Origin of the sequence: Providencia sp. PROV024, from assembly GCF_032709665.1 — a bacterium.
GTDB classification, from domain to species: Bacteria; Pseudomonadota; Gammaproteobacteria; order Enterobacterales; family Enterobacteriaceae; genus Providencia; species Providencia huashanensis.
The window spans coordinates 3575634-3633304 of record NZ_CP120545.1; the positions used below are offsets into that span (position 1 = coordinate 3575634).

A 57671-nucleotide genomic window follows, 5' to 3' on the forward strand; every position below is an offset into this window, starting at 1 on the left:
CAATAACGGTACAAATAACCGGAACGGAGAGGCGTGACATCTCACGTAAGTTACGAGCAATAGCTTCTGATTGACCGCGCTCTTCAGCACCAACACCAGGGTATGCGCCTGGAGTATCAATGAATGTAATAATCGGTAGATTAAAGCGTTCAGCCAATTCCATCAAACGCAAAGCCTTGCGATAACCTTCAGGAGCTGGCATACCAAAATTACGACGGATTTTTTCTTTTGTTTCACGCCCTTTTTGGTGACCAATAATCATCACTGGACGACCATCTAAACGTGCCATTCCGCCCACAATAGCTTTATCATCCGCATAGGCACGGTCGCCCGCTAATTCTTGGAAATCGGTAAAAATGCGCGGGATATAATCCAAAGTATAAGGACGACGTGGATGACGAGCAAGTTTAGCAATTTGCCAAGCACCCAGATCAGAGAAAATTTTACGTGTCAGTTCAACACTCTTTTCACGTAAACGAGCAACCTCTTCATCTAGGTTGACTTCTAAGTTGTTATCTTGACGGCTAACCGCTGTTAGAGAATCAATTTTCGCCTCTAATTCCGCAATTGGCTGTTCAAAATCAAGAAAATCCAGACTCATAATATTCCTATTTTAGTCAAATTCTAATTCTACCTGCTCACTACCCAGCAGAGTTCGAAGATCGTTCAGAAGGGGATCTACGGGTGTCACACGCCAAACAACGCCAAATTTAAGCTTAGCTCTGGCATCATCCTTCTGGTAATACAAATGAACCGGGATCGTTCCTGAACGGTGAGGTTCAAGAGTACTACGAAGCCGATTCAGTAATTGATCGTTAATTTGTTTGTCTGACAGTGAAATTGCAAGCCCTCGTGCATATTTTTCCCTTGCTTCACCAATATCCATTAACTCACGCACTGTCATTTTATTACCACCATTGAAATCATCAAAGCTGACCTGACCGGTGGCTATCAGGATATTGTCTTTTTCCAGCAGGTGCTGGTACTTATCGAGTGCATCTGAAAATAGCATAATATCCAGACGACCGGAACGATCATCAAGCGTACAAATACCTATTCTATTACCACGCTTGGTTGTAATCACTTTAGCTGAAAGTACTAAACCTACCACAGTTGTCACTTGACCACGAGGGGTTGGGTTCACATCTTTTAATCTAAGACCGTTAGTATAGCGTTCTATTTCGCTCAAGTATCGTGTTATTGGATGCCCTGTTAAATATAAACCAAGCGTTTCCCTTTCACCATCCAAAACCACTTGCTCGGGCCATTTCGGTACGCTAGCGTAAGAACTTTCCACCTGCTCTGGTGCGTCCGCTAATACGCCAAACATATCAGCTTGGCCAATAGCTTCTGCTTTCGCATGTTGATCGGCGGCTTTTAATGCATCTTCTAATGAAGACATTAATGCCGCACGATGAGGGCCTAATCGGTCAAAGGCCCCCGCCATAATCAGTTTTTCCATCACCCGTCGGTTAATTTTTTTTATATCAACACGGGCACAGAGATCAAAAATTTCTTTAAAGAAGCCACCTTGTTGACGAGCTTCAACAATCGCCTCAATCGGGCCTTCACCAACCCCTTTAATCGCGCCAATACCGTAAACTATCTCACCATCGTCATTGACATGGAAATGATAAAGCCCACTATTGATATCCGGTGGCAATACTTTTAATCCCATTCGCCAACATTCGTCAACTAAACCAACCACTTTTTCTGTATTATCCATATCAGCGGTCATTACTGCGGCCATAAATTCGGCTGGATAATGGGCTTTTAACCATAAAGTTTGATATGAAACTAATGCATATGCAGCCGAGTGAGACTTATTAAACCCATAACCGGCAAATTTCTCTACCAAGTCAAAGATTTTCATTGATAGCTCGCCGTCAACACCATTTTTGATTGCGCCTTCTTCAAAAATGGACCGTTGCTTGGCCATCTCTTCTGGTTTCTTTTTCCCCATAGCTCGACGCAGCATATCTGCACCGCCAAGTGTGTAACCAGCCAAAACTTGCGCAATCTGCATAACCTGTTCTTGGTACAGAATAATGCCATAAGTTGGTTCTAGAACAGGTTTTAATGACTCATGTTGCCACTGTACATCAGGGTAAGAAATTTCTTCGCGACCATGCTTACGGTCAATAAAGTTATCTACCATCCCTGATTGCAAAGGGCCGGGACGAAAAAGAGCAACTAAGGCGATCATATCCTCAAAACAGTCTGGACGTAACCGCTTGATCAAATCTTTCATTCCACGGGATTCTAACTGGAATACCGCCGTGGTTTCTGAGCGTTGTAACATATCGAAGCTTTTTTGATCATGCAATGGGATCGCTGCGATATCAATCGGATCTAAATTTTTCTTGGCTCGACGTGCGTTGATCATTTCCAACGCCCAATTGATGATTGTCAGTGTGCGTAAACCAAGGAAGTCAAACTTCACTAACCCTGCGTATTCAACATCGTTTTTATCGAATTGAGTAACAGGGTTATTTCCTTCTGCATCACAATACAGCGGCGCAAAATCAGTAATTTTCGTGGGGGCAATAACGACACCACCCGCATGTTTCCCTGCGTTTCGGGTCACACCTTCAAGCTTACGCGCCATATCAATAAGCGCTTTAACTTCTTCATCAGCTTCGTATATTTCTGGCAATTGGGGTTCAGCTTCAAAAGCTTTTTCCAATGTCATACCTGGATCAGGTGGCACTAATTTCGAAATTCTGTCAACAAAACCATAAGGGTGACCAAGCACGCGCCCTACATCTCGGATAACCGCTTTTGCAGCCATCGTACCGAAAGTGATGATTTGCGAAACAGCATCGCGCCCATACATATGAGCAACGTGTTCAATCACTTGGTCACGTTTTTCCATACAGAAATCGACGTCAAAGTCTGGCATCGAAACACGTTCAGGGTTAAGAAACCGCTCAAACAGTAAGTCAAATTCCAAAGGGTCAAGATCAGTAATTTTTAAAGCATAAGCGACAAGTGAGCCCGCGCCTGACCCCCTGCCCGGCCCTACAGGGACACCATTATCTTTTGACCACTGGATAAATTCCATTACGATCAAGAAGTAACCGGGAAACCCCATTTGGTTAATAACGTTTAGCTCAATATCTAAACGCTCATCATACTCGGGCCTCTTTTCTGCCCTAACTTTTTCATCTGGAAAGAGAAATTCTAAGCGCTCTTCAAGCCCTTCTTTTGAGCGTAAAACCAGAAAATCTTCCGTTTTCATATCCCCAGTAGGGAATTGTGGTAAGAAATATTCACCAAGACGGATGGTCACGTTACAACGCTTAGCAATCTCTACACTGTTTTCTAACGCTTCAGGGATGTCAGCAAATAGCTCACACATCTCTTCTTCAGAACGTAAATATTGCTGAGGGCTATAATTTTTAGGCCTTTTAGGGTCGACAAGTGTAAACCCATCATGGATGGCAACTCGGATCTCGTGAGCATCGAAATCACTACTTTCAATAAAACAAACGTCATTGGTAGCAACAACAGGTAAGCCTTTTTTAGTGGCTAGCTCAACGGCTGCGTGTAAGTAGCTTTCTTCATCCGGTCGACCAGTTCTTATTAACTCTAAATAATAACTGTCTGGGAAATGGGTTTCATAAAATTCAAGACATTCATCGACAAGCGCCTGATTACCTCTTAAAAGAAATTGACCGACATCTCCTTTGCGCCCACCTGAAAGTAAAATCAGGCCTTCTTTATGTTTTGCTAACCAATCACGGTGGATTGTTGGGCCTATTGCCCCATAACCTTTTTGATAGGCTTCAGAAATCAGCAAGGTTAGGTTCTGATAGCCTTCATTATTACGCGCTAAAATAGTTAAATGTGAAATTTCATCGCCTAATAATTCACTTTCAACATAAAAATCTGCACCAATAATTGGCTTAATCCCTGCACTATGGGCAGCCCCATAGAACCTAACTAACCCACAAAGGTTAGTAAAGTCTGTGATTGCAAATGCGGGCATTCCCATAGCGGCCACTTTTTTAACTAATGGACCCGTTTTAGCTAACCCATCAATCATGGAATAGTCACTATGGACACGCAAATGAATAAAACGAGGAGATGCCATCGAATTTCTACCTACTGTGTTATATCTAAAGCTCGTCTCACTGGAGCAAAGCTTTTGCGATGGAATTCGGTTGCGCCATATTGCGCTAATTTTTCTAAATGGTAAGCCGTAGGATAACCTTTGTGCTTAGCAAAGCCATATTCAGGGAAGGTTTTATCTAGTTCGACCATTTCGCGATCTCTAATAACCTTCGCCAATATAGAGGCGGCACTAATTTCCTGTACAAGGCTATCCCCTTTGACAACCGCCTGTGCTGGCATCGGTAATTCAGGGCAACGATTGCCATCGATCAAAACAAACTCAGGAACAATTGCTAACCCTGCGACTGCACGTTGCATGGCTAACATAGTTGCATGCAGAATATTTATTTTATCAATTTCTTCAGGTTCTGCACGACCAATGCACCAACACAACGCTTTTTCCTGGATTTCATCAAATAATTTTTCACGTTTTCTTTCCGTGAGCTTTTTTGAATCAGCGAGACCAATAATTGGATTGTTAGGATCGAGGATCACGGCAGCAGTTACCACAGCCCCGACTAATGGACCACGACCTACTTCATCCACACCAGCAATCAAATTGGCTTTTGGATAGATAAATTCCATTAATTTTTAACCAAATCTAGTACTGCCTCAGCAGCTTGTTTATCTGCATCACAACGAATACGTTGATGCAATTGCAAAAAGGTTTGTTTCAAGCTATCAACCTGCTCTCCGCCATCTAATAATGGAATAAGCTGTTGTGCTAATTGTTCAGGTTGACACTCTTCTTGTAGTAATTCTTTTACTATCTCTTTTTCGGCCAGTAAGTTAGGCAAAGAAACATAGGGTGTTTTTACTAAGCGTTTTGCTAACCAAAAAGTAAAAGGTTTCATACGATAACCCACAACCATTGGGCATTTTGTCAGCATACATTCAAGCGCAGCAGTGCCAGAGGCTAATAAAGTTGCATCTGCAGCTATCATTGCATCGCGTGCTTGACCATCAAGAATATGAACCTGTAATTCAGGCGCAGTACTTTGCTTGATAGCATCAAATTGCTGACGGCGTTTTTCATTCACCAACGGAACGACCACATGCAAGTCAGGAAACCGCTGCTGTAAAATTTTAGCTGTATTGAGAAAGTCTGCGCTGAGCATTTCCACTTCTGAATGGCGACTCCCCGGCAATAATGCTAAACATTTTACACTTTCAGGGATATTTAGACGAACTCTAGCTGCGTGCTTATCTGGATGTAATGGGATTGCATCTGCCATTGTATGACCGATAAAGCGACAAGGGACATTGAAACGATCGTAAAACGCTTTTTCAAATGGTAAAAATGCTAATACTAAATCAGTGGAACGACCGATTTTAAATACCCGTTTTTGGCGCCATGCCCAAACCGACGGGCTTACGTAATGGATCGTTTTGATCCCTTTTGACTTTAAACGACCTTCTAAGGTGATATTAAAATCAGGCGCATCAATACCAACAAAAACGTCAGGTTGCAACTGAGTAAAACGCTGAGTTAAATCTTTACGAATGGATAATAAGCGAGGTAAACGACCAAGGACTTCAACCACGCCCATCACAGCAAGCTCTTCCATTTCATACCAAGCTTCACAACCTTCAGCTTGCATAAGCGGCCCTGCAACACCGACAAAACGTGCATTAGGGACTTGCTCTTTAAGCGCTCGTATAAGGCCAGCGCCAAGAATATCACCAGAAGTTTCTCCGGCAACAAGGCCAATAGTAAGTGGACGGTTGCTATTCACCGAAATTCGCTCCTTAATAAAGGCCTAAGCTCGTTAACCCCAAAGTAGGGATTAACGGATAATACCACGTTTAGATTGCGCAGAATCTTCCAAGAAATCGCTGAATACTTTAACGTACTCATTAAGCTTTGCAGCTTCCGCGATTTCTTCACGAGCTTCCTCTAACGATTTCCCTGAACGATATAACGTTTTGTATGCATTACGAATTGCATGCAACGAGTCTTTTTCAAAACCGCGACGTTTTAAACCCTCAAGGTTTAAACCAAATGGGGTCGCATGATTCCCTTGCGCAATAACATAAGGAGGAACATCTTGTGCAACACCAGAGCAGCCACCGACCATAACATGTGCACCAATTTTACAAAACTGATGTACAGCTGTCATCCCACCAATTATGGCGTAATCACCTAATGTAACATGACCACCTAATGTCCCATTATTGGCAATGATGCATCGATTGCCAATCAGGCAATCATGAGCAACATGGACGTTAACCATTAACAGGTTATCATCACCGATCTTGGTCAGCCCTACGTCTTGGACAGTGCCTCGGTGAATAGTTACGCTTTCTCTAATACGGTTTCTATCACCAATTTCAACACGTGTTGGTTCACCTTGGTATTTAAGGTCTTGGTTTATTTCGCCAATTGATGCGAATTGAAAAATGACATTATCACAGCCGATCTTTGTATGGCCATTGACCACAACGTGGGATTTCAGCTCTGTACCTTCGCCAATTTCAACATTCGCGCCAATATAACAAAAAGGGCCAATTCTAACATTGGCTCCAATACTAGCCCCATCTTCTACGATAGATGAGGGATGGACATAGGCTGTTTTGTCAATCATATCAGACCTCACGACGACGGGCGCACATCATTTCTGCTTCGCAGGCCACTTCTCCATCAACTTTTGCAACACCTTTAAAACGTGCTACACCACGACGTTCTTTAATGAATTCAACCTCTAAGACCATTTGGTCTCCAGGTAGAACCGGACGTTTAAAACGTGCATTATCAATCGCAGCAAAATAGTACAGTTCACCAGGTTCTAATTTACCGGCGCTTTTAAACGCAAGAATACCTGTGGCTTGAGCCATTGCTTCTAAAATTAACACGCCAGGAAATATAGGTTTGCCTGGAAAATGACCTTGGAAAAATGGCTCATTAAATGAGACATTTTTTACTGCGCGCAAAGATTTGCCTTCTTCGAAATCTAATACACGGTCAACCAAAAGAAATGGATAACGGTGCGGAAGCAGTTCTAAAATTTCTTCTATATTCAGAGTATGATTATCACTCATCGAAATACTCTTCCTGTCTATTAATACGGTTTAATTAATGAATCGGCCCGCTTTAACCATAAATTAGGTTAACTGGCAGGCCGGAAAACGTAACTCAGATGACTATTTTAGCCTGAATTACAAAATGATTACTGATTTTTTTGATTTTGGCTATCTAATTCACGCTCAACATGTTTCAGCCGCTTATTCATCTCATTGATATTTAAGACTAAAGCAGCTGTTTTACGCCAAGCTTTATTAGGCTGTAAAGGAATACCTGAAGAGTAAACTCCCGGCTCAGTGATTGGTCTCATGACCATACCCATTCCCGTTACCGTTACCTTATCGCAAATTTCCATATGGCCATTGATTACACTGGCACCACCAATCATACAATAACGGCCAATTTTTAAACTGCCCGCCATGATGACACCACCAGCAACTGCTGTATTATCACCAATAATGACATTGTGTGCAATTTGACACTGATTATCGATGATAACCCCATTGCCAATTATTGTGTTATCCAATGCACCACGATCAATCGTTGTATTTGCGCCGATTTCTACTCGTGAACCAATAATTACGGTGCCTAATTGGGGGATTTTGACCCAATTACCACGATCATTTGCATAGCCGAACCCATCGGAACCAATCACTGTTCCGGATTGAACCAAGCATTGCTCGCCAATTTCAATATTGTGGTACACACTCACATTTGCCCACAAGCGGGTCTCTGCACCTATACGTGTGTTTTTACCCACAAAGCAACCTGCGCCAATCACCACGTTATCGCCTAGGATTACACCACTTTCGATAACGGCATTTGCACCTATTGCCACATTCTCACCGAGTTTTGCGTCTTCTGCAATCACTGCGGAGGGATGGATATTTTCAGCTGGGCTCGGAGTTGTATCCATAATTTGAGCCATGTGCGCATAAGCAAGGTATGGGTTATCCACAACCAATGCTGCGACTTTACAGGCTGCAAGATCTTTTGCTGTGAGAACAACCGCTGCAGCTTGGCAATCAGCCAATTTATCACTATAACGGCTATCAGATAGAAAAGTAATCTGTTGATTATTCGCTGAATGCATTGGAGCAATACTGGTGATGACAATATCGCCATCACCATGTAGTTGCGCATTCAACTGCTGAGCAAGGTCAGCCAATCGAATTGAAGACATCTATTATTTAACCTGTTTTTGAACCTGACTGGTGATGTCTACGCTATCTTTTGCATAAGCAACTGCATTTGCATCGATAACAACATCATAGCCTTCTTTAGCAGCTACAGATTTAATAGAATCCTGAATACGTGTTAAAATTTTAGTACGCTCTTCACCTTGACGACGACGGTTGTCTTCTTCAAATTTTTGAGCTTTTTCAGCGAACTGGTCACGTTTAGTCATGAGTTCTGCTTCAAGTTTTTCACGTTCAGTTTTCTTCATAGTTGCACCATCACGGCGCAATTTATCAACTCGAGCTTGTAAATCTTTCTCTAGATTTTGTAACTCAGTTGCGCGACTTTTGAACTCACTCTCAAGCTGTTTAGCAACGGCTTCACGTGCAGGCATTTTTTGGAAAATTTCACCAACATTTACAATAGCGATTTTCTCAGCATAAGCACCCGCAGACATTGCTAAAGCAATACTAACACCCGCTGCACACAACAATTTTTTCACACTAAACTCCTTAACCCATATGTATGGCTGGAAATTTTGGTTGCTCCCACAAAATTATGGGAGCCTTCATAGATAGAAACTAGAGTAGATTACCACGTTCTACCAATATTAAATTGGAACTGTTCTGATTTATCCCCTTCGTAGTCCTTAATTGGCTGCGCATAAGAGAATACCAATGGCCCAAGAGGAGACATCCATTGTAAAGCAATACCCGCAGAAGCACGGACATTACTTGCTTTACCATAGTCAGGCATACCTGCACGCCAAGCAGCGGGAATACTGTTCCAATTTGTGTCCCATACCGTACCAGCATCGACAAACAAAGAAGTACGAACAGAATTCGAATATTTCTCGTCAATAAATGGTGTAGGGGTAATTAACTCAAATGATGCTGCGTACATAGCATTACCACCGACCGCATCACTTGATGGACTTCCAGGTTCAGGTTGATCTTTACCATTAATTTTCTTCAGGTAAACCGCTTTCGGACCGATATTGTTCGAGCGGAAACCACGAATGGTGCTAGAACCACCCGCATAGAAGTTTTCATAGAATGGCATTTGCTTACTACCGATACCATCCCCATAACCCGCTTGTGCACGGCCAAGAACCACCCACGATTCGTCTTCATCCAATGGGTAATACTGTGCTGTATCAAAACGCAGTTTATAGTATTCGTTATCAGAACCAGGAATAGTCACTTTAGCAGACAAGTTAGTTTTATTACCTGATGTCGGGAAGAAACCGCGGTTTAACGAGTTGTAAGTCCAACCTAAGTTAAGCGTGAAGTCATCTGCATCAAAACTTTCTTTATTACGCCCATTTTCTGTGACTGGTGGGTTTTTACCCATAGAATCAAGGTAATCCCACATCGCAGCTTGTGCACGCATATCAGAAAGTCGGTTATGTACATAACCGGCACCAACACGGAAAGAGTTATTCTCATTGAATGGGAAACTTAAGAAACTATCTAAACCATACGTTTTGTTGTTATAGCCTGATAGATCTGCATCTTTCGCACTAAAATCATTATAGAAAATGCGCCCACCTAAACTCACACCGTTAACGGTGAAGTAAGGATCAGTAAATGAGAATTCAACGTTTGTTGAATAGTCATTCTTACTTGCGTTAATACCAACCGCATTCCCCGTTCCTAACCAGTTATCTTGTGTTACACCGACTTGGAAACTTACACCACTCTCAGTACCAAAACCGATACCAAAGTTCATAGAACCCGTATTACGTTCTTTAACTTTGTAGATAACGTCAACTTGGTCAGGGCTTCCTGGTACACGTTGAGTTTCAACATCAACAGTTTCAAAGAAACCAGTACGATTGAGGCGTTCTTTACCTAATTCGACAAGGTCATTACCAAGCCAAGCGCCTTCCATCTGACGCATTTCACGGCGCAGAACAGTATCTTTACTGGTATCATTCCCTTGGAAACGAATTTCACGTACATAGAAACGGTTACCAGCATCAATGTTAAGATGCAACTTAACTGTTTTATCTTCATCATTGATTTCAGGTTGAGTCATAACCCGAGGATAAGCATAGCCATAGCGACCAAACATTTCTTTAATTTGGTTTTCCATGCGTGTCACTTGCGCACCGTTATACAGCTCACCCGGAGTGATAGTGATTAGCTCTTGGATTTCAGCTAAGTGTTCTGCTGTATTACCATTAACCTCAACACCAGAAATTTTATACTGGTCGCCTTCGGTAATGTTAATCGTAATATAAATTCCTTTTTTGTCTGGCGTCAGACTAACTTGGGTTGAATCTATATTGAAACGAGCGTAACCGCGATCAAGGTAAAAACTGCGAAGTGTTTCTAAGTCACCTGCCAGTTTTTGTTTCTGATATTTTTGGTCAGCAGCAAGGTTCCACCATGGTACATCATCACGCAATTGCAGTTTATTGACTAATTCTGCAGTCGTGTAATTTTTATTACCAACAATGTTAATTTGCTGAATTTGCGCAGAAACACCTTCAGAGAAAACAAATTTTAGGTCAACACGATTACGTGGTAAAGGCGTTACAACCGCTTTTACTGTCGCGTTATATTTACCTACACTGTAGTAAAAGTCTTCTAAGCCTTTTTCAATATTCGCAATTGTTGTGCGGTCAAGCGCCTCACCAACACGGATATTTGAAGCTTCCAAGTTCTGCTTAAGCATGTCATCTTTGACAGATTTATTACCTGTAAAAGTGATACTTGCGATAGTTGGGCGCTCTTTAACTTGAACGATCAGCGTGTTTCCATCACGCAGGACCCTAACATCTTCGAAGTTACCGGTTGAAAATAGGGAACGAATCGAACGACTGATATCTTCGTTATCAACCGAATCACCGACCCTAACTGGCATGTTCAATAATGCTGCACCAACGGCGACGCGTTGTAGACCTTCGAAACGAATGTCTTTAACTACGAATCCGTCTGAACTGTATGCAGTGGCGCTGCTGAAAAGCAGCGACGCTATGAGCAACTTTTTCATCGCCATCGTTGTTATGCGTATTCCTTACTGGTCCCCAGCTTATAAAAATTAGAAGCGAGAGAAATCATTAAAAAGTGCAAGTCCCATTAACAGAATCAATGCCATTGCACCTATCCGAAAACTAAAGTCTTGTACTCGCTCAGACACTGGACTTCCTTTAATTTTTTCAATTAACAAGAAGAGCAAGTGCCCCCCATCTAAAACAGGCAGTGGAAACAGATTGATGATACCTAAATTGACGCTAATAAGCGCAATAAACATCAAATAATACACCAAGCCTGATTCGGCTGATACCCCCGCACCTTTTGCGATAGATATCGGACCGCTTAAGTTATTGAGTTTGACATCCCCAACAACCAGTTTACCCATCATGTTGACCGTTAATTTCATTAACTGCCACGTTTTATCACTGGCTTGGTAAAACGCAGAAAATGGCCCATACTGCTGTACCATTTTATATTCATCCGCTAACGGTAACACTGAAAGTTCAACGCCCGCAAACCCAATTTTTTCACCACGCTGACCATTTTGGCTGTCAGGGGTTAGAGTGAGAGTGATCAAATGTTGTGACCGCTCTACCTCAAGTTTCAATGGTATTCCAGGGTTATTACGAATAATACGCGTCACTGGATTCCAAAGACCCAATGCTTCCCCGTTAACACTAACAATTCTATCACCCGGCTGTAAACCCGCACGTTCACCAGCCAAACCTTCAGTGACTTTTTGAATAACAGGGTCAATTCTCACAGATACTGGCATAATGCCAATAGACAGTATCGGGTCTTGTTTTTCTGGATCAAATTGCCAATTGGTTAAATCAACCGTTTTTGTAATCGGCTCACTGTAGCCCTGTGGCAATACTTGAGCCGTTAATTCACGGTCACCAATTTTACCGACCAATGCCAAACGCACTGAATTCCAATCAGGTGTTTCGATACCATCAATGGCTTTTAGTTCCATTTTTGGTTCAAAATTTGCTATGGCGGCGATAGAACCGCTTTTTACATCCTCAATAATTGGTTTCACCGAAGGAACACCAATCATAAATACTACCCAGTAGACAACAATAGCAAGTAAAAAGTTCGCAATTGGCCCTGCACTAACAATGGCAGCCCGCTGCCCAACCGTTTTATTGTTAAATGCTTGGTGCCGACGCTCAGGAGAAACTTCGCCAACTCGCTCATCAAGCATTTTGACATAGCCCCCTAGCGGGATCATTGCTAATACAAACTCAGTACCCTGTTTATCTACCTTACGCCATAACGTTTTCCCAAAACCAATGGAGAAACGCTCAACATAAACACCACAACGGCGAGCAACCCAAAAGTGCCCAAATTCATGTACTGTAATCAGCACACCAATCGCAATAATAAACGCCGCTAAGCTCCAAATAAATCCCATTTATCTTCCTAAAGACCAAAACCGTTAAAAACTAACAAATTTAGCCCAGCAAAAACTGGAATCGCTGCTGTCAGGCTATCAATTCGGTCAAGAATACCGCCATGCCCCGGAATTAAGTGGCTACTGTCTTTAATACCTGATTGACGTTTAAACATACTTTCTGTTAGGTCACCAAACACAGATACTACAACAACAATAATCGAAGTCACTAGCAAATAATCAGGCATCACAGGTATTGGTGCAAATGTGCTAAACAACCACGATATCACCCCTGCGGTAATCAAGCCCCCAATTAAACCTTCCCATGTTTTCCCAGGAGAAACTTTCGGCGCCATTTTATTCCGCCCAATGGTGCGGCCAAATGCATAAGCACCTGAATCAGCCCCCCAAACAAGTAACATAACGTACAATAACCACCATGCACCAAAGGATGTATCACTTTGATAACCAATAGTTCTAAGTACCATCATGCCGCAATAAAATGGAATAATAGTTAATGCACCGAACAGCAAGCGGACAATGACCGATTTACCCCACGATGCCGATGCAGGATAAGTCACGACTAAAAGAATTGCGACAACCCACCATGCCAGACCGGCCCACAAGCCGTAGAGGATCATCGGCTCAGAGGAAAATGATGTTATATCAGGAACAGCTAATTGAACCGCAAGCAATATTATTGCAAAAACAATAGCTAGCCCTATACGTTTAACTTGCGAATGCCAGCCTGCGAACTGCGCCCATTCCCAAGCACCTAATGCACAAACTGCAATCACGACAAAACCAAAATTTGCTGGAGAAAGCAAAAACAAAGCTGCAATAACGATTGGTATTAATACTATTGCAGTAAGTAAACGGTATTTCAGCACATCTTTCCCCTATTATTTGACGAGTTCATCATCTGATTCAGCTCCACCATAACGACGCTCGCGCTTACTAAAAGCATCAACTGCATCCTGAAACACCATTTCATCAAAATCTGGCCACAAAACGTTGGTGAAATAAAATTCCGCATAAGCGACTTGCCATAACAGGAAGTTGCTGATGCGATGCTCCCCTCCTGTTCTTATAACCAAATCGACATTTTCTTGGTCATGCATACAAATTTCACTATTAATGGTTTCTTCATTGATATCATCAATAGAGAGTTCACCATTTTGTACTTTCGAAAATACCTGTTTCACACTGTTGGTTATATCCCAACGACCACCGTAATTTGCGGCAATATTCAGTTTCAAACCTGTATTGTTTTGCGTGAGTGCCTCTGCCTTATCGATTCTTTTTTTGAGACGATCACTAAAACGACTTACATCACCGATAACCTTTAATTTTACATTGTTTTTATGCAGGTTTTTAACTTCATTGTCGAGAGCAAAAACAAATAATTCCATCAAAGAACTCACTTCTTTTTCTGGCCGTCTCCAGTTTTCACTACTAAATGCATACAGTGTAAGGGAGCTAATTTTATTTTTTACCGCAAAACGCACTGAATTACGAACAGATTCAACACCTGCCTTATGACCTGTAATTCTGAGTTTTCCTCTCTGTTTAGCCCATCGCCCATTACCATCCATAATGATAGCGACATGCTTAGGTATCATCGAATCAGAGAGATTTTCACCACTAGAGTTCATTAAATGTTAATCCTTGTGAGTACTGCTTTAAAAATACAGCCCAATAATAACCACTATTATTAAGTTTGCTGATAAGACACATCCTTAATTCGCTACAAAATACTATGTTATCTTTCTTTTTTTAAACACATCACATATTAAAGATATAATGTGGCTATCAGCAACTAAATAAATCACATACTGAGGTTAAACTGCCTGAGCGATTATTTTTACCGCATTTTTGCGGGCTTGCTCATCGATTTCTAAGACCTCATCAATAGAAACTGGTTCAGAAAAAACTTGTGCATCTAGTACTTTGTGGTTAATTTTTGCTATATCTGTAAAACGAATTTTACCGTTAAGGAAAGCGGCAACGGCCACTTCATTTGCTGCATTTAATGCAGTTGTTGCCGCTTGGCCTTCATGGCAAGCATCTATAGCTAACTTCAAACAAGGATAACGTTGATAGTCTGGCTGAACAAACGTTAATGATGAAAGAGTGGCAAAATCGAGAGGTTCTGCACCAGACATTATACGTTGAGGATAAGCCATACTATATGAAATTGGTGTGCGCATATCAGGCGTACCCAATTGAGCAATCACACTGCCATCTTTATACCGTACCATTGAATGGATAACTGACTGAGGGTGAATAATGACCTCCATCTGCTCAGCACTCGCATTGAAGAAATAACAAGCTTCAATATATTCTAGCCCTTTATTCATCATTGTCGCCGAATCTACTGAAATTTTTCTTCCCATCGACCAATTCGGGTGATTGCAGGCTTCATCAGGTGTCACGTTATCAAAATGAGATAATGGGGTATCTCTAAAAGGGCCGCCTGAGCCAGTTAAAACAATACTTGATATACCAGAAGCAGATAGATCAGCAAACCCTAAATTAAGCTGAATAACTTCAGGTAAGCTTTGAAAAATAGCGTTATGCTCACTATCAATAGGAAAAACTGTCGCATTGTGTTGACGAATCTCATTAAAGAATAAACGGCCACTCGTAATCAGAGACTCTTTATTCGCTAATAATATTCTTTTGCCTTTTCTGATCGCGGCTAAAGTAGGAAGTAAGCCCGCCACACCAGTAATCGCTGACATAACTTGGTCAGCATCGTCAAGCCCTGCGAGCTCAATTGCAGCTTGGTTTCCTGACAACACTTCCGTTTTATTGTTATTTTCAGTCAAAATAGCCCGTAATGCTTTGGCTGAAGACTCATCCGCCATTGATACATATTTCGGATTAAACTCAAGGCATTGTTTAGCCATTTCAGCAACGTTTTGCCCTGCGACTAAAGCAAGAATTTGAAATTTTTCGGGGTTTTGGCGAACAACAGAAAGTGTATTTGTACCAATTGAGCCTGTGGAACCTAGGATTGTCAGACGTTTCATAGTGATTGGTTACTCTGTATTAAATCAATACTGAGATTATATCAGCTTAGAGGTTAGAAAGGATTTTTTAATAGATATGAAAACAATAAAGCCACACTAACCCATACTTTTTACGGTATGCTTTGGTGGCTTTATATCAAGATGGATTAAAACTCCATCAATTCCGTTTCTTTTTGCGCTAATGACTCATCAACTTTCTTGATGTAGCTATCAGTCAGCTTTTGGATTTCATCCTGTGAACGGCGCTCGTCATCTTCACTAATTTCTTTATCTTTCAGTAAAGCTTTGACTTTATCGTTAGCATCACGGCGAACGTTGCGAACTGCGATACGGCCTTGTTCTGCTTCACCACGAACCACTTTGATTAAGTCTTTACGGCGTTCTTCCGTTAATGGAGGAAGTGGAACACGGATAACTGTACCTGCTGATGAAGGGTTCAAACCTAAATCAGAAGCCATAATCGCTTTTTCAATAGCCGGTGACATGCTACGGTCAAAAACAGAAATTGCTAATGTACGGGAGTCCTCAACCGTCACGTTAGCTAACTGACGTAGAGGTGTTGCTGAACCGTAATATTCAACAGTGATGCCATCTAAGAGGCTTGGAGATGCACGGCCTGTACGGACTTTGCTAATTTGGTTTTTAAATGCTTCTAGGCTCTTTTCCATACGGTCTTGAGCATCTTTTTGGATTTCATTAATCACGTTTTCAACCCTTAAGAACTGGTTATTAAAGGCCGCGATGCGACCTCGCTTAAATAGTCTGAATTTATGTTAGATAATACATTTAAACTCAGGTTATGTCTCTGAGTATTAATTGTGAGAAATCAGGGTACCTTCATTTTCACCCATTACGGCACGGCGTAAAGCGCCCGGCTTATTCATGTTAAAAACACGAATAGGTAAGTTATGATCGCGCGCCAGAGTGAAGGCAGCTAAGTCCATCACTTTAAGTTCACGTTCCAGAACATCTTGATAGCTCAGGGTTTCATAAAGAACTGCTTCAGGGTCTTTAGCTGGATCTGCTGAATATACACCATCAACTTTAGTGGCTTTTAATACCACATCCGCTTCAATTTCAATCCCACGTAGACATGCCGCTGAGTCCGTTGTAAAAAATGGATTCCCTGTTCCGGCAGAAAAAATAACAACACGGCCGTGGCGTAATAAGCTGATTGCTTCAGCCCAGCTATAATTATCACAGACACCGTTTAGTGGAATTGCAGACATTAACCTTGCATTCACATATGCACGGTGTAACGCATCACGCATAGCGAGCCCGTTCATCACTGTCGCTAACATCCCCATGTGGTCGCCGACAACACGGTTCATACCAGCTTGTGCCAAACCAGCACCACGAAACAGGTTACCACCGCCAATAACCACACCGACCTGTATACCCAGTTCTATGAGTTCTTTAATTTCCTGAGCCATACGATCTAAAACGCTAGCATCGATACCAAAACCTTCTGCACCTTGTAAGGCTTCGCCACTTAATTTAAGCAGAATACGTTGATAAACGGGTTTTGCATTGGTTGCCATGGTGTTCTGTCCTAACAGATTATTTATTGGGGTAACACACGTAGAATAATGGTTTTCTACGTACCTAAATTTAAAATTAGAATACGACAGTTATACACTAAATAGTTCGAGCTACATGTTGCTGTTATGTCAACGGCTCCTAGGGCGGAGTTATTCTCCGTTTGCAGTCGTAAAACAAGGCTAATACAGCTTGAAATATAACGTGTATAAAACAGAGCCGCCAATCGGCGGCCCTTAAGTTGCTTACTTGCTCATTGCAGCAACTTCTGCTGCAAAGTCAGTTTCAACTTTTTCGATACCTTCACCAACTTCATAACGGATGAAGTTAGAAACAGTAGCACCTTTTTCTTTCAGTAAGTCACCAACAGATTTGCTTGGGTCCATTACGAAAGGCTGGCCAGTCAAAGAGATTTCGCCAGTGAATTTGTTCATGCGACCAGTAACCATTTTTTCAGCGATTTCGCGTGGTTTACCAGATTGCATTGCGATGTCTAACTGGATTTGATGCTCATGAGCAACAACATCCGCAGGTACATCATCTGGAGTCACATATTCAGGTTTGCTTGCAGCGATGTGCATAGCAATGTGTTTTAGTAATTCTTCGTCTGCGCCTTCGCCAGCGACTAAAACACCAATACGAGCACCGTGCAGGTAGCTACCTACTTGTGCGCCTTCCAGAATATCAACACGACGGATATTGATATTTTCACCGATTTTAGCAACTAAAGTTGTACGAGCTTCTTCGAATTTTGCTTTCAGCGCTTCGATATCTGCATTTTTGTCCGCAACAACAGATGCTAAAACTTCTTTACCAAATGCTAAGAAACCAGCATCTTTAGCAACGAAGTCAGTTTCACAGTTCAGCTCGATCAGAGCGCCTGTTTTGCCATCGTTGAAAACTTCGGTCAGGATAACACCTTCAGCTGCAACACGACCTGCTTTTTTAGCCGCTTTTGCTTGACCTGATTTACGCATGTTATCGATCGCTAATTCGATGTCGCCATTAGCTTCAACAAGTGCTTTTTTACATTCCATCATACCTGCGCCAGTACGTTCACGCAGTTCTTTTACCAATGCAGCGGTAATTCCAGACATGTGATTTATTCCTCGATATTCCCCGTGAGAGTCTTCCTCACGTGGATAGTTCTGATTCATATATAAAAGGGGCCTTTATCAGGCCCCTTCTAACATATAGCAGTACCTGTATAGCAATACCTATAAATAAGGACTTAAGCCTTATTATTCAGCTTCTACTAAGCTTTCTTCTGCTTGAACAGCCAGATCTTGTGAACGGCCTTCACGAACGGTGCTTGCTACAGCGCCCAGATACAGTTTGATTGCACGGATTGCATCATCGTTACCAGGGATAACGAAATCGATACCATCTGGATCAGAGTTAGTATCTACGATAGCAAATACTGGGATACCCAGATTGTTTGCTTCTTTGATAGCAATGTGTTCGTGGTCTGCATCGATAACGAACAGAGCGTCAGGTAAACCGCCCATATCTTTGATACCGCCTAAGCTGTTTTCTAACTTACCAAGTTCACGAGTACGCATCAGCGCTTCTTTCTTGGTCAGTTTATCGAAAGTACCGTCTTGCGACTGAACTTCTAAATCTTTCAGACGTTTGATTGACTGACGAACAGTTTTCCAGTTAGTCAGCATCCCACCTAACCAACGGTGGTTAACGAAATACTGATCACAGCTGTTAGCAGCTTCTTGAACGGCTTCGCTTGCAGCACGTTTAGTACCGACAAACAGAATTTTGCCTTTACGAGAAGCAATTTTAGTTAACTCAGCCAAAGCTTCGTTGAACATTGGAACAGTCTTTTCCAGGTTGATGATATGAACTTTGTTACGAGCGCCGAAAATGAAAGGTTTCATTTTTGGGTTCCAGTAACGAGTCTGGTGACCAAAGTGTACGCCCGCTTGTAACATATCGCGCATGGAAACAGTTGCCATTTAATACCTCTGTATATAAGTAATTGGGGTTATGCCTCCACAAATCCCATGCTACCGACTCTATGGCTGCGTTTAAACGCATAAGAGCACCCCGGAGCACGTGTCGATTTGTGTGTGTTATTACACAATTGAGTTTAAGTTTATCGCATATCCAATTTTCTATCCGACTAACAACATTTGAGCAGCATTCATTGATGCACAAAAAAGTGAGAAGAAATAATATGGATTGCCGGCGCGCTTTATACCATAAATCCAACTTAGAAGCCAACTTTTGTTGTTTTTTTCGCTAACAAAAATGACAAAAAAGCAGATTGATTAAAAAGCGGTTCACTCGGGAAATATGATATTCCCATTAATCAATTATAGACGCTATTTGGGCAGGGTAAAAACGCTGGTAGAGTAAAAATCTTATTTTCTATCGGTGTTATTTCTCCGTTCAAGATATCTTCATCATTACTGTGCATTTTGTGCTATAAAACACTTAGGTTCGTATAGCCTCAGCGCCCTACTCACCTATCTAAAAAACACTTAATCTATCGGTTCCTATCGATAGCTAGTTGGCAGGAAATGCGGTGGCTGTTACCATAAGTGTTATTGATGTAAAAAAGGTACCAAACCTATTTTCACCCCCCTTTATTAAACATGCCATTAATATATGTGGCATGAATGGATTAAACTCATGGCTATTATTATCAAAACTGAAGAAAATATTCAGAAAATGCGTGTTGCGGGTAGGCTAGCAGCGGAAGTGTTAGAAATGATTGCGCCACATGTTGTGCCGGGCGTCAGCACTGGTGAATTGGACCGCCTCTGTCATCAACACATCGTTGAAACGCAGCAAGCTATCCCTGCCTGTCTTAACTATCACGGTTTCCCTAAATCCGTTTGTATTTCCGTCAATGATGTCATTTGTCATGGAATTCCTAGTGAAGATAAAATTTTAAAAGATGGTGATATCGTTAATATCGATGTTACGGTGATCAAAAATGGTTTCCACGGTGATACGTCTAAAATGTTCATTGTTGGGAAACCGACTATCCAAGGCGAGCGTCTTTGCCAAGTCACATTAGATAGCCTGTACTTAGCCCTACGTCTGGTTAAACCGGGTATTCGCTTACGCACCCTAGGAAAGGCCATCCAAGAGTTTGTTGAAAAACAAGACTTTTCAGTTGTACGTGAATATTGTGGCCATGGTATTGGCGAAGGGTTCCATGAAGAACCACAAGTTCTACATTATGATGCTGATGATAGTGGAGTGGTGCTACAAAAAGGCATGGCATTTACCATCGAACCTATGGTTAATACTGGCGATCACCGCATCCGTACCATGAAAGATGGTTGGACAGTCAAAACCAAAGACCGAGGTTGGTCAGCACAGTATGAACACACTTTAGTCGTTACTGATAACGGTTGTGAAATCTTAACATTACGTAAAGAAGAAGAGCCATTTATCTCAGCGGTTCTGGTTAACGCCTAATTCCAAGAAGACCCCCTCACATTAGGGGGTTCTTTTTCTGTTCATTTTTACTAAAAAACCGTAAGCTGATATAAGTTTTTCTATCGATATCACTACGGAAAGATAAAGATGACGGCACTTCCTACTCCCTATCTCTCACCAAACCAATTTGGTCCCCACGACCTTGAACTCAGTGCCTTAAGGCAACATGTCGATGATTTTGACCATTGGCTAGAGGAAGCATTCAACCAAGGTAAAGATGTCGTTGACCTAGTTCATATTCGCAGTGACTACCTCGATGCTTTACTGACTCGTCTCTGGCAATCATTTAAATTTGAAAAACAGTCAGGGATGTCACTGATTGCGGTTGGTGGCTATGGCCGTCATGAGCTGCACCCACTTTCTGATATTGATATCTTAGTGTTAAGTAAAGAGCCACTACCTGAGACATTAGCAGCTCAAATTGGGCAATTTATTACTTTATTGTGGGATCTTCGCTTTGATATTGGTCATAGCGTTCGTTCTTTATCTGAATGTATAGAAGCCGGCAATGCAGACCTCACAACCGCAACAAATTTAATTGAATCAAGGCTAATTTGTGGTGACATTGCCCTCTTTTTACAGTTACAAAAAACGATTTTCAGTGATGAATTTTGGCCTTCCGCTGTCTTTTTTGCCGCTAAAATTGAAGAACAACAAGAACGCCATCAACGCTACCATAGCACTAGCTACAACTTAGAACCTGATATTAAAAGCAGCCCTGGTGGCTTGCGGGATATACATACCTTACTATGGGTAGGTAGGCGTCACTTTGGGGCAACAACCGTCGATGAAATGGTGGGTTTTGGTTTTTTAACCGAAGAGGAACACCAAGAACTCAAAGAATGTTTAGTCTTTTTATGGAAAATTCGCTTCGCCTTACACTTAGTGGTTAAACGCCATGATAATAGACTGTTATTTGACCGCCAGTTTAGTGTAGCCAATCTATTGGGTTATCAAGGTGATAAAAACCAACCTGTTGAGCGAATGATGAAAGATTTTTATCGTGTCACTCGGCGCGTTAGAGAACTAAATCAAATGTTATTACAACTATTTGATGAAGCCATTTTGACCCTCAACCCCGATGAAAAGCCTCGTCCTATTGATTCTCAATTCCAGCTTCGTGGCTCGTTAATTGATATGATTGATGATGACCTATTCATTAACCAGCCTGCCACTATCTTAAAAATGTTCTACCAAATGGCCCGCTATCCCAATATTACAGGGATTTACTCAACCACTTTACGGCAATTACGTTTTGCGCGACGAAATCTTGTGAAGCCGCTCTGTGAACTGCCAGAAGCACGAAAACTATTCCTTAAAATATTATGCCATCCAAGAGCAATCAAAGGTGCGTTTGTCCCTATGCACCTTCACAGTGTCCTAAGCGCTTATACGCCTCTTTGGAGCAATATTGTTGGCCAAATGCAATTCGACCTATTCCATGCTTATACCGTCGATGAACACACAATTCGCGTCTTGCAAAAAATTGATAGTTTTACCCTAGAAGAAAATCGCCGCGATCACCCGCTTTGTGTCAGTGTTTACCCTAAATTACTTCAACCTGAGATTTTACGGCTAGCCGCTATTTTCCATGATATTGCTAAAGGGCGTTCAGGAGATCATTCTGATCTTGGAGCCGAATTTGTGTATGACTTCGCCTTATTACATGGTTTTTCGAGCAAAGAAGCAGGTCTTGCCGCTTGGTTAGTAAAAAACCACTTACTGATGTCAGTAACCGCTCAAAGGCGGGACATTCAAGACCCCGATATCATTAAGCAGTTTGCAGCTGAAGTAAAAACAGTTTCGCGTCTTAATTATTTAATGTGCTTGACCGTCGCTGATATTTGCGCGACCAACAGCACATTATGGAATAGCTGGAAACAAAGTTTAATCCGCGAGTTATTTTTATCCACTGAGCACCAGTTAAATCAAGGGATGCAAAGCACGCCTGATTTGCGCCAACGTATCCGCCATCACCGTTATCAAGCTTTATCATTATTACGGCAGTCCCCTATTAACGAAGAAAAATTGCAAGCGCTTTGGTCCCGTTGTCACGCCGACTATTTTTTGCGTCACACCCCATCACAACTGGCTTGGCACGCCAAACATTTGCTAGCGCATGATTTAAGCCAACCGCTTGTCCTGATAAGCACCCAACCTAAACATGGTGGCACTGAAATTTTTATTTGGTGCCATGATAAACCCCATTTATTTGCAGCTGTTGCTAGTGAACTTGATAGGCGTAATTTAAGTATTCACAGTGCGCAGATCTTTACTAATAAAGATAATATGGCAATGGATACTTTTGTGGTGTTAGAGCCTAACGGGAATGCATTGTCGAAAGATAGATATGAACATATCCGTAAAATGTTGTTGCTAGCGGTGCAACAACCTGAAATTTCGCTACCAAAACCACGCACTATTCCATCTAAATTACGTCATTTTACGGTTCCAACAAAAGTCAATTTTTTACATTCAACGAATGATCGCCGTACCTATATGGAATTATTTGCCTTAGATCAACCAGGGTTATTAGCGCGAATTGGGCATGTTTTTGCTCAAATGGAAATTTCGCTATATGGCGCACGGATCACCACTATTGGCGAAAAAGTTGAAGATTTCTTTGTGTTAGCAGATAAAGAGCACCAAGCCTTAAGTAAAAATATGCAACAAGAGTTATCAGAAAGGTTGACAGAAGCCCTAAAATCGAAGGATAAAATATAGCGCTCATCGCATTATTGCGGTCAACGCTTACTTTCATGTCATTCAAGAGGGAAATACAATCAATGCAGCATTTACAGGCGATCATTGAACAAGCATTCGAAGATAGAAGCAGTATTACACCAAATACCGTCTCTATCCCAGTAAAACAAGCCGTTTTAGAGACTATTGCATTACTTGATAGCGGTAAATTACGTGTCGCAGAAAAAATTGCTGGTGTTTGGGTTACACATCAATGGCTCAAAAAAGCCGTGTTGTTATCATTTCGTATTCAAGATAACCAAGTCATTGATGGCGCTGAAAGCCGTTATTTCGATAAAGTCCCAATGAAATTTGCCGACTACGACCAAGCTCGCTTCGAAAAAGAAGGTTTTCGCGTTGTTCCACCAGCCGCTGTACGTAAAGGGGCTTACATTGCTAAAAATAGCGTCTTAATGCCATCATACGTCAACATAGGGGCTTATGTTGATGAAGGCACCATGGTTGATACATGGGCGACAGTCGGCTCTTGTGCGCAAATTGGTAAAAATGTTCACTTATCTGGCGGCGTTGGCATTGGTGGTGTTTTAGAACCATTACAAGCAAACCCGACAATAATTGAAGATAACTGCTTTATTGGTGCTCGCTCAGAAGTGGTTGAGGGTGTGATTGTTGAAGAAGGCTCCGTTATTTCAATGGGGGTTTATCTGGGACAAAGCACAAAAATTTATGATCGCGAAACTGGCGAAATCTTTTACGGTCGTGTACCTGCGGGGTCTGTCGTTGTTTCCGGTAACTTGCCTTCCAAAGACGGTAGCTATAGCCTTTACTGTGCTGTTATTGTTAAAAAGGTCGACGAGAAAACACGGGGTAAAGTAGGGATCAATGAATTATTAAGAAGTATTGATGAATAATTCCTATCAGCCACTACTTACCATCTAAAAACCTATTACTCAGTTTTTGTAATCATTTCATAGTAATTAGGTTAAACATGAAGCTATCCCGAAGCGCATACCTTGTATGCAAATCGGGTGGCCATATTCAATACACTTTCGTTAATATTTCATTTTGTGGTTCATCTGAGCGCATTAATTGCAAAGAGAAGTTTGTCAATTTCAAGAAATCGCGCATAATATGTCCGTGACTTTTGCCGTTTACCATCAATAAAACTGTATTATTTTATTTTTCATTATAATGATGCTATTGCAAAATGACGTAATAGGGTATTTCCAACCTACGTCTTTAAACCAGTAGTACCATAAAGGGAAATAGACCGATATTGTTACGGCCTTGCTCACACTATCACTTTGTTTACCGACTCTGTTCCTACAGTAAAGCGAGCTAACATGTACGATAATTTGAAAAGTTTAGGCATCAGTAACCCCCAAGACATTGACCGCTATTCCTTGCGTCAAGAAGCGAATAATGACATTTTAAAAATCTATTTTCGCAAAGATAAAGGGGAGTTTTTCGCTAAAAGCGTAAAATTCAAATACCCACGCCAACGTAAAACGATTGCCGATGGCGGTAATAATTTCAAAGAAATTAACGAGATCAATACTAACCTACGTTATGCGATTGAAGAACTAGACCAAATTTGCCAAACAGAGCAAACTGATATTGATTTAAAACACAAAATTCTTGATGACTTACGCCATTTAGAACATGTTGTTTCAAATAAAATTGCAGAAATTGAAGCTGACCTCGAAAAACTTACCCGTAAATAATTTACAGGCGAAGTGATTATATACTGCGCCGTAGCATTACCGCTATTTATTATAAATATGGGTAATCCCACGGTGCAGGCATTTAAAGTAGCTCAGCCCAAGCTTCAATCCAACTCTTCGCATATTCTTCTGGCGTGTCCACTTCAATTGCATCAATAAATAAAATATCACCAATACGTGTAGCTGATTGTTCGGCTAATAGCTCATCAAAACGGACCCCAGCCCCGCAAAAACTTTCATAACTGCTATCACCTAAAGCAATTAGGCCGTAACGTAAATCAGGTTGATAACCAACAACATCGTTAATTTCACTAAACAACGGCGCTATAGTATCGGGCAAATCCCCTTGGCCTGTAGATGAAGTCACAATTAAGGCAATTTCTTCACCTGAATTGTAGTGTTGCCAATCATTCAAGGTAGGTTCGTCAAAGACAACCACTTCATGCCCTTGCTGTTCTAAAATTTCTTGTGCCGTTTCTGCAACAGCCAAAGAGTTACCATAGACAGTTCCAACAAAAATGCCTATTTTTGACATAACACCCCCTCTATTTCTTATTCATTTGACGAATTAATAACGTTTATTCCTAACTTTACAACCTTATCTGACCACCCAAATTGTTCAATTAATGACAACCATTGTGTGTCCCACGGCGCAACTAGTGATATATTTTCTTTTGTTATCGGGTGATTTAAATTTAATAAACTGGCATGCAACATCAGTCGTGATACTGAAAAATTCGCATTAACTCCCCGGTTCTGCCGCAAATCACCATGTTTACTATCGCCAATAATAGGATGACGAAGGTGAGACATGTGCCTTCTTAGTTGATGCTTACGGCCTGTTTCCGGCCTTAATTCAACCAAGCTGAACCTAGATGTGTCGTAGCGCCCGATAGCAATAGGGCATTCAACGGTGGCGATTGGCTTACAATGAGTAATACATTCCTGTAAAACGGGCTCACGAGACGCGTGTTTATCCGCAATTTTATCTAACTCTTCTAAGAGTGGATAATCGATGGTTTGCTCTTCGGTTAAATAGCCACGAACGATAGCATGATATACTTTTTCTAACTGGTGGCTTTCAAACTGTGCAGCTAACAGCCTTGCAACCTCACTCGACAACGCAAAAAGCAATACACCTGATGTAGGCCTATCAAGCCGATGAATAGGATACACATATTGCCCAATTTGATCTCGCAGCGTTTGCATGACAAACACCGTTTCTTTGCTATCTAACCAACTGCGATGCACTAGCATACCTGCCGGTTTATTCACCGCAACCATATACTCATCGTGATAAATGATTTCCAGCATTAATTATTCACCCGCTCGTTTTCGCTGAAAAAAGGCCGTCTAGCTCACGCAAGTGATGAATAACCAATGTATAACGCTCTTCTTCGTCATGCTTATAAGCCTCTTCAAAATAAGGGGCAACTGCAAAGCTTGTCGGCAATACCGCTTTTTGCTCAATCAGTATCTGCAAGCGAGGGATCAAAACCCATTGTAACCATTCCGAAGCTTCCATTGTATCAATACAAAAGGGTTCAACACTTTTAAAAGCTTCAGGACTTGGTGGCTGTTCATTCCAAAGGGATTTTAATTTCATTTCCTCTTCTAGATGACAAAGTTTTTCAATAATGCGTTGTTCAATATTCATGCTTAAACCTATTTAATTATCACAAAGCAAATATACTTTATTTTTCATCACAATTCTGTCGGATAAATGGGGTTAAAAACGAGGAAATACAAGTTTATTGATATCTCTATACCATTATTTTCTGCTTAATTATCTGCTCGACTTAACTTGATAAGTTTCGTTGATGATTTGTTTCGATTGATAAAAGTAAAATCAAATGTTTTTCAATTTAATGCAAACAAAATAATTAACAATAAAATGGTTTATCTATGGGATTACTAAAGCAGTGGCGTAAGGAAAATAAAGTTTGGCGAGCTTTTAACTCAAAATATGTTGAATTAAAAAGAAAAATTCGTATTACTAAACTTCCTACTGAGCAATATAAACACTATCAGGTAATGTGCCAAAACTACCGTTGTGCTCAATTTTCGGCGGCAATTGAAGGTGTTCCTCATTTCATTGAACGACCGATTAATAAATACCTTCATAAGGCTTGGACTGGAAAGCAAAAGTTGCTTACGGCTAGCTATACACTTAATTTAGTTGAAACAACATTTAAACCTGAAGCTATCGAAGCCATGTTTTGTGATAAACGTGAAGGGCTTGTTGTGGCTAATATTGAGTTAAAATCAGGGGATTTTGCTCAATTAACCTTAATATATTCACAATACCCAAGAGAAGGTGACCTCACTCTACACCTGAAAAATGAAACAGGTGATGAGATCTATTTAATGAGTTTTTCTTTCGGCCCTGAAGGCCAACTTTATGTATGCTCCTTACAAGGGCCTTCAACCGAGCAAAGTGTTGACCAAGTTAGGTTAATTACTAAACAAATGCACGGTATGAGACCTAAGAATTTATTAATGTCCGCAGTTTATGCTGTCGCTACTTTTTTCCATGTAAAATCAATATTAGGCGTTTCTAACCAATGCCATATTAAGAGCCAACATTTAAAATCAAGTTATGATACTTTTTGGTTAGAGTGCAATGGGACGCAAACCGCAGACGGCTGGTTCCAATTGCCAATTCAAGAGCCTGTACGCGATATAGAATCAGTCAAAAGCCAACGCCGAGCTGAGTTTCGCCGTCGCGAAGCGCTGCGCGATGCAATGACCCAAGAAATTATTATGTCATTAACTAAAAACTCCCAGCATAACAGCCATTAATATTTCGTTCGCAGGCCTTGCGTTAGCAAGAATGTAAATGATAACTAGCCGTTAATAAAAATGCCTTGAAGAACCATAACCAATAAAGCCTATTATTAACTCTATAATATTTATCAGGAAAAAAGCCAGTCAACCTTGGTTGACTGGCTTACGCTTTAGGGCTTATGCATCCTGCAAAATGACATCCTGTCACTCAACATCCTGTTGAATAAAAGCATGTTAATAGGTGTTTTAACCTATTTAGCAATCCCTCGCCTTACTTTTAAAAATTTTTACACCCTATAATTAGGTATAAAAAGCTAAACTGACTTACCCTGTCCAGCGAGATAAGAATGTATGAAACCGCTTACTAAAACAACCTAGTATGGCTTGCAATAATTCAATAATATTAAATGAAATATCACGTACGGTAGTAACGCCATGAAATAAAAAGTTAAATAATTATCATTCTTATAAAAGAAAAAAACTTTAAGATATTGCTTAACTTAATTGTAAGCTTTTACCTACACCAAGTTGTAATAAAATGCTTACCCCTTTGGCTCCACAATGACAGTCAGCTCTTCAAGAAAACAGGTTAAATTCGAAGAAAGTACTCGTCTTTCTTTACTACCAAATTTTTCTAGGATTATTTCACCACTAAGATTACACATTGATATCATTTCAAGTTCAGAATCTAAGGTTGCAATAAACAACGTTGGCGGCAGCTTTAAACGCTTTTGAGTGACCAAATGGCCAATTAAATTTTCCTGTAAGCGAATAAAGTCATCCTCATTCCAAACTTGCACTAAATTAAGGGTAATATCACGAAATGTCGCTTTCATATCACCAGCTAACTGAGTGGTATAAAAAGTGTGGATATCACTTTGCAAATTGATATCTAATGCAGTAGCGACTTTATCCAGGGTTGCCCCCTTAATTGGAAATGTTTGAGGCTCCCAATACACCCAGTTTTCGCCAGTGCGAACAATACAAGGGGATGGAATACCATATAAATCCGTTGAAGCGGGCGGTAAACCAGTTTGTTGTTGCCATTGAGAAACATATTTCTCAGTAAAGTTATGCAATGCGACAGAAAGTGTTGTATTCATATTTATATGGTTTTATAGCTGCGTTAAATTGAAAGACGTCAACAAGGTGGATAAATGGTATTATGGCAGAAGTTTACGGGCGAATAAAATGTACCAGTTTCTGCCTTTTAACCTCATTCTCGTTTATGAAGTACAAGGACCAATATGTCACACTACCAGAATAATCCCGCACTTGATAATTTAACGTTAGGGAAAAAAACGGCTTATCATGACCAATATGATGTAACATTACTCCAAGCCGTTCCTCGCAGCCTAAATCGCTCTCCTTTAGCGATCTACGCCGATGCACTTCCCTTTCATGGTGCAGATATCTGGACAATGTACGAGCTTTCTTGGCTAAACCAACGTGGTGTCCCTCAAGTTGCGATTGGTTCAATCAGTGTTGATGCCCATAGTGAAAACCTTATTGAATCCAAAAGTTTTAAGCTATATCTCAACAGCTTTAACCAAACATGCTTTGAAACTTGGGAAAATGTGCGAAGCGTTTTGCAAAATGATTTAAGCCGCTGTGCTAATGGTAAGGTTAGCGTTACACTTTATAAATTGGATGATTTTTCCCATCAACCTATCCAACCATTGCAAGGGATATGTATTGATGATCAGGAAATTGATATCAATAATTATGAATTTAACCGTGACTACTTAACAAATAGTACGCAAGAAGATATCGTCGAAGAAACCTTAGTTAGCCATTTGTTAAAATCAAATTGTTTAATTACTAATCAACCTGATTGGGGCTCAGTACAAATTCACTATTGCGGTGCGAAAATTAATCGTGAAGCCCTATTACGTTATTTAATTTCATTTCGCCATCATAATGAGTTTCATGAACAATGTGTTGAACGTATTTTTAATGATATTACACAACTGTGTAAACCCGATAAATTAAGTGTTTATGCACGTTATACTCGCCGTGGAGGGCTTGATATTAACCCATGGCGAAGTAATGAGGATTTTACGCCTGAATTAGGTCGTTTAGCACGGCAATAAGTATCCATGTAGTTGAAAAACAATTGAAAGTAAATGTTACCCATGCATTTACAGTACAATTCACATATCAAGAACCCACTGGGTAAAGGAGTACTACTTGATTACTCATATCAGTCCATTAGGATCTATGGATCTACTATCTCAACTTGAAGTTGATATGCTAAAACGTACGGCCAGTAGCGATTTGTACCAATTATTTAGAAATTGCTCTTTAGCCGTTCTACACTCAGGCAGCCTTACTGATAGCAGTAAAGAGCTATTAGAAAAAAGCAAAGATTTTGATATCAATGTATTACGTCGTGAGCGCGGTGTTAAACTAGAACTTATAGACCCGCCAGAAAAAGCCTTTGTTGACGGTAAAATCATCCGTACATTGCAAGCAAACCTATTCTCAGTATTACGTGATATCCTGTTCGTTCATGCACAAATTACCTACGCAAAAGAACAATTCCATTTAGACCTTGAAAATGGAGCTCATATTACTAATATGATTTTCTCCATTTTGCGTAATGCCCGCGCATTACATATTGATGAAGACCCAAGCATGATTGTGTGCTGGGGCGGTCACTCCATTAATGAAATCGAATACCAGTATGGTCGTAAAGTTGGTAACGAACTTGGCTTACGTGAGCTCAATATTTGTACTGGCTGTGGGCCAGGAGCAATGGAAGCACCAATGAAAGGTGCTGCTGTAGGGCATGCTCAACAACAGTATAAAAATAGCCGTTTTATTGGTTTAACAGAGCCATCAATTATTGCCGCAGAGCCACCTAACCCACTGGTAAATGAGCTGATTATTATGCCTGACATTGAAAAACGCTTAGAAGCGTTTGTTCGATTAGGCCACGGCATTATTATTTTCCCTGGGGGGGTAGGAACTGCTGAAGAACTACTTTACTTACTGGGTATCTTAATGGACCCAGCCAACAGCGAACAAGTTCTGCCGCTTATCTTAACGGGTCCAAAAGAAAGTGCTGAATATTTTACCGTTTTAGATGACTTTATCCGTCATACCTTAGGTGAAGATGCCAGTAAGCATTACCAAATCATTATTGACGATGCCCAAGAAGTCGCCCGAGTAATGAAGCAAAGCATGCCAAAAGTTAAAGAGAACCGCCGTAGCACCGGTGATGCCTATAGCTTCAACTGGTCAATTAAAATTGCTCAAGATTTACAACACCCATTCGAACCAACGCATGAAAATATGGCTTCATTGAACCTTCATCCTGGTCAAGAACCTGAAAAACTGGCCTCTGATTTACGCCGCGCTTTCTCTGGGATTGTTGCTGGCAACGTAAAAGAGTTTGGTATGAAGGCAATAGAAAAACACGGGCCATTTAAAATCCACGGTGATACCGAACTCATGAAACGGATGGATATTTTACTGCAAGGCTTCGTAGAACAGCACCGCATGAAGCTACCAGGTGGTACAGCTTATGAGCCTTGCTACGAAATTGTAAAATAAGTATGGTCTACAAGTAAGGATAAACATTTTAGGTATGGCGTATTTATGATCCATTTATTAATTATTGATGCACTAAACTTAATACGCCGCATCCATGCGGTGCAAGGAAGCCCGTGTGGTGAAACCTGCTTATCTGCCATATCCCAATTATTAAATCATACCGCTGCAACTCATATTGTGGCGGTATTTGATGAGGAAGGGCGGCATCAAAGTTGGCGTCATGAAAAACTACCCGATTACAAAGCGGGTCGACAGCCTATGCCTGAGGATTTACAAGCTGAACTGCCAACTCTCATTGCTCTTTTCCAAGAAAAGGGGATACATTGCTGGCAATCTGAAGGAGATGAAGCAGATGATTTAGCGGCGACCTTAGCAACACGCATTGCTGGGTCGGGGCATACAGTTACCATCGTATCCACAGACAAAGGTTATTGCCAATTATTATCTCCGAATATTCGAATTCGTGATTATTTTCAAAAACGCTGGCTCGATGTTCCGTTTATTGAGAAGGAATTTGGCGTTACACCTGAGCAACTCCCTGATTACTGGGGGCTTGCCGGTATTAGCAGTAGTAAAGTGCCTGGGGTTGCAGGGATTGGCCCTAAAAGTGCAACGCAGCTTTTACAACAATATCATTCAATTGAAAATTTATTTGCTCATTTATCGAAACTAGAAGAAAAATGGCAAAAAAAGTTAGTCGATCAGCAGCAAATTGCATTGATTTGCCGTGATATTGCAACATTAAAAACAGATATAGCTTTGCAAGGTAATTTAAATCAACTACGTTACTACACTAAATAAACACACAAAAAAGGCCACACTTGGCGGCCTTTAGAATGGTAGTACACTAACTAGTAATATTCACGCGCCATTGGGTTGGCAGACCAAATTCTCATCACATGTACAGTGACTTCTTCTCGGTCATGATAAAGTTGCTTAGCTTGAATTAACACATTCACACCTTGCTCTTTTAGCTGTGTTTTCATCTTTTCCAGAATATGTGAAACTTCTTCATAACGCTTTTTCATTGGCAACTTGAGATTGAAAATAGCTTCCCGACACCAACCTTGTGCTAGCCAATCAGTCATCAGTGCAGCCACCTTCGCCGGTTTTTCAACCATATCACATACTAACCAAGTAATGTTTTGTGAACTTGGCTGAAACTTAAAACCATCAGCTCGGTGGTGTTTAACTTGCCCAGTATCCATTAAGCTTTCTGCCATTGGGCCATTATCTACGGCATGAACCATCATACTGCGCTTCACTAATTGGTATGTCCAACCTCCCGGACATGCCCCTAAATCAACTGCGTTCATACCGCTTGCTAACCGCTCTTCCCACTCTTCATACGGAATAAATACATGAAAAGCTTCTTCGAGTTTTAATGTTGAGCGACTTGGCGCATCTGATGGAAATTTTAATCGCGGGATACCCATATAAAAATTCGAACTGTTATTGGTATAGGAATACCCTGTATAACAGCAACCCGGAGCAATAAAAAATACATGGATCACTGGGCGCTTAAAATTTTCAAGAGGAAGTAAAATTTTCTCTTTACGTAACGCATTACGTAAAGGCACCGTAAACTTACGGCAGAACTTCATTAACTCTTTAGATTCATTCGTGTCTGCCACTTCAACACGAATATCACCCGCTCGAGCAACTTGCTGGCTCAGCGCGTTTATAATCGGGGTAATACGATCCTCTGGCGGCAGATCTTTTAGTAAATCCCCCACCACAATCATTTGACGAGCAAAAATTAACTCTCGAAAAGGCAACGTCCGCGCGAGTGTATCTGCATCTTCTGCTTGGTAACACTCAAAAATAACATAACCACTATTTTCTTTTACCCGAGCAAAACCATAAATTTCTTTTTGCCCGGCTTTGTCTGTAATCTCTGCTGCACACTCTTTCTCAAAGCCTGGACGGCAATATAGTGCAATTTTATTACTCATTACGTGACGCCGATTTCCTTAGACGCATAGCGCCAATTACTACTAACAGCCAGCCAATCAGGAAACATACTCCCCCTATTGGCGTAAAATAAGAAAAGTATTTTACCTGCAATAGGGCCATACAATAAAGACTACCGCTAAAAAGAAGTATGCCAACTGAAAAAAATACCCCTGACCAGTAAAACCATAGAACCACTTTACGCAATAAAACTGCACCTAACACCATAAGCGCAACAGTATGTAACATCTGATAACGTAAGCCTGTTTCAATCCAGTCCATTTGGTGGACACTCATGATTGACGACAACGCATGAGAGCCTATAGCCCCAAAAGCAACAGTAAAGAAGCCACTAATCCCAGCAAAAATTAACATCAAACGACTATTCACAGTAACACCTTTTTATTTAACTACTTGATTACTGAATAAGCGCCACATCTTGGTCACCCGTAATAAAGCCTAATTTTTCTTGTTCACTCGCTGCTTGCCCTAAGATCCACTGGCGAAATGCCGCTATTTTGCCCAAATCTGCTTGGCTTTCTTGGCAGACTAAATAAAATTCATTTTTACTCACCAATACTTCACTGAAGGGGCAAACTAAACGCCCTGCATCAATTTCATTTTTGGCCATCACATTATTTGTTAATGCAATACCTTGCCCATGTACAGCAGCTTGGATAACCATAGCACTATGACTAAAAATAGGCCCTTGCTGTACATTGACCACATTCTGTAACTCTAGTTGTTTAACATACGCTTGCCAGTCTCTTCGAGAAGAATCGTGAAGTAACGTATGTTTTGCTAAATCTTCGGGATTTTTAAGTTGGTTATCACCTGTTAATAACGATGGTGAACATACTGGCATTAGATATTCAGCATACAGCCGATCCGTTCTTAACCCTGACCAATTTCCTCTACCGTAGAAAATAGCGACATCAACATCATCTGCCAATTTATCTTCTTCTCTATCCACAGCCTGTATTCTTACATCAATACCAGGATAAGCTTGGTTAAAGCCTGAAAGCCTTGGTACAAGCCATTGGATAGCAAAGCTTGGTGACAAACTTACTGTTAGAGCTCCTTTCGCGCTTCGCGCTTGAAGCTTGCGTGTCGCCTCATTTAAAGAAGAGAAAATTTCTTTAATATCAAGATAATAGCTCTGCCCTTCTTCCGTTAATAATAATGAACGATTACGTCGGCGAAACAGCTTGAGCCCAAGAAAATCCTCCAAACTTTTCATTTGGTGACTAACAGCAGCTTGCGTTACAAATAATTCTTCTGCAGCCTTAGTAAAACTTAAATGACGAGCTGCTGCATCAAAGACTCTCAGTGCATTCAGGGGCGGTAATCTTTTAGACATAATCACTTCTACTTGGCATATTGTTATTCATTAGTTTTTTTCATCCGAAGCATTATAATTTGTCCCTTGAGGATACGCCAGTAAATACCTATAGTATGCACACTTCCTAAGCCGGAACGAAAAGTTACAGAGTTTAGTTACTTTGGAACTTTTGGCTTTGTGGTTGTGATGTTGTGTTTGCAAGTTGTCTGGTTCAGCCAGACTTTGTAGCTTTGCTACTGTTTTTTTCACTTCCTGTACATTTACCCTGTCTGTCCATAGTGATTTTTATAGTGCACCGCCAACGCGCGGTGCTTTTTTTTGCTATTTATTTAAACCACTAACAATAAATACCTAAGCAATTTAACGTAATAAATACAATAATCTATAGATAACTACTAGTGTACCGAAAAAACTTTCAGTTAGATATTTAAGATAATTCTTGAAATATGTTCGTAAAGGATATCAATAAAATAATTTCTGAATAAAAAGGATTGCATTGTAATGCAAAACGCTAAATCATTTTAAAAACACATTCTAGATAATTGATAACAATTAATACCAAACGTAACAAAATATTTCAATGCTTAGGTTGAAAATGATATGTTTAAATTAATCAAAAAAATAACTATAAATGTACTAATAAATGTACAATCAAATTACACCACACTCAGCAATAGCCAATAACAGATAAATTTTGACTAAAAGAAAGAACTCATGGACCATTTTAGCGCCGCTTCATTTCGTCTCGCATTTCCTGCTTTAGACTCATCGACTCTATTTTTTGATAGCGCAGCTACCGCATTAAAACCCATAGCCATGATCGATGCTTCAAATAATTATTACCGTTTATCAGGTAGTTCTGTTTATCGGGGCCAATCCCCTGACGCCTTAAAATTAACTCGTGACTATGAACAAGGCCGTGTCCGCACTGCCAAATTGATTAATGCCCCCAGCGAAAAAAATATTATCTGGACGCGTGGAACTACTGAATCAATCAATTTAATTGCTCAGTGTTATTTTCGCTCAAGATTACAACCCGGTGATGAAATTATTGTAAGTGAAATCGAACATCACTCAAATTTATTACCTTGGATTATGCTAGCTCAACAAACTGGCGCTAAAATAATTAAATGGCCTGTTGAAAAAGACTTAACATTAAGCCTTGATGTGCTCAAATCAAAGCTCTCCACAAAAAGCAAACTTGTTGCTATCACACAAATGTCCAATGTAACGGGATATCAAACTGATTTACATGCTATAACTCAGTTGGCTCACCAAGTTGGGGCACTTGTTCTGGTTGATGGAGCACAAGGTGTAGTACATAGCCCAATAAATGTAAAAAAGCTGAATATTGATTTTTACGCATTTTCAGCCCACAAATTGTATGGCCCTACAGGGCTTGGGGTTTGTTATGCGAAAACTGAGCTATTAGAACAAATGAGCCCTTGGCACGGAGGAGGTAAAATGCTGACTGATGTCACATTTGACCATTTTACCCCTGCGCCTATCCCACAGCGTTTTGAGGCTGGAACACCAAATATTGCTGGCGTCATAGCCTTTTCTGCTGTCCTTAAGTGGCTAGAAGGTGTCGATTTAACTTCTGCTGAAGCTTATGCATGTTCCTTGGTGGAATACGCCAACGAGAAGCTGTCATTACTCCCCAATTTTATGAGTTATCACCCTTCTCACTCCTCTTTATTATCATTTAATTTTAAAGATATTCATCATAGCGATTTAGGTACCCTCTTGACCGAGCAAAATATTGCATTACGCTATGGTCAGCATTGTGCCCAACCCTTAATGGATGCATTGAATATTAGTGGGTGTTTGCGCATTTCAGTAATGCCTTATAACAACCAGCAAGACATCAATAAGTTTATCGATGCAGTCACACTCTCACTTTCTATACTAAATGATTAAATGAAGACTAAAGATACAGAAGGAAGCCTAATGACTTCGACTAAACATGATTTTGCTCCGCACCCTTTTGGTACAGAGATTGGAATTCAAGAAATAGTTGAACAATTTTCAACGTACAAAGCATGGGAAGATAAGTATCGTTTGCTCATCCAGCTTGCTAAAAAGTTACCACCATTAACTGACGATGAAAAGCAACAAACTCAAGAGGTTAAAGGCTGTGAAAACCGCGTCTGGATAGGTGCACTGCTCAATGATAATAATACGTTCCACTTTTATGGTGATAGTGAGGGGCGTGTAGTAAAAGGTTTATTTACCATTTTACTCGCGGCGGTAGAACAAAAAACAGCGCAGGAAATCATAGATATTAATTTTAATGATTTACTCACCCAAACTGGCTTACCGGCACAGCTAAGTGAATCCCGCCAAAATGGCATTCAATCACTCATTAGTGCAATTCAAAATATTGCCAGTGAAATGACGCCAGCATAATCAATGCTAGAAAGAGGCTATTTTATGGCCTCTTCCTATTCTTACTCACTTTGACTTGCCTGCCTTTGCGCTTTTGCAACCATTTTTTTGAGTGCATGAGAAACTGCGATAAAGCCAAAGCTCGCAGTTACCATGGTTACTGCGCCAAAACCTGCTGCGCAATCCATACGCTTAGAACCCTCGGCGGTGCTTTTAGCGGCACACACCGTCCCATCACTTTGCGGGTAAACTAATTGCTCAGTTGAGAAAACGCAATCAATACCAAGCTTGCCTTTGCCATTTTTCACGACATTAAAATCAGATTTCAAACGTTCACGTAGTTTGGCAGCTAATGGGTCCTGTATAGTTTTTGCGAGATCTGAAACTTGGATTTGCGTGGGGTCAATCTGCCCCCCGGCTCCCCCGGTCGTTACCACAGGGACTTTAAAGCGCCTGCAATACGCTAGCAGTGCAGCTTTTGGCCTAACACTATCAATCGCATCAATAACATAGTCAAACCCCGTACTAAGGTATTGAGCAGCATTATCAACAGTGATGAAATCATCAATCACATTCACTACACATTCAGGGTTTATTTCCAAAATGCGATTTTTCATGACTTCAACTTTGGGTAAGCCCACTGTCGATTTTATTGCATGTAATTGGCGGTTTGTATTGGTTACACAAATATCATCCATATCAATCAAAGTAATATAACCAATACCTGAACGAGCTAGCGCCTCAGCTGCCCATACACCAACCCCACCGACACCAATAACACAAATGTGAGATCGTGCAAAAAGATGAAGGGCTTGTTGCCCATATAAACGCCCGATCCCAGCAAAACGCTGCATCCAAGCATCTGAAAGCTTAGCTTGCATAATAACAAACAACCTTAGTTAAAACGTTAACTACATTGTACCAAAAAGCGGTTGGCTTTTTTTCAACACCCAAACTCGCCCATAATGATTATAAAAACCTGCCATTTTCCCAGCTTCATGGCCCGTTCCATGGTAAATATCAAAATGATGTCCTTTAATTGCCCCTCCGACATCTAAGGCAACCATCATACGCATTTCATACTGCCCCGTAAATTTACCATTACCGTCTAATACGGGGATTTCTGCAAGTAATGCGGTCCCAGGCGGAATTAATGTTTTATCTGATGCCACTGAAGCTTTAGCAATTAAAGGTACTGCACTCGCCCCCCTAACAGGGACAAATGATTGAGGCTTAAAGAAAACAAACGATGGGTTTTCTTCTAATAATTGGCGAACTTCTTGCTCACTGTGGTTATTTGTCCAATCATGGATAGCTTGCAAAGACATTTGGTTTAGTGGTACTTCTCCACGATCAACAAGCACTTTACCGATACTTTTGTATGCATGACCGTTTTTACCTGCGTAACCAAAGAAATTCAGTGGGCTGCCATCACCAAAGTCAACATAACCACTTCCTTGTACCTCCATCATAAAATTATCAACGACAGAGTTACTATAAGCTAAAATTAAATTATCACTCAATGCACCATTGTAAATAGCTGCTCGGCTAGGTAAGCGGGATTTTCTTTTCGGTGGCATACCATATAGAGGGTAACGAAATTCACCTTGTGGGACGCGTCTAGCCTCGATAACAGGCGTGTAATAACCAGTAAATTGCACATTCCCATAATTATCAGCTCCTTCCATTTGAAAAGCTGTTAAATTGAAATTAGCTAATTTCGCAGGTTCTCCCCCCGCCATTAACCAATTCTCGATAGCATGGTAGGTATCGCTGTTATTTTGAAATAAACGGGGTGATGCATTTTTGATCTCAACAACTTGTTGATTAAAATCAGGTGCATTAATAGGCCGACCTTGAACATTCACTTGGTTAACTTTTTGCAGGTCTTGTACTAAACGCCCATCTTTATATTGTTGGCCTTTATCCGTTGGATGAGTTTGGCATCCTGCCAATAAAGAAAAAAACACACTGATTACCAACCCATTTTTTACTGCTCGCTTATTTACAATTTTTGTCAGTCCTAAATTCATTCTCCACCACCCAAGCGCATCCAACAATCCAATATGAAACGCACAATAGCAAACCCAAATTGGGAATGAAACGAGTAAACATATTTAGTTCAGTTATTTTTCTCAACACTCCCACTAAAGATTAAAAAATAGACATTCAGTGCGGATTTTGTTCTGTAGATGCTGAAATTTGAAAAAAAAACACGAAAAAACTTGCATCAGATCTCATCCCGAGTATAGTGCCCGAATCGGACGCGGGGTGGAGCAGCTTGGTAGCTCGTCGGGCTCATAACCCGAAGGTCGTTGGTTCAAATCCAGCCCCCGCAACCAATTACTGATTTTATCAGTAAAGTATTAAAAGTAGTCAGCAGTATAAAGATGTAAAAATTCAGTCGCGGGATGGAGCAGCATGGTAGCTCGTCGGGCTCATAACCCGAAGGTCGTTGGTTCAAATCCAGCTCCCGCAACCAATTTTTTACTTCTTCAGTCGCGGGGTGGAGCAGCATGGTAGCTCGTCGGGCTCATAACCCGAAGGTCGTTGGTTCAAATCCAGCCCCCGCAACCAATTCTTTCTTAGTTTCCTTCCTTGAATAGCAAATCACCTTTAGTCTTTATCCTGTATAAACCCTTATTTTTTTATTTATGCAAATAAAAAAGGCGACTCACAAATTAGTTCATCACCTTTATATCAACATATACCTAATAGCTCACTCGATTAGTTACGAATAGCTAGCTCTCCACCATTGCGGAAATAGGCTTTAACCCCTTCAAAAATAGATTCAGCCATTTGTTGCTGGAACTTAGCTGTTTTAAGCTTTCGCTCTTCTTCTAAATTACTAATGAATGCGGTTTCAACTAGAATTGATGGTATTTCAGGCGCTTTAAGTACCGCAAACCCGGCTTGGTCAACTTTGTTCTTATGCAATTTATTGACTTTACCCATGAGTTTTAATACTTCATCACCAAACTTCAAACTATCATTGATCGTTGCCGTTTGGACCAAGTCAAGCATTGTATGGTCAAGATATACATCTCCACTCTTACTTACCCCACCAATTAAGTCAGCTTCATTCTGAGTTTGCGCAAGATAGCGAGCCGTATTACTGGTAGCCCCTTTCGTTGATAAAGCAAAGACAGAGGAACCGCGTGCTGAACGATTAGTAAATGCATCAGCATGAATAGAAACAAATAAATCTGCTTGCATCTTTCTTGCTTTCGCAACACGAACCTTCAACGGAATAAAAACGTCTTCATTTCGTGTCATATAAGCCCGCATTTTAGGGTCTTTATCAATTAACGCTTTTAAACGACGTGCGATTTGCAGGACGACATCTTTTTCTCGCGTTTTATATTTCCCTATCGCACCTGGGTCTTCACCACCGTGTCCTGGGTCTATCATAATAATAATCGGGCGATCCCTTCCCGCCTTCCCTGGTTTTTTAGCTTGAGCTGGCATATTTTCTTCGAGATCACCTTTATTGTAATCCTCAAGTAGTGCCAACAGTGGGTCATCATTGGTATCGACACCTTTGCCCGGATAAAAATCAAGCACTAAACGATGTTTAAATTCACCAACAGGCGTTATCGTAAAGAACTGAGGGCTAACTCTATTTTTTACTTCAAAAACTAAACGAACCGTTTGAGGATCAAACTGCCCTACCCGAACCAACTTCAAATACGGGTCACGAGTTTGGATCTGAGTCCCCATCTGTTTAAGCACATTATTTAACTGCACCCCTTCAAGATCGACAACAATGCGCTCAGGGTTATTAAGCACAAACTGGCGATACTTTAACGGGACGCTGGATTCTAGCGTAACTCGGGTATAGCTTGATGCAGGCCAAATACGCACAGCGATGACGCTGCTATTTGCAGAAAAACCGAATGGGCTGACGCTCAGTAACATAACTGCAGCTGCGCCCTGTATAAAACGGCGCTTCGATGGGCTGTGATCTTGATGACTCATCAATAATTCCGAACCTAGAACTGAGAAATAAAGTGATTTAAGAATAACTGCCAATAGCTTGACCAGAAATAAGCACTCTAACTAATCATTTGTGCTCTGTCATTAAGAATATACAAGACATCTATAGACTTACCACTATAAGCATAACTTAATCATACCTAGAGAAAATGTTTTTGAGTGACTTTCTGTGTCAATTTTAAGCAATTTAATTTCCGTAGAGTATATATAGTTAAATTTAGAGATATGTAAACGTCAAAAATAAAATTGTTACTTTTTTTATACCATCTTTTACTTGATATTCTGCGCCAAAAAGAATAAAAATACATTATTAGCGAATAAAAATTCATTTAAGAGGGTCGTTATGAAAGAGCGCAGTACCGAATTGGTTGATGAGTTTCGCCATTCGGTCCCTTATATAAACGCCCACCGCGGCAAAACTTTTATTATTATGCTTGGTGGTGAAGCAATTGCCCATGAAAATTTCCCTAGCATTGTCAATGACATAGGGTTGTTACATAGTTTAGGCATAAGGATTATCGTCGTTTATGGCGCTCGGCCTCAAATCGAAGATATCCTAGCAGAGCATAACTATGACGCTGTTTATCACAAACATACTCGCGTAACTGATGCCAATACACTTGAATATGTCAAACAAGCCTCAGGTGCTTTACAATTAGATATTACAGCTCGGTTATCCATGAGCTTAGGTAACACTCCGTTACAAGGCGCGCATATTAATGTAGTTAGTGGTAATTTTGTTATTGCTCAACCATTAGGTGTCGATGACGGTATTGATTATTGCCATAGTGGTAGGATACGCCGTATTAATGAAGAAGCGATTAATAACCAACTCGATAACGGTTCCATTGTACTCATTGGCCCTGTTGCCGTTTCTGTTACTGGGGAAAGCTTTAATCTCACCTCAGAAGAGATAGCCACCCAACTCGCTGTAAAAATGAAGGCTGAGAAACTTATCGGTTTTTGCTCTTCGCAAGGGGTTGCTGATAAGAACGGTAATATCCTGTCTGAGTTATTCCCAAATGAAGCGGAAAACCTCATTCAACAGCTAGAATCTGAAGGGGATTATTACTCAGGAACTGTACGCTTTTTACGCGGTGCAGCAAAAGCTTGCCGTCGTGGTGTTCGCCGTAGCCACTTATTGAGCTACCAAGAAAATGGGTCTTTAATCCAAGAGCTGTTCTCCCGCGATGGTATTGGTACCCAAATAGTAATGGAAAGTGCAGAGCAAATCCGCCGCGCAAATATTAACGATATTGGGGGCATTTTAGAACTTATTCGCCCACTCGAGCAGCAAGGCATTTTAGTACGGCGTTCACGTGAGCAGCTTGAAATGGAAATCGACAAATTTACCATTATTGAACGTGATAGCTTGGTGATTGCTTGTGCGGCTCTCTACCCATACCCAGAAGAAAAACTTGGAGAAATGGCATGTGTTGCAGTTCACCCTGACTACCGCAGCTCTGCCAGAGGGGAAGAACTACTTAATCGAGTGGCAGCTCAAGCAAAACAATTTGGCTTAGACAGATTGTTTGTATTAACAACACGCAGCATTCATTGGTTCCAAGAACGTGGCTTTACCCCTGCTGAAATTGAAATGCTACCATTGAAGAAACAAGCATTATATAACTACCAGCGGCGTTCTAAGATTTTAATATTAGATTTAAAAACCCAATCAGATAAATAACTATTTCGACACTATTTGAAACCATAGCTGGTTAATTATCCTCTCCCACCCAAATCATATGGATGTATAATTTGGGTGGGCACTTTTACAACTTTAACTCTAGCTAGGAATAAATTACACAGTTAAGCTATTTGTACAACCCTTGCCTTTTGGCATAATGGGATTGTATCTAAATGGGGTTTTAATGCAGCTTCCATTTCAGCAAAAGAAGTGCCGTAAAAGTAAAATGCTGTTTCTGTTGGACCATCCCAAACACCATGGATACTACCAATATCTTCAACTGCTTCATCAAGTATGTCAAAGACCTCATTGATATCTCCGTTTTCATAAACCTCATCGGCTAATTCTGTTCCATTAAAATAAATTGCCAGCCCTTCATCTGTACCAAAATCAATCCGGACATCTTCACCATGAATAAATAAACGAGAGCCCTTCGGCGCTAACATTGAAGTAAATAGCTGGATAATTAAGCTGATATTTTCGTCACTAGCATCCGCAATAGCGATTTCTATATCGCATTCTTGTGCCTCACCATTATCATCAAGTGACGTACCACCACCAGTAACATGGATATCTTTCCCCATGCTTTTCATGACTTCATCAAATGCATCTTCTAAATCTGCACGCCTAATCGGCTCAAGCCTTGCATTTAATGTTAGGGTTATTGCGGTCATTTCTTGCTGGTTATCCATCTTATTACCTTTAATCTATGGTTATAAATTATTTAAATATAACTGTCACTTAAGTATATCTTAGTCACATTAATTGTATCGCCAAACCACTGCGCCGTTTTGTCGGCGTTTCAATTGCTCGACGTAATACTTTTGGGCTCCCATAAAGGGACAATTCTTTTTTTGCTCGGGTTATTGCGGTATAGACGAGTTCACGTGTAATAACAGGTGAATATACCTGCGGTAACACTAATGCGGTATGAGCAAACTCCGAACCTTGTGATTTATGAACCGTCATCACATAAGCGGTTTCATGCTGTGGTAGACGGTTCGGTTGTATTCCACGAATAGTGCCATCTGGAAATTGAAAGTAAGCTCTCAGGCTATTATTTTCATCAGGTAATATGACCCCAATATCCCCATTGAATAACCCTAGTGGACTATCGTTGCGGCTAATCATGATTGGCCGGCCAGCATAGTGTTTATTTAATAAATTATAGGGACGGTTTATTAACCCTTGCCGATGTAATAATTTTTCTAATTTATCATTCAGGCCTACTACCCCAAAAGGGCCTTCCCGTAAAGCGGTTAATAAACGATATTGATTAAACTTTTTTAAAACCTGAGTCGGCGTTTCCTTTGATTTTACAGCCAATAAATAATCTTTATAATTTTCAGAGGCATTTAATAAAATTTGCGCATAATCATCTGCCGTTTCTTGCACATAATTATGCACATCAAAACAGCCCTGCTTTAATAACTTTTGAACACCAAGTACATTTCCCGCATTTACAGCAAAAGCAAGTTTCCCAATTCCTGAATCAGCAGAAAAACGGTAGCTTTTGCGCAATAAACACAAACTATCGCGAATTATCGGACCTGTTGTCGAAGAGTATTGTTCGATAGAATAACCCGATATCTCAGAAAGCTGAGCCGCTCGTTCAAGGCTGTAACCATTATCTGCAAACTGGCAAATATCCCCGAGTACAGCCCCTGCTTCAACAGATGCAAGTTGGTCCTTATCACCAAGAAAAATAAGTTTTGCATTTTCAGGCAGCGACTCAAGTAATTTACCCATCATCGGTAAATCGACCATTGATGCCTCATCAACAATTAAAATGTCTAGCGATAATCGGTTATCTCGGTTATAGCGAAATTTTTGGCTTTCAGGCTGAGCACCAAGTAAACGATGAAGTGTTTTCGCTTGATGTGGTAATAACGCCCTCTCATCATCGGTTAAAGGCATATGTTTCATTGCCTCTCCTAAAGATTCGGTTAACCTTGCAGCCGCTTTACCTGTAGGCGCCGCAAGCTCAATTCTGACCCTATACTCATGCTTAGTTTCCAGTTTAATTAATGCAGCGAGGATACGCGCGACCGTTGTTGTTTTCCCTGTTCCCGGCCCCCCAGAAATTATGGAGACTTTACTCGTCACGGCAACAGCAGCTGCAATTTTCTGCCAATCAATCTCATCTGAGATCGGAAATAAATTATCTAAAACCACCTTGATTTGTTGGTTATGTTTATCATCTATTGGGGTGTTAGAAAAATAATGCGCAACATACTGCTCATATTGCCACATTCGTTGAAAATATAAGTAATCTCCCGACAGAACCAACGGTGAAGTTTTATTTTCATTTCCTAACGAAACTGCATTTGCTTGCAGCAAAGTTTGATAAACCGTTTGCTCATCTGGCTGCCCCATTTTGTGCCAAAACTCCGCGGCCAGTTCAGGATGCCGACCTGCAAATAACTTTTCAGGCATGATGTCAGATAACGCTAAGCAAACATGCCCTGCCATCGTTTCCGCACTAAGAATAGCAGTAACCATCAGTAGTATTGGGTTTTCATCCTCTGATAGGCTATAGGCAAATTGCACATCAAGTGGAGTAAAAATACGTTCTTCAATTCCCCGATTAAATAGTGCTTTCATTCAGCACCTCCCCTTGTTGCCTACCTTGAAAAAGGAGATCCAATTCCCCAATAAAAGCTTCTAAAGGCCGATAAAAAAAGACTCCATTATGCGAATTTACCTTATCAATCCCTCTTAGGAATAAGTAATACACACCACCGAAATGCGTTTCGTAATCATAATTAGGTAACCTTTGTTTTAAATAGCGGTGTAGTGCCAAGGAATATAATTGATATTGTAAATCATATCGGTGATCGATCATGGCTTCGGCCATTGCTTCTTGAGTATAAAAGCTAGCATCCTCACCCAGGTAATTTGATTTATAATCAAGAAGATAAAATTTGCCACCCCAAAAAAAAGTCAAATCAATAAACCCTTTTAAAATCCCTTGTACCTTTTCAAAATTCAACGGAGGGCAACGCTGAGATAGCGGGTCATATTGATGGGCAATTTTATCTAAATGATTAGCCGTGAGTTCCGATTCTATAGGGATATAAAATTGCATTTCATCTAACTGATCTTGTGGCTGTAATGCAGATAAACATAAGCCATCATCTGCTAACGGAGCCTGAACAATCGCATTTAACCACTCTTGCAACATAGGTGCCCATTGAATACCAAACCCTGCCGCTTCTAATTTTTCAGTTAACCATTCAACCGAAATTGCTTCAGAGAAATCAATCTCTTCCATCAGAGTATGTAAAAAGGTCCCCGGCAATGCCCCTCTAGGGAATTGATGGGGCGTTAAAAATTCAGCCGAATTTTCACCTTCTTGTTGCTCAACATCAACGCTGACTTCAGTATCCATATTTGGTGCTAGTGAATTTGCAAATTGTAGAGCAGATACGGCTTGCCCGTCTTCTGAATGGTTAGAACCATAACTTAGCCCCGAATAGCTGGTAACACGCCAGTGGTCATCAAAATAGCGAGTGACTTCCCTTGCCGCTAAGTTTTCATCATGATTTGACTCAAGAGTTAAACGTTCAAATTCAGGTACATCAATGACAGTAACATTAATTACATCGTTACTGAGTTCATCGAGCATCTCATTTAACAGTTGGCTATCTCCTGCCTGCCCTTTTTGTATGACGTATCCAAGCGCAGATAAATGTAAGTCCGTTTCACCACTTTTCTTTCTATTCCCTTTGATCAGCGGCGCAACCCCCACACTACAGTGATAGATAGCCCGAGTTAAGGCTACGTATAATAAACGCAAATCTTCAGCTAATCGCTCTTCATCAGCCAAGGCCACGGTATCTTCACCATCAGACAAGTCTAGCCTTGTACCGAAATCTGTTCTGTCGTGATATAACCCTTTGGACTGAGGTAAAAAATTACTGGCAAAAGGTAACCAAACAATTTTGTATTCAAGACCTTTAGATTTATGAATTGTACTAATTTGAACCAGATGTTTATCACTTTCAAGGCGCATTTGTTGCGCATCTGATTGATGGTCTGGGTGTGCAATCTGCTGCGCTAACCATCGAGTAAGTGTGTGCTCACCTTCAAGTTGTAGTGACATTTCTTGCAACAGTTCACCAATATGCATTACATCCATCAATCGGCGTTCGCCATCAATTCCAGATAATAATGTTTCAGCGATATGCCTCTGAGCCATCACCATGCGAAGCATTGGGAGTACACCACGTTTTTGCCACACTTGTGCATAACGAGCGAATTCATCTACTAATTGTTCCCACGCTTTCTCATCGTGATTAAGGTCATCTATTTGCTTTGCTGATAAACCTAATATCCCTGTGGCTAATGCACTACGCAAAACACGTTCTTTTTCAGGGGATAATACCGCCTGCAATAACCACAACAGATCCCTAGCTTCCGGGGTGGAAAATACGCTTTCCCTATTGGATTGAAAAACAGAAGCTATATTCAGTTGATTTAAAGCATCGCGAATTAATACGGCCTCTCGCCGGCTACGTACCAAGACGGTAATATCTGAAGCTGCAACAGGAGTACACTTACCTTTATTATCAAAATAAGTATCCCCTCGCAGCCCACCTAGTAAATACTGAGCTATTTGTGCCGCACATTGTGACGCTATTGCTTGCTCATATTCCGCGACAGAAACCCCCTCTGCACCCAATTGCCAAAAAGTGAGAGCGTTAACTTCATCACCATTATGGACCAATTTTTTCCCACTATTTTGTGGGGCAAAGTTAACTGGTTGAAAAGGTATTTGATCAAATATGAACGGAGACTCGCAATGACTAAAGATATGGTTAACGGCCTCAACCATACTTTGAGATGAACGGTAATTAGTCTCTAATGTGTAGTGAGCACTAACTTCTTTTTTGGCTTCAATATAAGTAAAAATATCTGCACCACGAAAGGCATAAATAGCCTGTTTAGGGTCACCGATAAAAAGTAAGGCGCTGTTTTCAACACCTTGGTAAATCCGTTGAAAAATACGGTATTGTTGTGCATCTGTATCTTGAAACTCATCAATCATTGCCACAGGAAAACGCTGGCTAATAGCATGAGCTAAAAATTTCCCACTCTCTTGGCTAAGAGCACTATCTAAACGAGTTAATAGGTCATCAAACCCCATTTCTCCCCGATTGTGTTTTTCTCGAGTAATAGTTTGCCTAACTTCAGAAATCGCGAGTGGAATAATAAGGTCTTTAAGTGTTAATGATTGAGAAAGTAGGTTGTCTATATGTTGAAAAACAATATGTTCTGGCCCAGAACCGCTTTTAGATTTTTCATGCAATGTAGTTTGTGAAAAACGAACGAGATCCTTTGGTAACTGATAATCCTCAGTAGGCTCTTGCGCCCACTGAGCTATTTTTGTCAACCAAGAAGGTAAGAAACGGGAACTATAACTTCGTTTATCAACATCAGAATCTGTAATCAGCTTTTCGAAATCAGCGGAATGTTCTAGCCAAGATGCTTTAACTGAATCAATTAATGAGATTAACCGCTGGTGTCGTTCCTCTAGTGTTTCTATTTGTTGAGGCTGATTAATAATAACTGGAATATCACCTTGCAAAAAAGGTTTTATCTCTGTTAACAATGACTCAGGGCTGTTCCACAATGACTGAATGACTTTCGTCATCGAATAATTTAACGGATAAAAATGACGACGCCAGAAATCTGCACAAGCTTGCTTTTGAATCGGAAATTCGTCTTGAACCATTGTTTGCTCAAATAACACACCTGATTCAAATGCATTATGAACCAACATTCTTTGGCAAAAACCATGAATAGTGTAGATAGCAGCTTCATCCATTTGTCTTTCTGCCGCCAATAGCCATTCTTGGGCAAATTCCCTTTGTAAACCCTCGGGAAGTTCACTTAATAGTTCAAGATATTCTGGCTGTGATTCAAAACCAACGCCATTTCTTAAACACACTAAGCGCATTTCATGTATCCGCTGACGAATACGACCGCGTAGCTCATTCGTTGCTGCTTCAGTAAAGGTTACAACTAAAATTTCCTCAATACTCAAAGGCCTAGAGAAAGCATTCGCCCCCCCTAAACCTAATAAAAGACGCAGATAAAGTATACCTATTGTGTATGTTTTACCGGTTCCTGCCGATGCTTCAATTAAACGCTGCCCTTGCAACGGTAATGAAAAAACATTCAGTAATTGGGACCCTATCTGCGCGTTATTCACTCAGCATCTTCCTTTATTGGTAAACTCTTTTGTAATTCTGAAGCTGTTGGGTACAGCCGCCAATTTTTCAATTTAGCGTACCCTGCTTTTCCATCAACACCATGCCCTATAACCTGAGAGCTAAGTGCTAACCCTTTGTGTTTGATAACTGCATCTTCATAGTATTTGATTACCTGTTGTTTAGTCGCAGAACCAAGCGTAGCTATTACTTTTTCTCGAGTATCAAAGCTGAAAATATTACGTGAGAAATCGGAAGAATAGCGACCAACCTCCTCATAGAACGTTTGTGGTGGTTGTTTCATTTCAGTAATCATCGATTGTTTATACTGATTAAACTCATCTGTTGGTAATTTTTTCAACCTTTCCAAGGCATTGGTATAAAATTCCTGATAACGAGTATTCAGGTAGTTCGGCGTTTTAGCATTACTTTGCAATAAAAAGCCAATTCCCCACTGATCGCCCAGGCCCGCTTTAAAAGCAAACACGGCATAACCAAGCTGTTCGTTTGTCCTCAGTTGGTCATAAAACCAAGGTTGGATCACCTTCGCGAGAATGCCACCAAAAACAGCGCCATCAATGCGATTATAACCATCTGGAATAAAGATCTCCGCTAATGCATTATCGGAGCTATTCCCTTGTTTATGAAAATCAGCTAAATAGCTTTTATCAATAACAACGATATCCCCACGCCACCAATTTGTTCCTTCGCTTTTGAGTAGCTGTTGAGCATCTTTAATGGTCTCAATACTTTTTTCTTCCGTGATATTACCGAAAACAAGTGCTTGTAATGCAGCACTCTTAACCAGCATCTCACGATAATCAGTAATTTCTTTAAGCGTAATTTTATCTAATTCAGCAAGACGCTGTTCTTGCTCAAAATATGGTACGCTATTGATGCGCTGCAGGGGCTGCATTGCCAGTTCATAAGCTTTAGCATTGTTAGCAACCGCAATTTGCTCTTTGTACCAAGATTTTGCTTGAGCTAATTCCTGCTCAGTCGGTTCAAAGCTAAGATACAGCTTAGTCATTGACAAAAAGAGCTCAGGTAAGTGTTGCGTATAGCCACTCGCATTTAACTGCAATCCAACGCCCTGAGAAACAGAGACAGACATACCTGCAACAGACGCCTGATATTGCAGTTCATCCATTTTTAATGATGAAATATATTGCAACAAGGCCCCTGTAACTTGTTCTTTAGCATCCTTGTCACCTTGGTTTGAGCGTAATGATAAGGTAATGCTCGCTTTGGGTTCATCTGCAAAATATTGACTTGGCATATATAAAACACGCGTATTCCCATCCTGATAAATAAACTCAGGGTGTTTATAGGCTTTATCTGTTTTTATTAGCGTCAATTTATCCGCAATATATGGGTTTAAAACCGGTAATTTAAAACCCATTTTAGATTCTAAATTAGACCAATGATTAAATTGTTTTTGTGTGATTTTATCAACTTGATAAGGCGCATCAACAAAGTAAGCCTTTTTGTTACTAGGCTCATCCGGGCCAATAAACCAAACTCGTGCATTTTGTGCAGTTAACTCCGATAAGCGTTGTTTAATCGCTTCTGGATCATATTTGTCTGCAATATAGTCTGAATCAAGAACATGTTTAACTGGAACATCAATCATCTGGTCAGAGAGCCATTCAATATAATTCATATCCCTTACAATCGACCCATACTTAAATGACAAATTGAGCACGTTTGCTATTTCGTCAAAGTAATTTTTATTGACCCCCTCTTTCTTGATCAGATCAAGATAGGCAAAAATAGCGGCAATAATTTCGTCTCTGTTCTCTAAGCCTTTATCAGTCAATGTGACATATATGGAAAAAGAACCATAATTTCTATCTGCATTTGGTGAGGCTGATGCACTAATACCCTCAGCAAAGCCTTGTGATATCAACCAGTCCGCTAATGTCCCAGGGCTTCTATTCCCGATCAAGTAACTAATATAGCTATCACTTTTGCTACGAAAGTCTGCCATATTATTTTTGATGCTAAATTCAATTTGTAGCGCTTTTTGTGGTTGTGCGGGGACATAATGAATAATGATGCCCTTTTCTTTATCTGTTACTGCTGGAATATCAAGAACCGGTACGCTCGCATTAAAATTAGGGATACGACCAAATGTGTCTTGGGCAATTTTAGCTAATGATTCAATAGATTGATCACCGTAAAGAACACCATTCATTAAATTTGCAGAATAATAGTGCTTATAAAAGCCCACTAATTCGTCTTGTAATTTACTATTCGCTTTATCTTTTAATGTATCAAGATTCCCCCCAGAAAAGCGTGAATTTGGGTGTTGGGGATTTAATGTTTCCGAGCGCACTTGCCATAGACGCATGCCATCACGAGAACGCGCCATTGTAAGCTCTGCATTGACCGCATTACGTTCTCTATCGGCATTTATAGGGTCTAAAAGTGGTTCTGCTAAAGCATCAGCTAGTCTATCTGTCGCTTCCTGCAATGCCCCATTTTCAACTTCAAAATAATACGCAGTACGGTGAGGTGCGGTACTCGCATTGTGGCTGCCACCATGCTTTTGTAAAAATTCCGAGAAACTACTTGGCTCTGGATATTTTTTAGACCCCATTAAGACCATGTGCTCTAAATAATGAGCTAGCCCTAACTGGCTATCTGGGTTTTCAATACTACCAACAGGTATCGATACAGCAGCTAGCGATTTCGTTGCTTTGGCATCTGAAACCAACAAGACAGTCATGTCATTGCTTAGTTTTATTGCTTTATATTCCCTAGGATCACTTTCACTCTTATTAATCGTTTCTGGTAGTAATTCCCAGAGTGGTTGCGCTGCTAATGCACTACCACACACCAAGATGGTGAATAATAAGAACAAATGAGCGATTTTTTTGGATAAATATTGCATCCTATGGTGCTCTCCCGTTATTTCAAGTATTTTGTCATCGGCAATAAGAACCGCTGAGTGTTTAATAAAAGCGATTGGATCATAGCGCTATCAATATTTCTGCATGCTCGCAACACATAATCATCTTCCATCTCACCTTTTTTCATTTGGCTTCCTTGCAAACTTTGAAGCAAAGCCGACAGTGCTTTTTGTTGTGTTTCTTCATTTGAAAAATCATACTGCTTTGTCTTTTTATCAAAACAAGCCGTTATCCAATTCCAACCACTTTGATTTAGAAGGATGAGGGGTGAATCAAAACCCTCACAGTACCCTGTTATTAAGTCTTGTAGATACCCCAAAGCATCTTCTTTGCTAATAGATGAAAATTGCCAAATACTATTATCCCTACCTAGTGATAGGCTGTCCCCTTCACCAATTTGCGAGTTAAATAATAAATGCTCAATCCATAACTGGACCCCATCATTAGCGGTTAAGTAAGCTGGTCGATAGCGTAATAAACCTGTCTCGTGAACATTTTTAAGTACCCCAGTAATTTTTACCCTATTTATTTCAAAATCAATAGGATAGTCAAAAAGTTGCCTGTCATATTCTTTAACTTTTTCAGCTAATGGTAAAATCTCAGTTAACTGCTGCTCCCAAAAAAGCTGGCCAAATTGCTTAGCCGGTAACTGACCTGAAGCTTTCAAAGCGAAATAAAATGGATCTGGGCTTTCATCTTTGACAAGCAAATCTAAAATTTGATCATTAATTTTATAACGTTGTAACCGACCAAGGGTAAATGGCTCTTCTTCTGGCAACTCTGTTTCTTCAATTGAAAAATGCACTTTTAACCGTTGTTGGAAAAACGCCCGAATTGGGTGACGATAAAATCGTAACAATTGTTCGAGAGAAATATCCGTAATAGGTTCTCGAGTTTCAAGTACAGAGCAAAATGGTTCATCAACTCTATTGGCTGTTTTTGCTGCGAGTAACCACTCACTAGCAAAGCTTTGGTAAGGTGTTTTAGGGAGGAAATTTTCTTTTGCGAATGGTACTCTATTATGTTGAATAACTAACCTTTGATTTAAACGCTTAGCACTTTCATCGATGGTAAGCGACTCATCGCCTACCAAACAAAAACTTTGGCAAATATAATCAAGCAATTCCGTCACTAATACTGATGGATTACAAGGTTGATTATCACGAATAGATAGCCCTATATAACTAATATAGAGTTGTTTAGCTGCTGAGTTCAATGCCTCTAAAAATAGATAACGGTCATCGTCCCTCCGTTTTCTATCCCCTCGGACTGATTTTTCAGTCATTAAATCAAAGCCTAGCGGTGGAATATTTCTAGGATAAGCACCATCATTCATGCCTAATAAGCAAACAACTTTAAATGGGACTGAGCGCATTGGCATCAAAGTACAAAAGTTAACCGAACCAGCCAAAAAACGCTGGCTTATCTTCTCGTCATCAAAACGCACTGAGAGTTCATCACGGATTAAACGAAGTGGAATGAGCTTGTCGTATCCTGATGTTATCGCATTATCAATAATTTGATGCCATTGTTCTGTTAATAACGTTAATACCAACTCAGTTTCGCTATCAACCATAAAACAGCTATCCAGTAATGGCTGACAAAGCTCCTTCCATTCACTCAGTGAACGTTCTTGCTCTAATAAGGTTCGCCATTCCCTTAATGTATTTATTAATAATGCGAGTTTGCCAGCAAGTTGCGCGGCTAACCCACTACATTCATCATATGGTAAAATACCATTCCAAGGACCATTTCGGCTATCCATTGCATAACCAAGCAACATCCTGCTTAAGCCAAATTCCCAAGTATTCTGGCCAATAACAGGGAGAGCAAAAGAGCGTACATTATCATCATCAAGCCCCCAGCGGATCCCCGATTCATTAACCCATCGACGCAATAAACTTAACTCGCTTTCATCGATCCCAAATCGGCGGGAAAAAGAGGAGACTTCAAGCAAAGAAAGCACCTGTTCCGTCGAAAAACGGCTTTGAGGTAAATCGAGTAGCGTAATAAATGCTTGTAAGATTGGGTGAGCTTGTAGTGCTTTTCTATCTGAAATTGAAAATGGAATATAGCGAGAAGATGCCGTATTACCAAAAACAGCCTGAATATAAGGTGCGTAGCTATCGATATCCGCAACCATCACAATAATATCACGCGGAGTTAATGTCGGGTCTTGCTCAAAAAGTGCTAATAACCGGTCTTGTAATACTTCAACTTCCCGCTGCGCACTATGGCACGAATGAAATGTTATAGATTCATCCAGCTCACTTATTGGACGTTTGCCTGAACTCGTTTCATAACTTTCTAATGTCGTTCCTAGCTGTGCATGATTTTCCAGATCTAAGATATCTTGCTGTATATTTTCTAATAAATTTGCACGCTTTGTATCTACATACGCAGAAATTTCATTGGCGTTATCAAGTTGGGCAATAAAATATAAATTGTCTCTACCAAGTTTCCCCCACGACGCTAACAATGGGTTAGCAATATTTTGCTCACCATTTTCATTAAATAAGGTCGGGCTATGTTCTTCGGCCTTAAACCGAGAAATTTCATGTTTATCAAGATAATGGCGTAGCTTACGCTGCTGTAACTTAGCTAAAAATGATGCACTTTGAATATCCCCCCAATAATAGCGGCAGGGGTTATTAAACATTAAATGAACGTCCGTATGTTCTGCAATAGCATTAAGAGCCTGCAAATACGTAGGTGGAAGTGATGAAATGCCACAAATAAAAATACGTTTTGGTAGCATTTTTCCTAAATCAGGCACTTCTAACAGCTTATTAATGAAGCTTTGGTATAAATTTGCCCTGTGCCAAGGCGGTTGTTTTAATTCGTTTGAATAATCAACAAGGCATTGCCACAAGCGCTTTTGCCATAATTGATTCGAGCTTAACCCTTCAATCTCTTCATTTTGCTGCCATTTTTCAATCCATTGAGGACGATAAACTAAATACTGGTCAAATAAATCAGCAATTCTCCCTGCAAGCTGATGCAGCTTGCGTTTGTCTGTATCTTGCTGAAGATAATGCCTTAAAGGTTCAAACTCTTCTTCATCAATCACGGTTGGCAATATTGTCATCAATTTCCATGTCATTGCTTGTTTCGTATATGCACTTTCTTTAGGAATATCAGGGAGTACCCGCCTAAACATGTCCCAAATAAATGTTGCTGGCAATGGATAATTAATATTTGCAGCAATGCCAAATTGCTTTGCTAACTCGATTTGTAGCCACTGAGACATACCAGGGCTTTGCACCAAAATAATTTCTTGCTCAAAAGGGTGAGGAAGTGGTTCATTTTTCATTAAATGAGCAATTAACTCTTTTAATAAATCTAATTGATTAGAATGATAAACCTGAAACATGATGCTCTCCTATTGAGCAGTACCAGCGGCTTAACGAAAATCGCTGCCTTGAAATTAGTAGTGAAGCCATCGACTCTGTACAATATTTAACAGGGTGCGTAAGAGTTTGCTCTATTTTCCATTCAGGGTAACGTAAAACCGCCCCAATGGAAGAGATTTCCTCAGAATAGGTTTCATCACCGACTGCCCCCTGCTTTTCTAATCGACTATGCAAGACCCTTACCGCCGTTGAATCTTTATACAATTGATTAAAATTCAATACGATATATTGCGTATAGTTTAGCAAAGCTATTAATAAGATAGCAAAAACTGCGGTTGCAATGATTGATTGTATTAATGCAAAGCCTTGCTGTTCTATTTTCACTGGCAAAACCCTTTTTTTGTCACAGGGCAATAGTCTAACCAGCCCTTCGAACGCGGTATAACTTGCTGCTTATTAACATCCAATATAACCCAACGATAAACTTTTATTTCTAAACCAAACTGATAATCACTTTGCCCCGATAAAATAAAATTTGAACCTTTGTAATGTTTTAGGCAACTTTTCCATTTCCGGTTTGTATTTTGCTGGCAAAACCAAGTTTTATAGTTACGTGAATGGATATCCCACAATAGTGTAGCCCCCCAAGCAAGTGCCGATTCTGCTCGATTAAACCCGCTAAAATACCGAACTTCTTTGCGCCATTCTTCGAAAGCCCGCTCTTGGTAAAAATGCAGTGATTTAATGAGTATCAACCCCATGGTCATTAGCACAACCACCATCACTAAAGCGACACTCCCATTTTGCTGCTTTATTAGCCCCATTATAGATTCCTAAGAAATACAGCAAACTGGTAATTAAATACTTGATTAGGTAACAACCGAGTTTCTACTGCTAAAAACACTTCTAATATTCGCTTGTTTTTCAACAAATTGAACGATAGCCGTTTGACCTTAACAACATTAGGGTCGAACAATGATTGCCAACGAGTTCCATCACAGTTTCTAACGTTTCGGTTAGATTCTAATTTCTCACCATTAAAACGATAGCTAAAATAATCAGTCTCTGTCTTTTTTGATTTAATATTTTCCCACTGCCCAGACAGGTCTTGGTCATAAGCAAAAATTATGCACGAGTTATTAATTTTACTCAGGAACTTAGCACTAATTTTTATTGGCTCACCAGTACAATGAGCACTGCTACAGTAACCAATACGCCTGAAGTCTTTTTCCATATTCAGCAAGACCTGCCTAACTTCTCTATCAAGTTGATATTGGAAATAAGCGCGATAAGTTTGCTTAAAAATGGCGGGGATACTATTCATAGCAGCAACACATACAAAGCTACTTATTACTATTGCTATTAACATTTCAATTAATGTAAAACCACCTTGGTTTTTATCTGGTGTTTTATTTCCATCAATGCTAGCCCTGTTTAACATTTGGGTAACCCAACAATATTTTTCTTACTGCAAGCCCTAATCCGCCCTAAGGCCGAAATATAAATAGAAATATCAGTATCTTTATTTCTTAATTCGAAGCTAAACGCGCGGCTTGTACCTTGCTTGCCATATAAATCGACTGAGTGACGACTAGCCCTAATAAGTTCAATTCCTTGATACTTATCCGCTGTTATTTTCCCTATTTCTTGGCGGGTATTCGCATCCTTTACAGATATCCCCCAGCCCTCCTTACCAATCTTGATTGATAACAACTGATGCCTATTTAAGTAAACACCTTCCATCATATGACTATAAATAAACTCAGATAGTTGCCTTGCAGCATCAATTAACCGTTGCTTTTCTAGATGCTGTTTCCACTGATGCATACCAGATAAAGTTGTTAAAGAACAAATAAATAACACTGAGAGGATCTCAATTAAAGTGAACCCATGTTGGGTATGACTTTGCTTCTGTTTCATCGCCTTTTCTTCCATTTTTATACACAAAGTGGATATTGGCGAAAAAAAACTATATAGCGAGTTAGGTTGATCCATCTTGCGTAGAGCTTCGCAACCTCATATGGAATTCACACAATGTTTAGCCATGTTTGCGAAGCTTTTCGCAAAAAAGTAGTCATGTAGAAATAAACACAAGAAAAAATTTTGATAGCCAGACAAGATTGGATTCAACGAAAGGATAGAAACAACCAAAGGAGGGAAATGTGGTATGCACGAATAAAAACACTAAGGTGACTTTTACTTTCAGGCCACCTTAGCTATCAAACAATTTATTTATTACACAGTGAAAGGGTATTTAATTGCTTCATGGCATTGGTACCCTTCCAAAGTAAAATCATTTGTGGTTACCCAAGTT

At 40.4% G+C, this 57671-nt stretch carries 48 protein-coding genes and 3 tRNA genes (2 of these 51 cut by a window edge); 14 read left to right on the forward strand and 37 right to left on the reverse strand.

Features of this window, described 5'->3' with window-relative positions:
- The 17 genes from accA to rpsB form a co-directional block, all read right to left on the reverse strand.
- Positions 1–601, reverse strand: partial view of an acetyl-CoA carboxylase carboxyl transferase subunit alpha gene (gene accA, locus P3L56_RS16500; protein WP_042848972.1) — the 5' portion only. 359 nt of this gene lie to the left of the window's left edge; only the first 601 of its 960 coding nucleotides appear in the window; the start codon lies at positions 599–601; its stop codon lies off the left edge, out of view.
- A gap of 12 nt (positions 602–613) precedes the next feature.
- On the reverse strand, positions 614–4096 hold the full coding sequence (gene dnaE / locus P3L56_RS16505) for a DNA polymerase III subunit alpha (RefSeq protein WP_166687072.1): 3483 nt from the start codon (positions 4094–4096) through the stop codon (positions 614–616).
- 11 nt (positions 4097–4107) lie between these two features.
- Positions 4108–4701, reverse strand: coding sequence for a ribonuclease HII (rnhB, locus tag P3L56_RS16510; RefSeq protein ID WP_042848974.1), 594 nt, complete (start codon positions 4699–4701; stop codon positions 4108–4110).
- Complete coding sequence (gene lpxB, locus P3L56_RS16515) at positions 4701–5858, reverse strand: lipid-A-disaccharide synthase (protein ID WP_042848975.1); 1158 nt, start codon at positions 5856–5858, stop codon at positions 4701–4703. Before lpxB ends, rnhB begins: the two co-directional genes overlap by 1 nt.
- Before the next feature lie 45 nt (positions 5859–5903).
- On the reverse strand, positions 5904–6701 hold the full coding sequence (gene lpxA, locus P3L56_RS16520; protein ID WP_042848976.1) for an acyl-ACP--UDP-N-acetylglucosamine O-acyltransferase: 798 nt from the start codon (positions 6699–6701) through the stop codon (positions 5904–5906).
- 1 nt (position 6702) lies between these two features.
- Complete coding sequence (gene fabZ / locus P3L56_RS16525; RefSeq protein ID WP_042848977.1) at positions 6703–7155, reverse strand: 3-hydroxyacyl-ACP dehydratase FabZ; 453 nt, start codon at positions 7153–7155, stop codon at positions 6703–6705.
- A gap of 128 nt (positions 7156–7283) precedes the next feature.
- A complete protein-coding gene (gene lpxD, locus P3L56_RS16530; RefSeq protein WP_042848978.1) occupies positions 7284–8321 on the reverse strand; it encodes a UDP-3-O-(3-hydroxymyristoyl)glucosamine N-acyltransferase in 1038 nt (345 codons plus the stop codon).
- Between the two features lie 3 nt (positions 8322–8324).
- Positions 8325–8819, reverse strand: a complete 495-nt coding sequence (gene skp, locus P3L56_RS16535; RefSeq protein WP_042848979.1) for a molecular chaperone Skp — start codon at positions 8817–8819, stop codon at positions 8325–8327.
- A gap of 89 nt (positions 8820–8908) precedes the next feature.
- On the reverse strand, positions 8909–11323 hold the full coding sequence (gene bamA, locus P3L56_RS16540; RefSeq protein ID WP_042848980.1) for an outer membrane protein assembly factor BamA: 2415 nt from the start codon (positions 11321–11323) through the stop codon (positions 8909–8911).
- 42 nt (positions 11324–11365) lie between these two features.
- Positions 11366–12718, reverse strand: a complete 1353-nt coding sequence (rseP, locus tag P3L56_RS16545) for a sigma E protease regulator RseP (RefSeq protein WP_198860894.1) — start codon at positions 12716–12718, stop codon at positions 11366–11368.
- An 8-nt stretch (positions 12719–12726) separates the two neighbouring features.
- Positions 12727–13587 (reverse strand): phosphatidate cytidylyltransferase, encoded by an 861-nt coding sequence (gene cdsA, locus P3L56_RS16550; RefSeq protein ID WP_042848982.1) that lies wholly within the window; start codon positions 13585–13587, stop codon positions 12727–12729.
- Between the two features lie 12 nt (positions 13588–13599).
- Complete coding sequence (uppS, locus tag P3L56_RS16555) at positions 13600–14352, reverse strand: polyprenyl diphosphate synthase (protein ID WP_042848983.1); 753 nt, start codon at positions 14350–14352, stop codon at positions 13600–13602.
- A gap of 186 nt (positions 14353–14538) precedes the next feature.
- Positions 14539–15732 (reverse strand): 1-deoxy-D-xylulose-5-phosphate reductoisomerase, encoded by a 1194-nt coding sequence (gene ispC, locus P3L56_RS16560; protein WP_042848984.1) that lies wholly within the window; start codon positions 15730–15732, stop codon positions 14539–14541.
- Between the two features lie 146 nt (positions 15733–15878).
- Positions 15879–16436, reverse strand: coding sequence for a ribosome recycling factor (gene frr / locus P3L56_RS16565; protein ID WP_042848985.1), 558 nt, complete (start codon positions 16434–16436; stop codon positions 15879–15881).
- Positions 16437–16544: 108 nt separating this feature from the next.
- Positions 16545–17273 carry a UMP kinase gene (pyrH, locus tag P3L56_RS16570; protein WP_042848986.1) on the reverse strand — a complete coding sequence of 243 codons (729 nt, stop codon included), beginning with the start codon at positions 17271–17273 and terminating at the stop codon, positions 16545–16547.
- A gap of 243 nt (positions 17274–17516) precedes the next feature.
- The gene (tsf, locus tag P3L56_RS16575) at positions 17517–18368 is read right to left on the reverse strand and encodes a translation elongation factor Ts (RefSeq protein WP_042848987.1); all 852 of its coding nucleotides are present in this window, start codon (positions 18366–18368) and stop codon (positions 17517–17519) included.
- A gap of 144 nt (positions 18369–18512) precedes the next feature.
- Entirely contained in the window at positions 18513–19238 is a 726-nt protein-coding gene (gene rpsB, locus P3L56_RS16580) for a 30S ribosomal protein S2 (protein ID WP_004257504.1), read from the reverse strand.
- A gap of 679 nt (positions 19239–19917) precedes the next feature.
- On the opposite strand from rpsB, the gene map reads away from it, so the two are divergent.
- The 4 genes from map to P3L56_RS16600 all read left to right on the forward strand — a co-directional run bounded on the left by map (position 19918) and on the right by P3L56_RS16600 (position 25163).
- Positions 19918–20715, forward strand: a complete 798-nt coding sequence (gene map / locus P3L56_RS16585; protein ID WP_210831501.1) for a type I methionyl aminopeptidase — start codon at positions 19918–19920, stop codon at positions 20713–20715.
- A 108-nt stretch (positions 20716–20823) separates the two neighbouring features.
- Positions 20824–23460 carry a bifunctional uridylyltransferase/uridylyl-removing protein GlnD gene (gene glnD, locus P3L56_RS16590; protein WP_048606321.1) on the forward strand — a complete coding sequence of 879 codons (2637 nt, stop codon included), beginning with the start codon at positions 20824–20826 and terminating at the stop codon, positions 23458–23460.
- 62 nt (positions 23461–23522) lie between these two features.
- A complete protein-coding gene (gene dapD / locus P3L56_RS16595) occupies positions 23523–24350 on the forward strand; it encodes a 2,3,4,5-tetrahydropyridine-2,6-dicarboxylate N-succinyltransferase (protein ID WP_042848990.1) in 828 nt (275 codons plus the stop codon).
- 432 nt (positions 24351–24782) lie between these two features.
- Entirely contained in the window at positions 24783–25163 is a 381-nt protein-coding gene (locus P3L56_RS16600; RefSeq protein WP_042848991.1) for a DUF3461 family protein, read from the forward strand.
- An 82-nt stretch (positions 25164–25245) separates the two neighbouring features.
- Here P3L56_RS16600 and P3L56_RS16605 read toward each other — a convergent pair whose 3' ends face one another.
- The 3 genes from P3L56_RS16605 to P3L56_RS16615 are packed head-to-tail and all read right to left on the reverse strand — an operon-like array spanning position 25246 to position 26820.
- Positions 25246–25698 (reverse strand): flavodoxin, encoded by a 453-nt coding sequence (locus P3L56_RS16605; RefSeq protein WP_042848992.1) that lies wholly within the window; start codon positions 25696–25698, stop codon positions 25246–25248.
- A 17-nt stretch (positions 25699–25715) separates the two neighbouring features.
- A complete protein-coding gene (gene truC / locus P3L56_RS16610; RefSeq protein ID WP_198860895.1) occupies positions 25716–26477 on the reverse strand; it encodes a tRNA pseudouridine(65) synthase TruC in 762 nt (253 codons plus the stop codon).
- A gap of 7 nt (positions 26478–26484) precedes the next feature.
- Positions 26485–26820 carry a YqcC family protein gene (locus P3L56_RS16615; protein WP_042848994.1) on the reverse strand — a complete coding sequence of 112 codons (336 nt, stop codon included), beginning with the start codon at positions 26818–26820 and terminating at the stop codon, positions 26485–26487.
- 248 nt (positions 26821–27068) lie between these two features.
- On the opposite strand from P3L56_RS16615, the gene P3L56_RS16620 reads away from it, so the two are divergent.
- Positions 27069–27965 (forward strand): DUF535 family protein, encoded by an 897-nt coding sequence (locus tag P3L56_RS16620; RefSeq protein WP_042848995.1) that lies wholly within the window; start codon positions 27069–27071, stop codon positions 27963–27965.
- A gap of 527 nt (positions 27966–28492) precedes the next feature.
- Here P3L56_RS16620 and syd read toward each other — a convergent pair.
- Complete coding sequence (gene syd, locus P3L56_RS16625; RefSeq protein WP_042848996.1) at positions 28493–29053, reverse strand: SecY-interacting protein; 561 nt, start codon at positions 29051–29053, stop codon at positions 28493–28495.
- Positions 29054–29197: 144 nt separating this feature from the next.
- Between syd and queF the strand changes: the two genes are divergently transcribed.
- The 3 genes from queF (at position 29198) to xni (ending at position 32309) form a co-directional block, all read left to right on the forward strand.
- The gene (gene queF, locus P3L56_RS16630; RefSeq protein ID WP_210831485.1) at positions 29198–30043 is read left to right on the forward strand and encodes an NADPH-dependent 7-cyano-7-deazaguanine reductase QueF; all 846 of its coding nucleotides are present in this window, start codon (positions 29198–29200) and stop codon (positions 30041–30043) included.
- 97 nt (positions 30044–30140) lie between these two features.
- Positions 30141–31508 carry a nucleotide 5'-monophosphate nucleosidase PpnN gene (gene ppnN, locus P3L56_RS16635; RefSeq protein ID WP_042848998.1) on the forward strand — a complete coding sequence of 456 codons (1368 nt, stop codon included), beginning with the start codon at positions 30141–30143 and terminating at the stop codon, positions 31506–31508.
- A 45-nt stretch (positions 31509–31553) separates the two neighbouring features.
- Complete coding sequence (gene xni, locus P3L56_RS16640; protein WP_210831486.1) at positions 31554–32309, forward strand: flap endonuclease Xni; 756 nt, start codon at positions 31554–31556, stop codon at positions 32307–32309.
- A 50-nt stretch (positions 32310–32359) separates the two neighbouring features.
- Here the strand turns inward: xni and rlmM are convergent, their stop codons facing one another.
- From rlmM to P3L56_RS16655, 3 genes are read right to left on the reverse strand one after another with little or no spacing between them, the layout of a single operon-like run.
- The gene (gene rlmM, locus P3L56_RS16645) at positions 32360–33463 is read right to left on the reverse strand and encodes a 23S rRNA (cytidine(2498)-2'-O)-methyltransferase RlmM (RefSeq protein WP_129466378.1); all 1104 of its coding nucleotides are present in this window, start codon (positions 33461–33463) and stop codon (positions 32360–32362) included.
- Complete coding sequence (locus tag P3L56_RS16650; protein ID WP_042849001.1) at positions 33456–33851, reverse strand: DUF423 domain-containing protein; 396 nt, start codon at positions 33849–33851, stop codon at positions 33456–33458. The genes rlmM and P3L56_RS16650 overlap by 8 nt, the downstream gene beginning before the upstream one ends.
- A 28-nt stretch (positions 33852–33879) precedes the next feature.
- Positions 33880–34821, reverse strand: coding sequence for a transcriptional regulator GcvA (locus P3L56_RS16655; protein ID WP_272686211.1), 942 nt, complete (start codon positions 34819–34821; stop codon positions 33880–33882).
- A 696-nt stretch (positions 34822–35517) separates the two neighbouring features.
- On the opposite strand from P3L56_RS16655, the gene csdA reads away from it, so the two are divergent.
- Positions 35518–36723: a cysteine desulfurase CsdA gene (gene csdA / locus P3L56_RS16660; RefSeq protein ID WP_210831487.1), complete on the forward strand. Its 1206-nt coding sequence runs from the start codon at positions 35518–35520 to the stop codon at positions 36721–36723.
- A gap of 30 nt (positions 36724–36753) precedes the next feature.
- On the forward strand, positions 36754–37212 hold the full coding sequence (gene csdE, locus P3L56_RS16665; protein WP_048606312.1) for a cysteine desulfurase sulfur acceptor subunit CsdE: 459 nt from the start codon (positions 36754–36756) through the stop codon (positions 37210–37212).
- A gap of 41 nt (positions 37213–37253) precedes the next feature.
- On the opposite strand, the gene tcdA is transcribed toward csdE, so the two are convergent.
- Entirely contained in the window at positions 37254–38072 is an 819-nt protein-coding gene (gene tcdA, locus P3L56_RS16670) for a tRNA cyclic N6-threonylcarbamoyladenosine(37) synthase TcdA (protein ID WP_042849006.1), read from the reverse strand.
- 30 nt (positions 38073–38102) lie between these two features.
- Positions 38103–39224: a murein transglycosylase A gene (mltA, locus tag P3L56_RS16675; RefSeq protein ID WP_048606311.1), complete on the reverse strand. Its 1122-nt coding sequence runs from the start codon at positions 39222–39224 to the stop codon at positions 38103–38105.
- Between the two features lie 232 nt (positions 39225–39456).
- On the opposite strand from mltA, the gene P3L56_RS16680 reads away from it, so the two are divergent.
- From P3L56_RS16680 to P3L56_RS16690, 3 genes are all read left to right on the forward strand, one after another.
- Positions 39457–39533 (forward strand) — tRNA-Met (locus P3L56_RS16680).
- Positions 39534–39596: 63 nt separating this feature from the next.
- Positions 39597–39673, forward strand: a tRNA-Met gene (locus tag P3L56_RS16685).
- A gap of 18 nt (positions 39674–39691) precedes the next feature.
- A tRNA-Met gene (locus P3L56_RS16690) sits at positions 39692–39768 on the forward strand.
- Between the two features lie 150 nt (positions 39769–39918).
- Here the strand turns inward: P3L56_RS16690 and amiC are convergent.
- Entirely contained in the window at positions 39919–41169 is a 1251-nt protein-coding gene (amiC, locus tag P3L56_RS16695) for an N-acetylmuramoyl-L-alanine amidase AmiC (RefSeq protein ID WP_042845973.1), read from the reverse strand.
- Between the two features lie 361 nt (positions 41170–41530).
- On the opposite strand from amiC, the gene argA reads away from it, so the two are divergent.
- Positions 41531–42874: an amino-acid N-acetyltransferase gene (gene argA / locus P3L56_RS16700; RefSeq protein WP_042845975.1), complete on the forward strand. Its 1344-nt coding sequence runs from the start codon at positions 41531–41533 to the stop codon at positions 42872–42874.
- Positions 42875–42996: 122 nt separating this feature from the next.
- Here argA and P3L56_RS16705 read toward each other — a convergent pair whose 3' ends face one another.
- The 10 genes from P3L56_RS16705 to P3L56_RS16750 all read right to left on the reverse strand — a co-directional run.
- Positions 42997–43566, reverse strand: a complete 570-nt coding sequence (locus P3L56_RS16705; protein WP_042845977.1) for a hypothetical protein — start codon at positions 43564–43566, stop codon at positions 42997–42999.
- Positions 43567–43630: 64 nt separating this feature from the next.
- Complete coding sequence (gene recD / locus P3L56_RS16710) at positions 43631–45478, reverse strand: exodeoxyribonuclease V subunit alpha (protein WP_210831488.1); 1848 nt, start codon at positions 45476–45478, stop codon at positions 43631–43633.
- Positions 45462–49091 carry an exodeoxyribonuclease V subunit beta gene (gene recB, locus P3L56_RS16715; protein WP_210831489.1) on the reverse strand — a complete coding sequence of 1210 codons (3630 nt, stop codon included), beginning with the start codon at positions 49089–49091 and terminating at the stop codon, positions 45462–45464. The genes recD and recB overlap by 17 nt, the downstream gene beginning before the upstream one ends.
- A complete protein-coding gene (gene ptrA / locus P3L56_RS16720) occupies positions 49088–51985 on the reverse strand; it encodes a pitrilysin (protein WP_210831490.1) in 2898 nt (965 codons plus the stop codon). The genes recB and ptrA overlap by 4 nt, the downstream gene beginning before the upstream one ends.
- A gap of 17 nt (positions 51986–52002) precedes the next feature.
- On the reverse strand, positions 52003–55377 hold the full coding sequence (gene recC / locus P3L56_RS16725; RefSeq protein ID WP_272686210.1) for an exodeoxyribonuclease V subunit gamma: 3375 nt from the start codon (positions 55375–55377) through the stop codon (positions 52003–52005).
- Positions 55355–55741: a prepilin-type N-terminal cleavage/methylation domain-containing protein gene (locus tag P3L56_RS16730; protein WP_129466383.1), complete on the reverse strand. Its 387-nt coding sequence runs from the start codon at positions 55739–55741 to the stop codon at positions 55355–55357. The genes recC and P3L56_RS16730 overlap by 23 nt, the downstream gene beginning before the upstream one ends.
- A complete protein-coding gene (locus P3L56_RS16735) occupies positions 55738–56181 on the reverse strand; it encodes a DUF2509 family protein (RefSeq protein WP_129466384.1) in 444 nt (147 codons plus the stop codon). The genes P3L56_RS16730 and P3L56_RS16735 overlap by 4 nt, the downstream gene beginning before the upstream one ends.
- Positions 56181–56798 carry a prepilin peptidase-dependent protein gene (locus tag P3L56_RS16740; RefSeq protein ID WP_048606299.1) on the reverse strand — a complete coding sequence of 206 codons (618 nt, stop codon included), beginning with the start codon at positions 56796–56798 and terminating at the stop codon, positions 56181–56183. Before P3L56_RS16740 ends, P3L56_RS16735 begins: the two co-directional genes overlap by 1 nt.
- The gene (locus tag P3L56_RS16745; RefSeq protein WP_225833046.1) at positions 56792–57277 is read right to left on the reverse strand and encodes a prepilin-type N-terminal cleavage/methylation domain-containing protein; all 486 of its coding nucleotides are present in this window, start codon (positions 57275–57277) and stop codon (positions 56792–56794) included. Before P3L56_RS16745 ends, P3L56_RS16740 begins: the two co-directional genes overlap by 7 nt.
- A gap of 315 nt (positions 57278–57592) precedes the next feature.
- Positions 57593–57671, reverse strand: partial view of a thymidylate synthase gene (locus P3L56_RS16750; RefSeq protein ID WP_042845989.1) — the end only. It continues 773 nt past the right edge of the window; 79 of the gene's 852 nt are visible here — the last part of the coding sequence; its start codon lies off the right edge, out of view; it ends in the stop codon at positions 57593–57595.

Bases quoted from the DNA above. Each gene is read 5' to 3' on its own strand.
- dnaE (WP_166687072.1), bottom strand. From the start codon at position 4,096: ATGGCATCTCCTCGTTTTATTCATTTGCGTGTCCATAGTGACTATTCC.
- rnhB (WP_042848974.1), bottom strand. From the start codon at position 4,701: ATGGAATTTATCTATCCAAAAGCCAATTTGATTGCTGGTGTGGATGAA.
- lpxA (WP_042848976.1), bottom strand. From the start codon at position 6,701: ATGATTGACAAAACAGCCTATGTCCATCCCTCATCTATCGTAGAAGAT.
- fabZ (WP_042848977.1), bottom strand. From the start codon at position 7,155: ATGAGTGATAATCATACTCTGAATATAGAAGAAATTTTAGAACTGCTT.
- lpxD (WP_042848978.1), bottom strand. From the start codon at position 8,321: ATGTCTTCAATTCGATTGGCTGACCTTGCTCAGCAGTTGAATGCGCAA.
- bamA (WP_042848980.1), bottom strand. From the start codon at position 11,323: ATGGCGATGAAAAAGTTGCTCATAGCGTCGCTGCTTTTCAGCAGCGCC.
- rseP (WP_198860894.1), bottom strand. From the start codon at position 12,718: ATGGGATTTATTTGGAGCTTAGCGGCGTTTATTATTGCGATTGGTGTG.
- uppS (WP_042848983.1), bottom strand. From the start codon at position 14,352: ATGAACTCTAGTGGTGAAAATCTCTCTGATTCGATGATACCTAAGCAT.
- ispC (WP_042848984.1), bottom strand. From the start codon at position 15,732: ATGAAACGTCTGACAATCCTAGGTTCCACAGGCTCAATTGGTACAAAT.
- pyrH (WP_042848986.1), bottom strand. From the start codon at position 17,273: ATGGCAACCAATGCAAAACCCGTTTATCAACGTATTCTGCTTAAATTA.
- tsf (WP_042848987.1), bottom strand. From the start codon at position 18,368: ATGTCTGGAATTACCGCTGCATTGGTAAAAGAACTGCGTGAACGTACT.
- rpsB (WP_004257504.1), bottom strand. From the start codon at position 19,238: ATGGCAACTGTTTCCATGCGCGATATGTTACAAGCGGGCGTACACTTT.
- map (WP_210831501.1), top strand. From the start codon at position 19,918: ATGGCTATTATTATCAAAACTGAAGAAAATATTCAGAAAATGCGTGTT.
- glnD (WP_048606321.1), top strand. From the start codon at position 20,824: ATGACGGCACTTCCTACTCCCTATCTCTCACCAAACCAATTTGGTCCC.
- dapD (WP_042848990.1), top strand. From the start codon at position 23,523: ATGCAGCATTTACAGGCGATCATTGAACAAGCATTCGAAGATAGAAGC.
- P3L56_RS16600 (WP_042848991.1), top strand. From the start codon at position 24,783: ATGTACGATAATTTGAAAAGTTTAGGCATCAGTAACCCCCAAGACATT.
- P3L56_RS16605 (WP_042848992.1), bottom strand. From the start codon at position 25,698: ATGTCAAAAATAGGCATTTTTGTTGGAACTGTCTATGGTAACTCTTTG.
- truC (WP_198860895.1), bottom strand. From the start codon at position 26,477: ATGCTGGAAATCATTTATCACGATGAGTATATGGTTGCGGTGAATAAA.
- P3L56_RS16615 (WP_042848994.1), bottom strand. From the start codon at position 26,820: ATGAATATTGAACAACGCATTATTGAAAAACTTTGTCATCTAGAAGAG.
- P3L56_RS16620 (WP_042848995.1), top strand. From the start codon at position 27,069: ATGGGATTACTAAAGCAGTGGCGTAAGGAAAATAAAGTTTGGCGAGCT.
- syd (WP_042848996.1), bottom strand. From the start codon at position 29,053: ATGAATACAACACTTTCTGTCGCATTGCATAACTTTACTGAGAAATAT.
- queF (WP_210831485.1), top strand. From the start codon at position 29,198: ATGTCACACTACCAGAATAATCCCGCACTTGATAATTTAACGTTAGGG.
- xni (WP_210831486.1), top strand. From the start codon at position 31,554: ATGATCCATTTATTAATTATTGATGCACTAAACTTAATACGCCGCATC.
- rlmM (WP_129466378.1), bottom strand. From the start codon at position 33,463: ATGAGTAATAAAATTGCACTATATTGCCGTCCAGGCTTTGAGAAAGAG.
- P3L56_RS16655 (WP_272686211.1), bottom strand. From the start codon at position 34,821: ATGTCTAAAAGATTACCGCCCCTGAATGCACTGAGAGTCTTTGATGCA.
- csdA (WP_210831487.1), top strand. From the start codon at position 35,518: ATGGACCATTTTAGCGCCGCTTCATTTCGTCTCGCATTTCCTGCTTTA.
- csdE (WP_048606312.1), top strand. From the start codon at position 36,754: ATGACTTCGACTAAACATGATTTTGCTCCGCACCCTTTTGGTACAGAG.
- tcdA (WP_042849006.1), bottom strand. From the start codon at position 38,072: ATGCAAGCTAAGCTTTCAGATGCTTGGATGCAGCGTTTTGCTGGGATC.
- mltA (WP_048606311.1), bottom strand. From the start codon at position 39,224: ATGAATTTAGGACTGACAAAAATTGTAAATAAGCGAGCAGTAAAAAAT.
- amiC (WP_042845973.1), bottom strand. From the start codon at position 41,169: ATGAGTCATCAAGATCACAGCCCATCGAAGCGCCGTTTTATACAGGGC.
- argA (WP_042845975.1), top strand. From the start codon at position 41,531: ATGAAAGAGCGCAGTACCGAATTGGTTGATGAGTTTCGCCATTCGGTC.
- P3L56_RS16705 (WP_042845977.1), bottom strand. From the start codon at position 43,566: ATGGATAACCAGCAAGAAATGACCGCAATAACCCTAACATTAAATGCA.
- recD (WP_210831488.1), bottom strand. From the start codon at position 45,478: ATGAAAGCACTATTTAATCGGGGAATTGAAGAACGTATTTTTACTCCA.
- ptrA (WP_210831490.1), bottom strand. From the start codon at position 51,985: ATGCAATATTTATCCAAAAAAATCGCTCATTTGTTCTTATTATTCACC.
- recC (WP_272686210.1), bottom strand. From the start codon at position 55,377: ATGTTTCAGGTTTATCATTCTAATCAATTAGATTTATTAAAAGAGTTA.
- P3L56_RS16735 (WP_129466384.1), bottom strand. From the start codon at position 56,181: ATGGGGCTAATAAAGCAGCAAAATGGGAGTGTCGCTTTAGTGATGGTG.
- P3L56_RS16740 (WP_048606299.1), bottom strand. From the start codon at position 56,798: ATGTTAAACAGGGCTAGCATTGATGGAAATAAAACACCAGATAAAAAC.
- P3L56_RS16745 (WP_225833046.1), bottom strand. From the start codon at position 57,277: ATGAAACAGAAGCAAAGTCATACCCAACATGGGTTCACTTTAATTGAG.